Below are 44,840 nucleotides of genomic sequence, written 5' to 3'. Positions count from 1 at the left end.
GACCCATCGGCGAATGCGCATTAGAGCCAGACATTTATGACGGCCATATGCATATTGGGAGAAACCGGCTCGCCGTATGGCTGAGTTTGCCCGGTCGCGTTGAGATCCGCGCAGGGGTAGAGACGCCCACCGTCGCGGTCGGGCGGCGGACTAAAGGGAAGAATGTGTCGGGTTCACTGCGCCGGCTTTGAGCCGGCGTCTTGTCATTTCGCCCGGCAGGCGTAAATCAGGCTGAGCATGCCGTTGTCGGTGGACTGGCGCACGACGTCAAAAGCGCCGCCACACGCCGCGTTCGCCTGCTGTGAGCAGGAATCGGAGCCGGCCGGACATTGAACCAGCGTGGTCGGGCGGCCGTCCGACAGAAACAGCGGTGCGCTGCTGCTGCAACCACTCAGCACGGTGATTGCGGGGATCGCCAGCGCGGCACCAACCCGGCGCGCAAAAGAAGAAAGACTGCGTTTCATTTGAAACCCCGATCACGTCTTGTTGTTCGATCACGCGATTGTGCCACGCGGCAATTACACTGCGTCACCCAACGCCGTCAGACTTTGTCACACCTCGATGCCGTATGCCGCGATCTTCTTGTAGAGCGTCGCGCGGCCCATGCCGATCTGCGCGGCCGTCTCGATCACGCGCCCGCCGTTGGCGCGCAAGGCGTCACTCAGAAAGCCTTTCTCGAACGCCGCCATGGCGCCGCTCCACGACATTGACTCGGGCGCGCCGACGGTCGCATCCGAAGCCTGCGCCTCCGGGACCACGCTGCGTGCGCGCGCATCATGGCCAGCGCCATGCGCCGGACCGATGAACGGCGCCAGCGCGCGCGCATCGATTCGCTCACTGTCCGAGAGCATCACGGCCCGCTCCAGCGTGTTGCGCAACTCGCGCACGTTGCCCGGCCAAGCATACGAACACAAGGCCCGCAGCGCATCGTCCTGCAATTCGAAGTGACTGCCCCCGCGTGCTTGCGTCGACAGATCCTCGAGCATGGCGTAGGTCAGCGCCTCGATATCGGACAGGCGCGCGCGCAATGCCGGCACCTGGATCGTCAGCACGTTAAGCCGGTAAAACAGGTCGGCGCGAAAGCGCCCCGCGGCGACCAGCGCCGGCAGATCGGCCGAGGTCGCCGCGATGATCCGCACGTCCGCGCGCACGATCCGGTTCGAGCCGAGCGGTTCGAACTCCTTGTCCTGTAGTACCCGCAGCAGCTTGCCCTGCAACGGCAGCGGCATATCGCCGATTTCGTCCAGAAACAGCGTGCCGCCGTTCGCGAGTTCGAACTTGCCGACGCGACCCTTGCGGTCGGCGCCGGTGTACGCACCGGGCGCGGCGCCAAAGAATTCGACTTCGAGCAGGGTATCGGGAATCGCCGCGACGTTGACGGTCACGAGCGGCTGATTCGCCCGCGCCGACCCGCCGTGGATCGCATGCGCCAGCAACTCCTTGCCGGTGCCGGTTTCGCCGAGCAGCAACACCGGCGATTCGAGCTGCGCCACGCGGCGCGCCTGGCGCTTCACTTCAAGACTGGCCGCGCTCGTGCCGACGAAACTGCCGAACGTATATTTGGCCCGCCGCGCCTGCGCGAGCGACTGACGCGTCGCGATCAGCTCCTCCTGCACGCGCGAGTAATGGGAGAAAAGCGGCGTCAATGCTTTGAGCTCATCGAATAACGCAAAGCCAACCGCGCCGACCGTTTCCCCCGCGTCGTCTTTCAGCGGCAAGCGCGTGACGACGAGCGGCTCGCGGTCCGTTTCGAGGATGTCGAGCAGAATCGGCTTGCCGGTGTTCACGACCTCGCGCATCAGGCTGTTGGGAATCACCGCTTCGCAATCGCGGCCAATCGCCTGCTGCGGGTCCGAAAAGCCGAAGCGCGCCGCATAGCGTTTGTTGATCCACACGACGCGCGCGTCGGCATCGACGATGAAGGTGCCTTCGCTGAAATTTTCGAACGTGCGGAAGAGCGAATCCATCGCCCGGCGCAGTACGTCGCCGTAGGTGGCAGGAAGGCCCGCCCAGTCGGTCATCATGGTGTCGCTGTCTCCGGCTACCGTTTTATTTATGCTTGTCTCATTTCGTAGACAAGCTTATCTCACCGACGAGATCGTTAAGAGCCAAACAGCATAAGGAGTTTACCTGGGATAGCCTATGTTCAGAGGATTTTACGTCCCGTTTTTGAGACTGTTGGGTACAATCGGCCGCATCACGTTTCGAACTTTGGCCTGCAAAATCAATAGGCGGGCCGCTGCAGCGCGCGTGGCACGGAATCTGCGTTTGCCGCCGCCGTGCCGTCGCACCACCGAGACGGCGTACACGTAGAACAACCAAGCTTTGGAGACTCAATGTCCTTTGTCATCGTCCTCGCCGCGCTGGCGTTTCTGATGTTTGCCGCGTATCGCGGCTACAGCGTCATTCTGTTCGCGCCGATCGCCGCCCTCGGCGCCGTGCTGCTGACCGATCCAGGCGCCGTCGCGCCGGTGTTCTCCGGCATCTTCATGGAGAAGATGGTCGGCTTCGTGAAGCTCTACTTCCCCGTGTTCCTGTTGGGCGCCGTGTTCGGCAAGGTCATCGAACTGTCCGGTTTCTCGGAGTCGATCGTGGCCGCGGCCATCCGCTATATCGGCCGCTCGCGCGCCAATGCGGTGATCGTCGCGGTGTGCGCGCTGCTCACCTATGGCGGCGTATCGTTGTTCGTGGTGGTGTTCGCGGTCTATCCGTTCGCGGCCGAGCTGTACCGCCAGAGCAATATTCCGAAGCGCCTGATGCCAGGCGCAATCGCCCTCGGCGCGTTCTCCTTCACGATGGATTCGCTGCCGGGTACGCCGCAGATCCAGAACATCATCCCGACCACCTTCTTCAAGACAACCTCCTGGGCCGCGCCCGCACTCGGCGTGATCGGCTCGCTGTTCATCATTGTCGTTGGCCTGACCTATCTGGAATGGCGCCGCCGCGCGGCCATGGCAACCGGCGAAGGTTACGGCACGGATCTCGTCAACGAGCCGGAGCGCGTCGAATCGAAGCAACTGCCGCATCCGTTGCTCGCGGTCGCACCGCTGGTGCTGGTCGGCGTGGCGAACTTCCTGCTGACCCGCTGGATTCCGAACTGGTACGGCGCAACGTACACGGTCACGCCGGACATCCTGCCGGGCATCCATGCACCGGTCACGACGACGATCAAGAGCGTGGTTGCGATCTGGGCCGTGGAAGGCGCGCTGCTGCTGGGTATCATCATGGTGGTGGTGACGGCTTTTGGCCGCGTGCGCGAACGCTTTGCGGTCGGCACCAAGGCAGCGGTGGCAGGCGCGTTGCTGGCTTCGTTGAACACGGCGTCGGAATATGGTTTCGGCGGTGTGATCGCGGCTTTGCCCGGCTTCCTGGTGGTGAGCGATGCGCTGAAGAGCATTCCGAATCCGCTCGTCAATGCCGCTGTGTCGGTCAGCTCGCTGGCGGGTATCACGGGTTCGGCATCGGGTGGTATGAGCATCGCGCTCGCGGCCATGTCCGACACATTCATCAAGGGCGCCGAAGCCGCGCATATTCCGATGGAAGTGTTGCACCGGGTCGTCGCCATGGCGAGCGGCGGCATGGACACGCTGCCGCATAACGGCGCGGTGATCACGCTGCTGGCGGTGACCGGTTTGACGCACCGTCAGTCGTACCGCGATATCTTTGCGGTGACGGTGATCAAGACGCTGGCGGTTTTCTTTGTGATCGGGGTGTATTACGCGACGGGTTTGGTTTAACGTTTAGCGGTTTGCGCCGCAAGGCGGTCAATGATCACCGGGGGCGCTGAGACATCAGCGCCCCCGGTGCGTTTTTCGACAGTGTGCAGTACACCTTCATCCCGAAGTCATGCCGAGGCGCTCGCCCATGTCGTTCAAATATCCCACCCGCTCACTGGCGCTCAGCCTTGTCGCCGCCTTCGCATTTGTCGGCCACGCGACGCAGGCGCGCGCCGCTGAGTCGGACCCGATTGCAACCGATCTGCACGAGACCGTCGTTCAGGTTCCGATGACCGAGCACGGCCTGTTCGGCGAGCACACACGGGAGCTCGTCGCCACCACCTATATGCCCGACGGCGCCGGTCCGTTTCCTTTGATCGTGCTGAGCCACGGCAGCCCGCCGAACCCCCGCGATCGCATCAAGGTCGGCCGCTATCGCAAGCTCGCGCAGATTCGCGAGTTCGTCGATCTGGGTTTCGCCGTGATCGTGCCGATTCGGCGCGGCTATGGCGCGACCGGCGGTTCCGATGAGGAAGATGCGGGTTCGTGCCGGAATCCGGACTTCGAAAGCGCCGGGCGCGAAGCAGCCAAAGATCTGCTTGCCACCATCCAGTTCGCGGACACGCTGCCGCAAATCGACCGCAACAAGGTGATCCTCGTCGGTCAGTCTGCCGGCGGTTTCGCGTCATTAGCCGCGGCGAGTTATGCACCCCCAGGGCTCATCGCGGTCGTCAACTTCTCCGGCGGCCGCGGCGGCGACCCGAGCCGTCATCCGGCCCAACCTTGCGCGCCGGAACGAATGGCCGAAACGCTTGGGCACTTCGCCTCGACCACACAAGTGCCGGTGATGTGGCATTACGTCGAGAATGATCAGTACTTCGGACCGGATGTCGTCAAGACCTGGTTCAAGGCGTTCGAGGCGGCGGGCGGGCATGGCGAACTGATCTATGAAGCGCCGTTCGGCCGGGACGGCCACGGCATGTTCGCGGTGGACAGCTCGATCCCGATCTGGTTGCCGCACTTCAAGCAATTCGTCGGTTCGGTTGTCACGCTGAAGCCAAGCGCACTCGCGCCTGCATCCGATGCGGGTATCGCCGCAGCGGCCGCGCAGTAGGACGTTTGCGCGGCCGGGCCGATCCGCGAAAGCGCCGGGGCGGTTGCGGTTGCGGTTGCGGTTGCGGTTGCGCTTGCGGTCAATCTCAATGCACCGACTGTTCATCCAGCCCGAAGTGATCGCATACGGCCTCATGCAGCGAGATCGCGCGTTCGTCCATCTCGGTGGTCCACCGTTCGCCGTTCTCGCATAGCCGTTGCAGTTCGCGGCATTGCTGCGCGAAGCGCTGCTCCTGCACGACCAGGAACCCACCCGCCGCGCTATGCGCCCAGCCGCCCAGGCTTCCCGGTCTTCCTGTTCGACAATCGCCAGCAGCCGCGGCAGATCGTTCTGAAGATGCTCCTTGAGCATGGCGGTGTAACGCGACTTGTCGTCCGCGCTGAGTGTGTTCGCCGGGTCGGCGGCTGCGCCGGGCGCCGCCGGGGTCGCCTGCGCCGCTGTTGACGATGCCTGTGTCATTGCCGGTGTCATTGCCGGTGTCATTGCCGGAGTCGCTGCGGGTGTCGTTGTCGGTGTCGCTACTGTCGCCGGTACCGCCGCAAGCTGCGGCTTCGCGAACGCCACCGCGAGCAGCGCCGCCTCCAGTTCACCCAGCGACGCCGGTTTCGCGACATACCCGGTAAAGCCTCGCTCGCGCCAGCCGTCCTTCTGCTGGTTTTCCGTGACCGCGCTAAAAGCCAGCACCGGCAAGTCCGCATGCGCTTTGCGCAGTGCCGCCAGCAACGCGTATCCATCCATAACCGGCATGTGGATATCGGTCAGCGCCACTTCGAAATGTCCCTGCTCGAATGCCGCCAGCGCTTGACGCCCGTCGCCGGCAATCGTCGGCAGGCAGCCCAGCGCGTCGAGTTGCTCGACGATCAAGGTTTGGATCAGCGGATTGTCTTCGGCAACCAGCACCGTCAAGCCTTGCAACGCCGGATTGACTTCAGGAGGCGGCAATGCGGCAGGGGCCGACGCCAGTGTCGCGGCGGCATCGGTGGCGCCCGTGGCCGCGAGATCGACCGCGGCGAGAATCGCCTTGCGGCTGAACTCCGTCACTTCGAGCACGCCGCCGCCACGCGGCGTGGGACGATGCGGTCCGGCGCGCGTAATCCACACGACCTCAGCCGGGTGCACCGCACGCAACGCGGCAATCGCGTCGAGATCGTATTCGCCGGTCACCACGATCGCGTCCGGCCGGTTCACGCGCAACCACGCTTGCGCGCTGCGCATCGACACGACCGTGTGAACCGTCCACCCCTTCGTATGCAGGCCGCTGTCGAGAAGCTGCCCCGACTCGCGTTCCTGCGACACCACCAGCACATTGCCCCGGCGAGCCGGTTCGACGACCGGCTCGCGCAACTCATCCGGTGGCGGGGCGAGCGGGATCGAAACGGTGAAACCGCTGCCGACACCCAGCACGCTCTCGACCGAAATATGGCCGCCCATCAGCTCGCACAGCCGCGCACAGATCGACAAGCCGAGGCCGGTGCCGCCATAGCGGCTCGACGTGCTCGCTTCGCCCTGCACGAACGGACTGAAGATGCGCGCGACCAGCGCCTGATCCATGCCGATCCCCGAATCGCAGACCCGGCAGGTCAGAATCGGGCGGCCTTGCAGATCGTCCTTCACTTCGGCATTCAGCGTAATCTTGCCGCACGAGGTGAATTTGAACGCGTTGCTCAGCAGGTTGTTGACGATCTGCGCGATGCGCGTGCGGTCGCCACGCAGCACCTGATCGAGCGTCGCCGACAGATGCGCATAGAAGCGAATCGCGCGATCCGCCGTCATGGGCGCATAGGACAGCGCGATGTTTTCAAAGTCGTCGAGCGGACGGAACGACTCGGTCACGAGCTTCATCTCGCCGGCATCGATTTTCGAAAAGTCGAGAATGTCATTGACGATGTGGCGCAGCGCGTCGGCCGCGACATTCAGCGCCGTGAGCCGTTGCGCGTGCGCTTCTAGCCCCGGCGTACGCGCGAACAATTCGAGGTTGCCAAGCAGCGCATTCAGCGGTGTACGTATTTCGTGGCTCATCGACGCGAAGAGATTCGAACGCGCCCGCATCGTGATCTCGGCGGTCTGCTGCGCGAGCCGCAACTGCTGTTCGAGCGCATGTTGCGCGGTGACGTCGAGGATCGCGCAGAACAGCACATCCTCGTTAGCGTAACGTGCCGGCGCGTAGGTGAACTGCAGAAACTGCGCATGCGGCGAGACGCTTTCGTCGGGCGCCGGTTGTGATGGCGCTTGCGGCTGTGACTGCACCGGCTGCGCAGGCGCGACAAACGCGGCAATCCTGGCGAATGCGGTGATCGAAGGCCCATCCGGCGCCTGCGCGCGAATCTCGTCGACGATATGCGGCGGCAAGCGATCGTGGCCAGCCTCGATATGCAGCAACTCGTCGGCCAATGCGTTGGCGATGATGATCGAGTAGTCGCTCTGCCGGACGATGCACAAACCGACCGGCGTCGCACTGACCAGAACGTGGTTGATGGTTTCGCTTTCCAGTGCACGCGACGTCTCCGCGAAGGTGCTGCGCATCAGGCGCAGCCCCCAGAACCGCGCCGCCAGCGCGATTCCTACGAGGACCAGCAGCGCAAGGCCGGCGATCGCGGCCAGTTGCCAACCGAGTGCGGCGATCAACTCACGCCACGACAGATAGCTGACCAGCGAGCCGAAGCCGGGCATCAACGGCTCGCTCAACATCACGCCATCGCGGGTGTAACGGTATGCATTGGGTGGCGTATGCGCGGCGGCGTCTTGCAGCATGGCTGCAGTCGGCGCATCGACGGGCGGTGACGACACGATCACACGGCGATCCCCCGTCATCAGCAACAGCGTGCCCTCGCGGTCCGGCCGCGCGAGATGCGCTAACAGCCCGTCAAGCGGAATGCTCATCGCGATCAGCGTGCTCGGCCTGGTCGGCCTGGTCGGCCTGGTCGGTGTATCGCCAGCATAGTAGGCGCTCACCGCGGAGATCACCGGCTCGCCTTGCAGCGGATCGCGATACGGGCCGAGCCAGATCCGCTCGCCCTTGCCGGGCACAGGCTTGCCGGTTTGCGCCTGCAGTTCCTGTTCGAAGGTCTCGCGCAACGTGCTCACGATCGCCGGCTGCAGAGGCAGCGCAGCAGTGACACCGCGACCGGCTGCCGAAGGAGCGGCTGAATCAGCGATGGGTTGGGCGAGCGAAGGCAGGATCGCAGCATAGTCTTCATCCAGCCCGAGCAGAATCGCCCGTTGAGGCAGCTCGAACGACTGCTGGGTCACGAGCGGCGACTGTGCCGCTTCGTAGAGACGCCACAGGTTCGCGCCGAATTGCGGCCCCCATGCCGCGCGCGTGGCGTCGCCGACCAGCAGGTCGAATTGCGCGTCGACCCTTTGCACCTTACCGCGCGCGACGCCGCTCAGGCGCACCGCGTCCTCGACACTTGCCGGCACGTGCAGCACGTTGTCAGTGTCATGATAGTAGTCGAGCGTAAATTCGGTACGCCGCATAAACGACTCCTGGCGATGCAGGAGCCGCGAGAGGTCGGCGGCGCTTTCGGACACAAACGTTCGCCGGTAGTCGAGTTGCTTGTCCGCGGCAAGGACAGTGAGCAGCAGCGCAAAGACGACCACGATCAGCATCAGCGAAGCTGATCGTTGCGAGGTACAACCGTTGTTGGCGCTTCGCGCTATGAGCCAGCGACGCGAATGCGTGCACCAGTGATTCCTGAGTACGGTCGAGGATCTTCTGCATCGGCTAGCAAAGTTAGCGTGGTTCGCGCCCGCAGAACGCTGCGGCTCAGAGGAGCACGGAACACGTCTGCAGCCCTTTTACCGGCGCAGTGTAGCGCTTTTGAAGACAGCACGCGAAGCATCCGGCACTGATTTCCACGGCTACGCGGAACGCATGAATGCAACCCTGCAATAACGGCTCGGCGCACGATAAACCTGAGTGATTTACTGGGAAACCCTAAAGACGAAGGGGTTAATGCCGTTATTCCTTGCATAGAGGTAACGACCGGGCGGACGCGCGTCCGCTCCAGCAAGGAAAGCCATGCGCAACAACCAGCCTGTCACCGGGCACGAATACGAATTCCCTTCGTCGCAAACGCTTGTCTCCGCGACGGACCTGACCGGCCGCATCGAGTACTGCAACCCGGCGTTCATCGCCGTTTCGGGCTTTACCCGCGAAGAACTGATCGGCCAGCCGCACAACCTGATCCGGCATCCGGACATGCCGCGTGAAGCCTTCGCCGACATGTGGACGACGATTCGCGATGGCCGTCCGTGGACTGCGCTCGTCAAGAACCGCCGCAAGAACGGCGACCATTACTGGGTGCATGCGAACGTCACGCCAGTCGTCGACAAAGGCGCGGTGGTCGGCTATCTGAGCGTGCGCGTGAAACCGGAACGCGACGCGCTACGCGCCGCCGAAGCGCTGTACGCGCGACTCCGTACCGGCGAGTCGCGCGCGTTCAAACTGCGCCGCGGCGTGGTGGTGCGTACCGGCCTGCTTGGCCGCTTGCAGGCGTTGATGCGTCTGCCTGTCGCCACGCGTGCGGCGGTCGGCTATGCGATCACGCCGTTGGCTTTGTTGCTAACAGGATTCGCCGCGTGGGGCGGCACACCGCCCGTGCCGTTCTGGATCGCGTTCGGCGTCACCGCGGCATTCAGCCTCGTCTCCTGGCGAATGCTGACACAGCAACTCGCCGAACCGATCCGCGACATGTCCGGTTTCGCGACCCGCCTCGCCGCGGGCGATCTGACCGCCGATCTGGTGATCGCGCGTCATGACGATCTCGGCGATGTGCTGCAGGCATTGAATCAACTGAAAGCCAATCTCGGGGCGATCGTCTACGACGTGCGCGCGCAGATCACCGGCATGCTCGATAACGCGCGGGAAATTTCCAGCGGCAATGTCGACCTCGCGCGCCGCACCGAGATGCAGGCTGCGTCGCTCGAAGAAACCGCTGCCACGATGGAAGAATTGACGACCACCGTGCAGGCCAACGCCGATGCCAGCGTGCGTGCGCTCGATCTCGCGAAAGACGCGCAAGCGGCGGCGGCGGTCGGCGGCAAGATCGCGGGTCAGGTCGAGCAGACCATGGCCGGCATCACGGCGGCGTCGCGCCGCATCGCCGACATCACCGGCGTAATCGACGGCATTGCGTTCCAGACCAACATCCTCGCGCTGAATGCTGCCGTCGAAGCGGCGCGCGCCGGAGAGTCGGGCCGCTCGTTCGCGGTCGTCGCCGGCGAGGTGCGGATGCTGGCGCAACGGTGCGCGGCGTCGTCGAAGGAAATCAAGTCGGTGGTCGAGGCGAGTGCAACCGAAGTGGCACTCGGCACCGAACTGGTTGCACGTACGACCTCACAGATGCGTGTGATCGACGAAGCGGTGAGCCGCGTGTCGTCGATCATTGTCGAAGTGGCCAATGCCAGCAGCGAGCAGGCGGAAGGCATTCGCCAGGTGAATCAGGCGGTCTCGCATCTGGACGGCGCCACCCAGCAGAACGCCGCGCTGGTCGAGCAGGCGGCAGCCACGGCACAACGTCTCGCGGAACAGGCCGATGTGCTGGACGAAGCGGTGCGCCTTTTCACCGTCGCCGATGCGACGCCGACGCAGCGCGCGGCGCAGCCGTTGCGGCAGGCACCCGCGCCCAATGCGGCGCTGCATGCCGCGCACACGCCGGCACCCGAATTCAAGCGCAAAGATGCGCATACATTCGCGCACGAGAGCGAACAGGAAGAATCGACATTGATCTGACAGATCGGCGTTACTCCCACCTCGACAGTCCAGAATTGGCGCATGAGGATGCAAACGTCAGCGCCCAGTTGGTTGCAAGGGCCAGCTGACCCGAGTAACAACGGCGTTTAGCAGCCCGTCCCTTCAAGGACGGGCTACTTTTTTGCCCGTTGTTTCGCGTGCGGCGGCCGCGCCTAACCGAAGCACACGTCAGCACCGTGACAGCCGGGGAGAAGGACTGCACCGTCACGGGGCACGAAAAATGAATCCGTCGTTGCAGGGAGTCGCGTTAAACTGGTTGTCCGTATGAGCGCGGCGCGACAGACGGCGCGCCAGCCTGCCCGTACAATGGTTCGATCAACAACGGAACAAGGACAACCTCGATGCGCACTACCGGGTCCTCCGGGTCAATGGCCCTGCTCACCGAATACGACGACGCAACGGCGCGCGAACTTCGCTCGCTGCGCCTCGAATCGACAGAAGACGGCAAAGGCATCCTTCTGATCGAGGTCGATGAGCGCAAGCCAGGTATTCACCGCGAAGTGCGCTACGAAATCACGCCGGCCGAACTGATTGCGGCGATTCGCGCGCATGGGGCGGAATTGCCCGGCGAACAGCACAATCATCGTCAATAAAAGCATTCGCGCACGGTATTGCGCTTACGCGTGAATGCCGTACGCCGTTTCTGTACCGCCGCCTCTGGTTTGTGTACCGCAGAACGGCCTACGGGCATCCGTAGGCCGTTATTCATCACTCGCTTGCCGCGAAAGCGTCAATCCGTTTCGCTTTGTTCCATTCGCGCTTCTATTCCGCGCCTTTAACCCGCCAGGCAAGCCACAGCCGCGCTTTTAACACGCGAATAACAGTGCGCTTTTCCGGACATTTGCACGTCTTGAAAATGCGTCCATAATCCTTACATACTCCGTTGCTTTCCCTACCTGCGCCGCGTCCGAAAGGGCTGCGGATGTAAGCCGATGCTACATGATCTCGTCGAGCAATATGGACCGGCGCTCGTCTTCGTCAACGTGCTGGCCGCCTCGCTCGGGCTGCCGGTGCCGGCGATGCCGTCGCTCGTGCTGTTTGGGGCGATGGCGGCCATGCATCCCGGCTCAGTGGGCACGCAATTGATGCCGGTCCTGGTGTTGTCGATATTCGCCACGCTGATTGGCGACAGTGCCTGGTATCTCGCCGGCCGCCTGTACGGTGGCAATACGCTGAAAACGATCTGCCGTCTTTCGCTGTCACGTGACACCTGTGTAAAAAAGACCGAACGCTTTTTCGGTCGCTGGGGTGTGCGCGTGCTGGCGGTGGCGAAGTTCGTGCCGGGCCTGTCGATCGTGTCGATTCCAATGGCCGGCGCAATGGGCACGCGATACCGCACGTTTCTCACTTACGACAGCATCGGCGCCGCGTTGTGGTCGGGTACCGGTTTGATCATCGGTGCGCTGTTCGCCAAACAGATCGACATGCTGTTCGCCATGGCCGGACGCCTCGGGCGCACCGCTGCGCTGGTGGCCGTCGCGTTGCTGCTGCTGTATGCGGCCTATCGCTGGATACGCCGGCGTCAGCTGATTTCCACGCTCGCGACCCAGCGGATCGAAGTCGAGGAGCTGGCCAAGCTGGTTGCGGCCGGCAAAACGCCGGTGCTGTTCGATATCCGCTCGCAGGAAAAGCGCGCGCTCGATCCGTTCGTGATTCCGGGCTCGCAATTCGCCGACGAGCGGCAGCTCGACGAGATCGTTGCGACGTACCCGCACGATCAGAAGGTAGTGATTTACTGTTCATGCCCGAATGAAATATCCGCGGCATGGATGGCCAAACAGATGAACGAAGCCGGCTTCGCCGACGTGCTGCCGTTACGCGGCGGCATGGAAGCCTGGCGCGACTCGGGCAAGGCGGTGGACGCGCTGCCCGGCATGCCGCCGCCCGACGTGGCGGTCGACGATATCGCGCCGAAGGCCGTGTAGCGCAGCAGCGCATTCCTATCGGCGCCCTCGCGCGCCCGCGCCGCTTCGCCCCCCGTGTCGATCAATCAGGACGAACACAGAAGGAGCGGTTCAATGCTGTCGACTCAAGAAGCAGAAGGGCAACAAACCGTTGTGGCCGACGCGCCGTTTTCGTCGCTCTCGACGCGCATGCATCAGATGTTCCCCGAACTCACGTGCGCAGAAATCGATCGTCTGCGCCGGTTCGGCGAAGTGGGCCACTGGGAAGCCGGTGAGCTGCTGTTCGAGACCGGCACGACGGGCCCTGGCATGTTCGTGGTGCTGAATGGGCGCGTGAAGATTTACCAGCGCGATGGCATCGGGCGCGAAGTCCTGATTGCAGAACATGGCGCCAAGCATTTTCTCGCTGAAGTCGGTCAGTTGTCCGGGCGGCCTGCGCTGGTCAACGGCTTGGCTGTCACCCCGGTCGACGCATTGCTGATTCCGCCGGACAAGCTGCGCGCGCTGATCGTCGCCGAGGCCGAACTGGGCGAGCGCATCATGCGCGCGCTGATCCTGCGGCGCGTGTCGCTGATCGAAAAGGGCGCGGGTGGCCCGATTCTGCTCGGCAACAGCAGTGACGCGAGGCTCGTGATGTTGCAAGGCTTCCTGTCGCGCAACGGTCATCCTCACTCGGTCATCGATGAACGCGATGAAGACGCGCTGCGTCTGATCGAGCAATTCGCCGCCCAGAAAGAAGACATGCCGCTGGTGATCTGCCCGGACGGCACGGTGCTGCGTCATCCGAGCATGCCGGAACTCGCCACCTGCCTGGGCTTGCTGCCCGATCTCGACGATTCGCATGTGTACGATGTCGCGATCGTCGGCGCGGGGCCGGCCGGCCTCGCCACTGCCGTGTATGCGGCGTCCGAAGGCCTCTCGGTCATCGTGCTCGACAGCCGCGCGCCGGGTGGCCAGGCCGGCGCCAGTTCGCGGATCGAAAACTATCTCGGCTTTCCGACCGGCATCTCCGGTCAGGCGCTGGCAGGCCGCGCGTTCGTGCAGGCGCAGAAGTTCGGCGCGCACGTCGCGATTCCGGTCCATGTGAAAGCGCTGCATTGCGCGGAGTCACCGTATCGGCTGGAACTCAAGTGCGGCGGCAAGATTACCTCCCGCGTGATTGTGATCGCGAGCGGCGCGGTCTATCGGCGCCCCGCGCTCGAAGGGCTCGATCGCTTCGATGGACGCGGCGTCTACTACTGGGCGTCGCCGGTCGAGGCCAAGCTGTGCAAGCGCCAGGAGATCGTGCTGGTGGGCGGCGGCAATTCGGCGGGCCAGGCAATCGTCTATCTGGCGACGCATGCAGCCAAGGTCCACGTGCTGATCCGCCGTAGCGGCTTTGAAGCCACCATGTCGCGCTATCTGATCGACCGCATCCGTTCGCTGCCGAATGTGTTCGTGCATCCGAATTCGGAGATCGGCCGGCTCGACGCGGACGACATCGGGCTGGCGTCGGTCTCGTTGAAGAAACCGCTGCCGGACGGCACCGAAAGCTTCGATACGCGGCATCTGTTCCTTTTCACCGGCGCGGATCCGAATACCGACTGGCTGCGCACCTGCGGCGTGCAACTGGACGACAAGGGCTTTGTGCTGACCGGTGCCAACGTGGACGGCGCATCCGTCTGCGATCTCGCGACAACTGTCGAGGGCGTGTATGCGATCGGCGACGCGCGCGCCGGGTCGACGAAACGCGTCGCGGCGGCGGTCGGGGAAGGCGCGGCGGTGGTCGCGCAGATCCATCAACTGCTGGCGGTATCGGCGGAAGAAGCGGTCGCGTTGGGGGCTTAAGGGAGGTCTTGCCCCGGGGCCGACCTAGTCGCGCGTTCGGCCGCCGTCCGCGCGCGACGTGTGCCAGGTGTTGCCCCCGTTGCGCTCTCCCGCCACAGCAACGGGCCCCCGGGTAATCTGCTGTTACACACACCTTCAACTGGTTGCACCTGACTTGCTTTCTGTTTCGTAATATACACGTCAGCTATTCGACAGCGAATGGCAGGCTCTTTCGAAACAGGAGACAAGCATGATCCAACGCGCGATCGTTTTCGCCACCTTCGGCCTTGCCGCCGCCTGCGCATCGACCGCGGCTTCGGCCCGGGTGGATGTCGGCGTGTTCATCAATACGCCGGGGCCCTTTTATGCCCCGCCGCCCGTGGTTTATGCACCCCTGCCACCGGTCGTTTATGCGCCTGTGCAACCGGCATACGGCTACGGATATGGGTATCGCGGCGACTACTACCGCGGGTACCGCGGACACGGTGACCATGGCCGCCATCGTGGCTGGGATAAGCATCATGGGCACGGGCGGTAATGTTCATTCGGGCGCGTTGCTGGGTTGCTGGGTTGCTGGGTTGCTGGGTTGCTGGGTTGCTGGGTTGCTGGGTTGCTGGGTTGCTGGGTTGCTGGGTTGCTGCGCCATTGTCATTGCCTTCGCTTTGCCTTCCACGGCGCCAAGCTCCGGTCGTCCCCCACGCCGATTCGTCTGCCGTATTCGCGCTAAAGTAGCGGCTGCTGATCCAGGCCGGACCTCGCGTCCGTTCCCATCATCGTCACTCACTGACCCAAGCCCGTGACCGACGCCCGCGTGAAGACGCTTCCGTTATCCGCCGCGCGCACCCTGCATCTGGCCGCGCAAGGTTTGCTGACGCCGCCGCGCCGCAAGGCCGTCAAAGCCGATGTGCTCGACGCGATCCGCCGCATGGCGCAATTGCAGATCGACACAATCCACGTTGTCGCGCGTAGTCCGTATCTCGTGCTGTTCAGCCGGCTCGGCGCGTATCCGCAGCAATGGCTCGACGAGCATCTCGCCGAAGGCAAGCTGTTCGAATACTGGTCGCATGAAGCCTGTTTCATCCCGACCGAAGACTATGGCCTGCTGCGCCACCGCATGCTCGACCCAAGCGATATGGGCTGGAAATACGCAGCGGAGTGGCACAAGAAGCATCGCAAGGACATCGACAAACTACTCGCGCATATCCGCGCGTCGGGCCCCGTGCGTTCAGCTGACTTCGCCCGCGAGGCGGGCAAGGGCAATGGCTGGTGGGACTGGAAGCCGGAGAAGCGTCACCTGGAAGTGCTGTTCGCGATCGGGCAACTGATGGTGGCCGAGCGGCGCAATTTTCATCGCGTCTACGATCTGACCGAACGCGTGTTACCCGACTGGGACGACGCCCGCGATCTGCCGCCGCGGGAAACGGTCACCGAGGAAGCGTTGCGCCGCACCTGCCGCGCGCTCGGCGTCGTGCGCGCCGATTGGGTCGCCGATTACTACCGGCTGCCGCGCCGCCCCTATCGCGACGAACTGCATGCGCTCGCCGATCAGGGTGAGTTGATCCCGGTGCAGGTGGAAGGCTGGAAGCAGGACACTTTCGTCCATCATGAATTCGCGCCGATGATCGACGACGCGGCAACCGGTAAGCTCGCTTCAACCGTCACCACGGTACTGTCGCCGTTCGATCCGGTGGTGTGGGACCGCAAGCGCGCCGCCGCGCTCTTCGATTTCGACTATGCGATCGAGTGCTATACACCGGCTGCGAAGCGCAAATACGGCTACTTCGTGTTGCCGCTCTTGAGCCGGGGGCGCCTCGTGGGTCGCGTGGATGCGAAAGCGCATCGGACCACCGGCGTGTTCGAAGTGAAATCGCTGCACATCGAACCCGGCGTGCGACTTAGTGCGAGGCTTGCGGGCGATCTGCGCCGCGCTTTGCAGCGCTGTGCGGACTGGCACGGCACGCCGCAACTGGACATCGCATCCGCGCCGCCTGACTGGCTTGAGGCGTTGAGTGTAGATAGCTGAATGGAAGCGTGACCGCCCGGCACCCGCGCCCGACAATCCGAGGTCTTAATGCAGCGCCGCCCACGCGAGCGACAAGGAAAAAACACCCAGCACGATCGACGCGCCGCGCTGCATTTTCACCGGATTCAGCCAGGTGAGTTTGCCGCTGCCCAGCGCCGCGCCGAACGCGATCCACGCCAGGGCGATCGGCACCAGCAGGCAGGCGAACATCAGCATCGCCATGCCATACGCGGGAACATGGGCAAACGCAATGGCGGGAAAGATCGTGCCGGCAAACAACAAGCCTTTCGGGTTGAGCAGCGTCGCCACGAATAGCGTGCGCAGGCCGCTCGCCCGCTGCGTCGAATCGGGCAGGGTCACCGCCGCGCGCCACATATCGACGGCAAGATACGCGATGTACACGCCGGCCGCCGCGCGTAGCAGCGCCGGCAACCACGGCAACGCGTGCGCGGCTTGCGCGAGAAAATGTCCCCACACTGAGATCGACAGCAGATAGCCGGCGAGTTCGGCGGCGATCAGCGGCAACGACCGCCGCACGCCCTGGCGCAACCCGGCCGCCGCAAGCAGCGTATTGGTCGGACCCGGCGTAATCAGTACGACGATAATGCCGACAGCCAGCAACGCGATAGCAGACGTGGAAAGCATAAAAAAGACGCAATGTTGGAAACAATGCGCCTTTCTATCACAGAGAACCGCGCCGCCGGCATGCGGCGGCGAAATAGGGTGGCCAAATGCGCCGGCCACGCCGCCCGCAGGCGGCGCGCCCCCGCCTTTAGTGCTCGAGCCTCGCGCGCAATTCGCGAGCGGCTTCCAGCAGCCCTTGATAACCCGAACGGGCGTGCTCTGGCAAATCGGGATCGCCGACGAACGCACCGAGCGTTTCGATCAGGCTATACAGAATGCCCTTTGCGGCACCCGAAGCGATGCTGCCGGACGATACCTGCTGATCCACGTGAGTGAGCGCGGCGTCGAGGTGTTCCAGGTCGGGGCGATCGCCCGAGGGCGGCTGAGGGGTTACGTCTTGCGTCATGATGAAACGTCTCTCAGGTTGATGCATCAGTGAACAAAGCCATCCTTTCACGTTTGTTATATACCGATCGTGCGCTGCCGTCCATTCGTGATCGGACCAAGCACCATCGACATGATCCACGTTAAGGCGTCCATCGATACATCAGGATTTTCGCGCGCGCATCGTCTTCCAGCAGGACGACGTATTCACCATTGTCGCGCTGCACCGCGCTGATGCCGAGATAAACATCCACCCAGCCGCTGGTGTTGCCAACGCTCGCTCCCGGCGTCATATAACCGACCGCCTGCCCCGTGCGCGCGTCATACACATCTACCCTCGCAATGTACAACTCGGCGACGAAGATGTAGTTGCCCGCCACCGCGACGCCGACCGTCGTCGTCTGCGGATCGGTCTGTGTGTTCCACGGCAAGGAGACCGTGTATTGCTGCGTCGGTGTGCCGGAACTCCAGTTGTCATAGCGCGCGAGCACCGGGCCGGCCTCCTTCCAATGCGTCGGATCCCATGGGATCGCACTGGTAAAGCCCGATATGTACATCGTGTCGGTTGCGGCGATATAGACGATCCGCGCAATCCGCGTGAACGGTTGCGGCATCGCGAACATCTTCGAACTCGCGTACGTGTAGATCGGATTGCCGAAGGAATCGAGACCTTGCAACGGCATCTTGCGAATGCCGCTCGTCGGCGTGGCGAGCCATACGTTACCCGGCGTATCGACCCACCAGAAGCCGTTGCCGACCGTGCTGCCCGTCGACGGATTGCCGGTGATCTCGCTGGCATCCACGGTGCCGTTGCCATTGCTGTCGCGCCACATCCATTCGCCATACGTCGGCTGCCCTGCGGGCCACGAACCCGGCAGCGGATTTTGCGCCAGCAAACCGGACGGAATCGCCACTTCGCCATGCGCATCGTCGAACCGATACACATTCAGATAGTGCGCGCCGGGATCGAGCGTGTAGAGATAGCGCCTGCCGTCGATTCGCCGCACCATCGGCTCGCCACGCACGCCTCGCGGCTCGTGAAATGCCGGGTCGTCGGGATAGTCGAAACGGTCGAGCGTGAAGCCCGCGTATGACCATTCCTGGCCGACCGGGCGGTTGTAGTCGAGCCTGAAGCGCTTCGAGCCGGTGTAGACCGAAGTCGGCGTCGCCGGATCGAACGCGGCGCTATCGACAAAGGTCAGTCCGTACAGGCGCCAGTTGAGGGCATGCGTGCTGTACACATAGCTCTCGAGCACCGCACCTTGACCGACCGATGCGGAACCGAGCGGCCGCGGCCCTTCGCCATTCTGCGCGACGTACAGATTGCCGGCCGGATCGACACCGATACCCGTGATGCCATTGAAGCGCCAGTTGCCCGGCACCCCCTTGACCGTGTGGAAGATGCCATTGCGTGTGCCGATCGGCGCGGCGGCGCGCGGCTGACCGCCGGCGTGCCTGTTGAAAACGAGGATCTGCTGCGCCGGTCCGTTGTCGGCGACCAGGATTTGCCCTGACGGTGCGATTGCGATGTCGGTCGGTACCGTGCCGGCGGGCAATGCCAATGTGCCGGAGAGCGCGGTGCCATCGGCGGCGTAATGCAGAATGCTTAGGTTTCCCGACGAGACACCGTTGATCACCCACAGTGTCGAATCGGTATCCAACGCGATTCGCCCAGGCGAAGGCACATCCCATGAACGCAGGCGCCGCATCGATGCGGCATCGAGCACGACAATCCGGCTGTTGTACGTATCGGCAACATACAGTTCTGTATCGGTCGCGGCCATCCCGCGAATGCCCGCGTCGGTGCCGGTCGTCACCGCGTTCAGCCGCAGAAAACTGTTCTTCGTTGCATTGGCGCTATTGCCAATGCCGCCGTCGAACGGCGCACCGGTCGCAAGATTGGCGAGCGTGCGCCGCGTAATGCCGAACCACGTCTGATTGGCCGGTGGATAGTCCGCGCCGACCAGTCCGTTGTTCTCGTTGCCAATCGACATCGCCGCGTACAGATAGGTATGGTTCGTCGCGACGGCATCGCCGCCGGCGGCGCCCCAGCCATGCGTCGAGCCGGCCACGGCGATCTTGTCGCCCGCACGATAGGCGGCGATTTCACTACCGCTTTCGTCCCAGGGTGCATTGGTGTAAACGGTGCCATCGGCGCCGACGCTAATCGCCTGGATGTCCTGCTGCATCCACTTGCCGTCGCCAAAGCCGAAGCTGTTGCCGATCCAGGAGGTGGTGTAAGTCAGTTGCGACTGCGCGAGCGCGCTTTGCGATAAGAGACTGTGAAAGAGAAGAACAGCGACGCCGAGGCGGGAATTAAATTTCACGACGGTATTTCCTTGCAAGGAACGAAGCACGCGCGGCCGACGTGTCCGGCGCGCTTTCGCATGTATGCGGATCAGGCGTTATCGCGCATACATCAACGTTGGCGTTTTATCCTCGCATAGAAAAGCGGAAATTTAATCGTAAAAAATTCGTCGCGGGGTTGCCTGCGCTTGAAGTCATTCGAAGCGCATAAGCCTGCACGACAATGCCATGCTATTTGCCTTTCAGCCTCACGCGATAGGCACATCGTCGTGCGCCGGCAAGCACATGCTCCACACGCTCAATCGATCCTTCCTCGCCGACGATCTCCGCGAACAGCTGCAACTCCGTGCGGCAAAAACCCTGGCAGGTGCGCGCCGCCGCGCAGATCGGACAGTGGTTCTCGAGCAGCAGCCAGTCGCGCCCGTCTTTCTGCAACTCGGCCATATAGCCTTCGGCGCTGCGAAGCTCCGCGAGCCTGGTCAGCCGCGCCTTGAGCCCCTTGATCGGCTTGAGCACTGCGAGATAGTTCGCGCGCGTTTCCAGGGTGCGCTGATCGATCAATCTGTCGAGCCCCTCTTCGCCGAATAGCTGGCGAATCGAACCGAGCAATTGCACGGTCAATTGCGGATGCATGTCTGGAAAGCGTGCGTTGCCCGCTTCCGTCAAAGCCCAGCTTTGACTCGGCCGCCCCGGCCCCGCCTGGATCGCCTGACGCCCTTCGATCAAACCGCCGCTCAGCAGCTTCTGGATCTGCTGCCGCGCGGCTTCAACCGTGATGCCGAGTTCGCCCGCGATCGACGCCGTCGACAAAGGCCCCTGCGTCTTCAACAGATTCAGGATGCGATCCACGGGCGCAGCCGTTGACGCGGCTTGCGCGAGCGTCGGTGAATTTTCCAAGCTTTCATTTGCATATCTCATCGGAGCACATTATTATCCAAGCCAATACTTGCATAATAAGCCAGCCCCGTACGGCTGTCCATGATATGAAAAATCTGCAATCGGATGTGCCGGCCTGGAGCGATCTGCTCAGCGGCAGTAACGGCTGGCGGGCGTTGGGTCTCGCAGGCGGCGTCGCGCTGCATGCCACCAACGTGTATGTGGCGACGACGATCCTGCCGTCGGTCGTGCATGACATCGGCGGGCTCGAACTGTATGCATGGAACACGACGCTGTTCGTGGTCGCGTCGATTCTCGGCTCGGTGTTGTCGGTGCGCCTGCTCGCGGTGCTCGGCGCGCGCTCCGCTTACTTCAGCGCACTGGCGGTGTTCGCGCTGGGCACCGTCGTATGCGCGAGTGCGCCGTCGATGCTATGGATGCTCGCTGGCCGCACGCTGCAAGGTCTCGGCGGCGGCATTCTGCTTGCCCTCAGTTACGCACTGATTCGCGTCGTGTTCGAAGAGCGTCTGTGGCCGCGCGCGATGGGGCTGGTGTCGGGCATGTGGGGCGTGGCGACGTTATGTGGGCCGGCGGTCGGCGGCATCTTCGCGCAGCTCGGCGACTGGCGGCTGGCGTTCTGGGTGTTGCTGCCGGTCGTGCTGCTGCTCGCCGTGATCGTGCATCGCGAGGTCGATGACAAGCGCGCCCACAGTGAAGCGGCTCAACCGATCCCGTTACTCAAGGTCAGCTTGCTCGGTGCCTCGGTCCTGGTGATTTCGCTCGCCGCGTTAACCGATGACATGCGCTGGAACGCGCTCGGCGTCATGGCCGGCCTCGGCTTCGTGTGGCTGCTCGCCAGACTTGAACGCAGCAGCACGCATACGCGCTTGTTGCCGAGCGGCTCGTTTTCGATTCGCACGCGGATCGGCCGGATCTACGCCTGCATGAGCCTGCTCGGCATCGGCGTGACCAGTGAAATCTTCGTGCCGTATTTCTTGCAGACGATCCACGGACGTTCGCCGCTGGCCGCAGGTTATCTGACCGCATTGATGGCGGCCGGCTGGTCGGTCGGCTCGATGTTCAGCGCCGGCCGCTCCGCCACCGCCGCGCAGCGTTTGAGCCGAGCCGGCCCGGTTGTCGCGGCGCTCGGGCTTGTCGCACTCGCATGGCTGATGCCGATAGCAGGTTTGTTCGACGGCTTGCTGGGTACGCTCGCACTGTGCACGGCGCTCACGAGCGTTGGGCTCGGTGTCGGGATCGGTTGGCCGCATCTGCTCACTCGCGTGTTTACCGCCGCGCAGCCGGGCGAAGAGAACCTAGCGTCGCTTTCGATCACCACCATTCAATTGTTCGCGATGGCGTTCGGCTCGGCGCTCGCGGGCCTCGTCGCGAACGGCGCCGGACTCACGACCGTCGCCCCGCTGCCCGGCGCGCAACACACCGCGCTCTGGCTGTTCGCGACGTTCGCGCTCGCGCCCCTGCTCGCAGCCGGGCTGACCCGCCACACGCCGCGCCTCACCGGAGAAGCATCGTGATAGACCGAGTACAAGCCATGCGGATCTTTGTGCGGATCGTCGATGCCAGCAGTTTCACGCGCGCCGCCGAGTCGCTCGAGATTCCGCGCGCCACCGCGACGACCACCGTGCAAGCGCTCGAGTCCCTGCTCGGCGTGCAGTTGCTGGTGCGCACGACGCGCAAGGTCACGCTGACCGCGGAAGGCGCCGCCTACTACGAACGCTGCGCGCAGATTCTCGCCGCGATCGAAGAAGTCGAATCAGGTCTGTTCAATCGTCCGGAGAATCTGCGCGGCCGCTTGCGCGTGGCGATGCCGGGCATGATCGCCGCGTCGATCGTGGTACCGGCTCTAGCTTCGTTTCGTGCGCTGCATCCGCATGTCGAGTTGGCGCTCGGCGTGAGTCATCGCACGCTCGATCTGGTCGGCGAGAGCGTGGATTGCAGCATCGAGCTGGGTGAGTTGCCCGATTCGCGGCTGCTCGCGCGCCGCCTCGGGCTGCTCGAACGCGTGACCTGCGCGAGCCCCGCGTATCTCGCGCGATTCGGCGAGCCGCATCACCTGGACGATCTCTCCAGGCACGTCGCGGTGAACTGGCTGTCGATGCAAACCGGACGGCGCGCGGACTTCGACTTCAGTGTGGCGGCGCGCACAAGCAAGGTGAAAGTGGACGGCTTCATCCAGGTGAACGACGAACACACGTATCTGGCCTGCGGGCTCGAAGGCCTGGGGCTGATTCAGCCTGGGCGCGCCGCCGCCGCACCGTATCTTGCGTCCGGACAGTTGATCGAGGTCCTGCCGAAGTGCAAACCGACGCCGGTCGCCCTCTCGGTCACGTATGTGAAAAGCCGGCAGATTTCGCCGCGCGTGCGAGCCTTTGTCGACTGGCTCGCCGAGGTGTTCGAAAACGCGCCGGGAATGGTTAAGGCTGCGCCACCGCTGGCCGATCCGCCAGCGTGGCCGGTGCTCGATGCGCAGCGGATGCACGGACTCAATACGGCGTCGCGCTAAGTACATCGATGAGTGCATCGATATGCGAATACGAATTGACGTGCACTAGCGCGCCTCAACGCGCCTGCGCGAATTCCTCCGCCACTGCCGCAATCAGCACCTGCATCCGTGCGGTCTTGTACAGATCGGCGTGCGCGACCGCCCAGACGTCGAAGGGCTCCGCTCGATGCGGCATGATGCGCACCAGTTCCGGTTCGTAATCGGCGCGGAAACACGGCAGCTCGGCGATACCGAAACCGGAAAGGGCCGCCTCGAACAGCATCGCCGTGGATTGGGTCTGGAACACAAGACGCCCGCGCGAAGTCGGCTCGCCGCACAGCGCCGCCCACATAGACGGCGAGACCGGCTGTTGATACATCACCAGATCGTGACCGTCGAACGCCTCGCCTTCGCGAGGCTCGCCGCGTGCAGCAACATAGTCACGCGACGCGTAAATGCCTACCTCCAACTGCGCGAGCTTGCGCGCGATCAGGTCCGGCGCATCGGGCCGCAGCGTGCGGATCGCCACGTCGGCTTCGCGCCGCGTCAGATTGGCAATCTGCGCGGACGTCACACAGACGATCTCGATGCCCGGATGCGCACGCCGCACCTTGGCGATGGCCGGCACCACAAAGCGTTTACCCAGCGAATCGGTGGTGGCGACGCGGATCGTGCCGGCCAGTTGGTCGTCGAGCCCGGCAATCCGCCGTTCGATCGACAAGGCGGCCTGTTCCATCGTCTCGGCCGCCCCGAGCAATGCTTCGCCAGCCGGCGTCAGCACGAACAAGGCGGGTGTGCGCAGAAACAGCGTCGCCGACAGCGTTTCTTCGAGCGCGGCGATGCGCCGGCCGACCGTCGCCTGATCGACAGCGAGTTGTGCCGCCGCGCCGCGCAGCGTCCCCGTGCGCGCCACGGCGAGAAAAAATCGTGCGTTGTCCCAGTTGATCATTGCGTGTGCGATCCCTCATGCATATTTGCATCATACACATGCGAAATCACTGCTTTATTGCATTCACTTATGTGACTAGACTTCGTCGATCGATTCGATTCAATTGCCGCTCTAGCCTGAGGAAGTGTGATGACCGAATGCGCCGCTGAACAACCGCTGCCCACCATGCGAGCCGACACGGAGCGGTCCGCCAGGCCGCGCCTGACGCTCGCGCTGGTGGCGAGCGGCATGTTCATGGCCGTGCTCGACACCACCATCGTCAACGTCGCCCTGCCCGCGATGCACGCCAGCCTGGGCGCGTCCGTGGGCGGTCTCGCGTGGATCGTCGATGCTTACACACTGAGCTTTGCCGCGCTGATCCTCGCGGGCGGCGTCGCGTCCGACCGTTTCGGTGCGAAAGCGGTATATCTGTGGGGCCTGGCGCTGTTCGTCGCGGCCTCGGCGGCTTGCGGGTTGGCGCCGAACGTCGGCGCGCTGGTAGTCGCGCGTTTCGTGCAGGGCAGCGGCGCGGCGTTATTCCTGCCGGCATCGCTCGCCATCGTGCGCAGCACCTTCGACGACCCGGTCGAACGCGGCCGCGCTATCGCCGCGTGGGCGGGGATCGCCTCGATAGCGGCGGCGATCGGGCCGGTGCTAGGTGGCCTGCTCGTGCAAGGGTTCGGCTGGCGCAGCGCGTTTCTGATCAACGTACCGACCGGCCTGGTTGCGTTCGCGGGTGCATGGATCGTCGTCCGTCATTCGACGCGCAGCGTCGGCCGCCATTTCGACTGGGGTGGGCAACTGGCGAGCATCGTCGCGCTCGGGGCGCTCTGCTATGCGGCGATCGAATTGCCGTCGCGCGGGATCGCCGCCCACGAGGTGTGGGGCGCGGCGCTGCTCGCCGTGCTGGCAACGCTGACGCTCGTCGCCGTCGAGCGGCGCGCGCATCATCCGATGGTCCCGATCGAGTGGTTTCGCAACCGCATGTTCGTAACGATGAATGCGATGGGGACGCTCGTCTACGTTGGCTACTTCGGATTGTTGTTTGAGTTGAGTTTGTATCTGCACGGCCAGTTCGGCTTCAACGCGCGGCAGATCGGGCTCACGCTGTTGCCGCTCGCCGGCAGCCTGTCGCTCGGCAATGTGCTGGCGGGCAGGTTGCATGGGCGCTTCACCGCGACGCAGTTCATGACAACGGGACTCGTACTGGCCGCTGTTGCCGTACCGGCGATGGCGATGAGTCTGGAATGGCGCGCGCCTTGGGTCGTCACGTATGCCGCGATGGTGATGTTCGGCGGTGGGACGGCACTGTCGGTACCGCCGATGATTTCGACGGTGCTGGAACAGGTGCCCGGAGAGTTGGCCGGCGTGGCATCCGGCTTGCTGAATGCGCTGCGGCAGGCAGGAGGTCTGGTCGGTGTCGCGATGGCAGGTGCGGCGACGATTCTAGCGCCGCATGTGTCGGCGGCGTTGTGGTGGGTTGCTGCGATGGGGTTGGTGACGTATGCAAGTGCAGCGGTTTTGGCGGCGTTCGCGGCCTTCGCGCCGGGATGGAGCGAAGGCCGACGTGCGGCTTAAGTTTTTTGCTCGACTGGCGCGGCCGGATGCGGCCGCCCATTGCCTGATGTCGTTGCTTGCGCGCTGCCCGTCGCCCGTTCAACCAGCGGCGGTTCCCGACCTCAAGCGTGTTCTGACGCCGCAGCTTGCGCAGCAGCGGCTTCCGCCGCCACCACGGCCGGCGACACGATCGCCGGCTGACCGCTCTGCTGGCGCGACCGGCCCGAGCTCAGATAGTCGGCGATCGAATCCTGCGTGACTTCGCCGACGTATCGACCGTCGCTATCCAGCACCGGCATCCATGACGAGTTGAACTGATACATCTTCGACAGCACGATGCGCAGATGCTCCTCAGCGCTCACCGTCGCCTTGAACTCAGTCAGATGCTCGCCGCACACGCCCTGCCCCGCGCGCGCCGCACGGCGCGTCACGTAACCGAGCGCCTGCTGGTTGTCATCGACGATGGTCAGGTAGCGGCTATCACTGTCGTCCATTATCTGGAACGCGCGCATAACCGGCGTATCGGCACGTGCGGTTTCCGGTTGCGTCGCGGCGTCACCGGCCTTGATCAACAACAGACGCTTCAACGTGCTGTCCTGACCGACAAACGCGCCGACAAACTCATCACGCGGATGCGCGAGCAGCGTGTCCGGGTGATCGTATTGCACGAGTTGGCCGCGACGGAACACGGCGACACGGTCGCCGAGCTTGATCGCCTCGTCGATGTCGTGGCTCACCATGATCACCGTCTTGTTCAACTGACGCTGCATCTGGAAAAACTCGTTCTGGATCGACTCGCGATTGATCGGATCGACCGCGCCGAACGGCTCGTCCATCAGCAACACCGGCGGGTCGGCCGCCAATGCGCGAATCACGCCGATCCGCTGCTGCTGGCCGCCTGACAACTCACGCGGATAGCGCTTCAGATACTGCTTCGGATCGAGCGCGACCATCGACATCAGTTCAGTCGCGCGTTCGCGGCAGCGCTTCTTGTCCCAGCCCAGCAAGCGCGGCACGACCGTGATGTTCTCTTCGATCGTCATGTTCGGGAACAGGCCGATCTGCTGAATCACGTAACCGATGTGACGGCGCAATTCCACTTCGTTCAGGCCCGAGGTGTCCTCGCCATTGATCAGCACGCGGCCCGAAGTCGGCGCGATCAGACGGTTGATCATCTTCAACGTGGTGGTCTTGCCGCAGCCTGACGGTCCGAGAAACACGCAGATTTCTCCTTCGCCGACGGTGAGGCTCACCGAGTCGACGGCGCGTACCTGCTGGCCGTCCTTCTGCGTAAACGTCTTGGTCAGTTGGTCGAGTGCGATCATGTCTTTTGTACTCCCTTCGGTGTCAGCAAGCGTTGCAGCGCTTGCAGCAGCAAGTCGGCGACGATCGCGAGCACGCTCACGAGCACGCTCACGAGCACGGCGCCCACCAGTAGTATCATCATGTTGCTCTGGCCGATCGCACGGATAATCAGCGTGCCGAGGCCGCCCGCGCCAATCACCGCGGCAATCGTCATCACGCCGATGTTCATCACCACCGCCGTGCGCACGCCGCCAAGAATCACCGGCACCGCGAGCGGCAAGTCGACGAGACGCAGCCGTTGCCAGTCCGTCATGCCAATGCCGATACCGGCTTCCTTGATGCCGGCGTCGACGTTACGCAACGCAAGGTACGTATTGCGCATGATCGGCAGCAGCGAATAGAGGAACACGGCAGTGATCGCCGGCACCGCGCCGATGCCCTGACCGAAGCGCGAGAACACGGGAATCATCAAGCCGAACAGCGCGATCGACGGTAGCGTCAGCACCACGGTTGCGATGCTCAGCAACGGCGCGGCGAGCCACTCGTGGCGATTGATCAGGATACCCAGGGGTACGCCGACGACAATCGCGCAACCCACCGCGATCCCCACCAGCCACACGTGTTGCGCGGTGAGTTGCAGCAGTTCCGGCCAGTTGGCCGATAGATAGTCGAATACAGTCATGTTTTAAGTCTCCGCTCAGGGCAGCTTGTGCGTGCGCAGGAATTCCGCGGCGACTTCGCGCACCGGCTTGCCGTCGATGTCGACCTGCTTGTTCATCTCCAGCATCGCGTCGTTGTTCAGCGCGTCGGATAGCGCGTTCAACTGCGTGGCTAGTTGCGGGTTCTGGTCGAGGATCGCCTTGCGTACCACCGGCGTCGCGTTATACGCCGGGAAGTAGTGGCGATCGTCTTCGAGCGGCACGATGTTGAAGCCCTTCACACGGCCGTCCGTTGTGTAGATCAGACCGATCGGCACCTGGTTGTTATGCAACGCGGTGTAGACGAGACCCGGATCCATCTGACGGGTTTCCGCGCGGCTGAACTGCATACCGTAGGCGGCTTCGAGCGGCTTCAAACCGTCCGGACGATTGGCGAACTCCGCATCCATCGCGAACACGTGCTTCTTGTTGGGCTCAGCGGCGATCTTCGCCGCGAGTTGCGAGATCGTGCGAATGCCAGTTTGTTGCGCCACCTGCTGCGGCAGGCCGAGCGCGTACGTGTTGTTCAGCGGCGACGCATTGAGCCACACGAGGCCGCGTTTTGCATCGAGCGCCTTTACGCGTTCGTACATCGTCTTCGGATCGAGCTTCTCGGTGATCTTGTTGTAGACGATGGCGGCGGTGCCGGTGTATTCCCACACCACATCGACCTGGCCGTTCTCCTGCGCACTGCGCAGCAACGTGCTGCCGAGACCGGTACGGGCGTCGATCGTGTAGCCCTTCGAGCGCAGGTACTGCGAGGTGATTTCGGTCAGAACGTATTGCTCGGTGAAGTTCTTGCCACCGAGCACCAAGGTGGCCGCACTTGCATGAAGGTTGGTGACGAGCAGCGCACCGGCTGCGATCCAGCGGCTACGTTTGAACAGATTCATCATGCCGTCACCCCGCGTCGTGCGAGCAGGTAGCGGCTGCCGGCCGAGACGATGCCGTCGAGCACCAGCGCGAGAATCGCCGTGGCCGCGGCGCCGAGCAACAGCTGCTGCTGATTGTCCAGGTAGATGCCTGGGAAGATCAGTGTGCCGAGGCTGTCGGCGCCGATCAGATACGCGAGTGGCGCGCTGCCCACGTTGATCGCGAGCGCCGTGCGCACACCGCCGATAATGATCGGCATCGCGTTGGGCAACTCGACGCGCATCAGCGACTGGCAGCCGGTCATGCCGAGACCGCGGGCTGCTTCACGCAACGCGGGCGATACGTTTTTCATGCCTTCGTAAGTGTTACGGGTGATTGGCAGCAACGATGCGAGGAACAGTGCGACCAGCGCCGGAATATCGCCGATGCCGAAGATGCCGAGCGCAATCGCCAGTACTGCCAATGATGGAATCGTGTTGCCGATGTTGAAGATCTGCATGAAGCGTTCTGCATGACGCGCGAACGACGGACGGCTGAGCAGCACGCCGCAGGGGATGCCGACAAGCAGCGCGAGCGCCATCGAATAGCCGACCAGCAGCAGGTGCCGCTTCGTGTAGTAGACGAGATCGGGCGCGTACTGGTGCAGTGCGTGGGGGTCGATCGCGCGGCACAGCAATGCGACGACAATGCCGATGGCGACAAGACTGCCGATCAGTCTGGCAGGACGTTGAATCATGAAGATGCGCCTCCTTGTTCGAGCGACGCGCGGAAATAGCCACGCCGCACAGGCGTCGTGATGACGCTGCGAATGGGAAGTTCGGGACGCGGCTAGTGCCGCGAATTGAACCGAGTGGTGCCGAGGGGGTTTGTTTTTTGCCTCGGCGCGAGGGCGGAGTGTTGAATTCGCCTTCGGTGGCTTGCCGGTTGTTTCGCAACCGGCTGGTGCCAGATCCATCGATGATGTTTGGATAGCTGCGCTGGGCGGCTTTCCGGTTTTTACTGGGGTTTGGGGCCCCTTGAGATGCTGGTTTTTTACCTGCAGTGGGCTGAGTGCGGTTTGCTGCTAATTTGCATTCAACCCCTTCTAACTTAGGCTATGTAGCTGGGATTTCACGGTTAGGGTGAGGGGATTATACGGGGGTTGGGAGGGTTCGTCTACCCATGTGGTTAATTCATAGGTTTTTGAGGTTGTTGCTTTGTGTGTCTGTGGCGGTGGCCTTTTCTTGTTTTGTTTGCCTTCGCGGCGCTTGTTTTTGTGTGCCTGCGGCGGTGGCCTTTTCTTGGTTTGTCTGCCTGCACGGCGCGTTGTCTGTATGCCTGCGGCGTTGGCCTTTCCTTGTTTTCTCAGTGGTTTATTAGCGTCGCCCCTGTGCGGGGCAGGCACCTACTTTTCTTTGCCTGCTGCAAAGAAAAGTAGGCAAAAGAAAGCAGCTTAATCCGCTAACTCTTAAGCGGGTCCCCTGGCTTGGAGTGGGTAGTGGTGCATCTGGAATCCGTGCTCCCGCACATTCCGCGTGAGTGACAAAGCAGTCATTCTTCCGGCGGCGCTGCGCGCGCCGAAGGGTCCTTCATAGAGCCACCCCGGCCGCCCTCTCGGCGCATGTGGATTGCCCAGTAAAGCACTAGCAAATGCGCGCTTTGCGCTTTTCTCTCCCCCGGAAAAGCTCACCTATGATGTCTTCGGCCCACTTCCTCGCTCCCGAAAAGGCTCACCTCTCGTCCTGTCGGTGCGGGCGCAATCGATCAGAACATCACCGCTGCTTCAAGCGCTCTCCCCCAAACGACGGCATCCGCTCCGGCAAACGCCTTGTTCACTTGCCCCCAAACACCGGGGGCCGTCTCTCTGAAAACGCCGTGAGCCCCTCGCTGAAATCAGCACTTTCACACGCCTGCCTGCGCAGTTCGGCAATCTGTTCCATCGCTTGCACAGGCATGGGCTGCAGGTCTTCAAGTATCCGCAGTTGTTCCTTCACGGCCTGGATCGCCAGAGGCGCTTTGCTCGCGATTCCGCGCGCCATTTCAAGGGCCGTTGCTTCCAGCTTGTCGCCGTCGACCAGACGGTTGATCACGCCGAAACGCTCGGCGCGCGCGGCGTCGAGTGGCTGCGCACTGAAGAACATCTCCTTCAATACATGAATCGGTAAGTTGTTGAAGAAACGGAGCAGGCCGCTCGTCGTATAGGGCAAGCCAATGTTCGCCGGCGTCATCGCGAAACGCGCACTGCTATCTGCAACAACAAGGTCGCAACTCATCGCCAGATCGACAGCGCCGCCCCACGCGGAGCCCGACACCATCGCGATCACCACGCCCGGGTACGCACGCACGCGGCGTAACACCTGCTCCAACGGCTTACCGTAGGCAATCGGATCGCGGTCGTTTGCCAACTCTCCAAGATCGTGACCCGCGCTCCAAACGTCCTGTCCAACGCCGCTGCCTAGTATCACGACCGGTATCCGCTTCGCAGCAAGATCGACAAGGTGCGAGTCAAGCGCCTGCAACAACTCCGCGCTCAACGCATTCCGGCGCGTAGGATGACTGAACGTCAAACGTGCAATCCGCTCATCCACAATATCGACCGTTACTACAAACGGCGATGCGTTCGGTGTGTTCATCGTGTGACCCCTACAGCATGTTCCAAAGTTCGTGATCTGCTCATTGCACAATTCCAGCAGCGTATTCCAAGTTTTTCGGCGCGTTTAGTGCGCGACTCTCACAGCCCTGTTTCGAGTTTTGCGCAGGGCTCATAGCGCGGGCCCCGCAGCATGTTCCAAGGTTTGCAGCCCGCTCATTGCGTAACGCCTGCACCGCGCTTCAAGTTTTGCACGGTGCTTATTGCACCATCTAGTAGCCGGGTTGCGAATTTTTCGCCAGTGCTCATCGCGCGGCCGGTGCAGCAGGTTCCAACGTTCTCGGCCCGCTCATTGCGTCACTCCGTCCGCGCGTTCCCGAGCCTTCTCCGACGACAGATGGCCACCCTGTTGGTACACCGCCTTCGCGGCAAGCAGCGCCTCAATCGAGTCCTCGTCGAAACCCGCCCCGCGCAATACATCGACAGTATGTTCGCCAAGACCCGGCGGCGCATGCCGGCTGACGTGATGCGAAGAATCGCCCGCCACCGCCGAACTCGACACCGGCGTCACAACCTGGCGCAGCGCGCCAAGCGTCGGGTGTTCAACCGTTTCCACTAATCGGCAGTGCTGCACCTGCGGATCAGCGAACACTTCATCCAACGTATTGATCGGGCCCGCGGGCAGCCCGACGCCAATAAACAGTTCCGTCCACTCCCTTTTACTGCGCGTCTTCAACCGTGCTTCCAACGCAACCTTCAACTCGTCACGATGCGCAACGCGGGCTTCGTTAGTCGCGAAGCGCGGGTCGACCGGCAACGTCGGCAAATCGAGCAATTGGCACAGGCGCAGCCACATGTCCGCCGTGATCGGCGCGATGTTGAGCGGGCCGTCGGCGGTTTCGAACACGCCATAAGGTGCGATCACCGAATGCGCGTTGCCGGTGCGGCGCGGAATATCGCCGAGGCTCAGGTAGCGCTGGCCATGCACGCTCAGCAGCCCCACCAGACTCGCGAGCAATGACGTGCTCACATGCTGGCCTCGCCCGGTTCGCTCGCGCTCCAATAACGCCGACAGGATCGCCATCGCGAGCCACATGCCCGAGCTCAGGTCGCCAATCGCGGTGCCGGTGCGCGTGGGGTCGCCATCGGCGAAACCGGTCAGGCTCATCAACCCGGAATAACCTTGCGCGATCTGGTCGAAACCCGGCCAACCGCTCATCGGACCATCGGCGCCGAACGCGTTGATGCTGCCCATCACCAGCCGCGGATTGCGCGCGCTGAGGACGTCATAGCCGAGTCCCATGCTGTCGATGGTGCCAGGCTTGAAGTTCTCGATCACCACGTCGGCATCGTCGATCAGGCGGTGGATCGCGGCCAGTCCTTCCGGCTTGCGAAAGTCCATGCACACGCCGCGCTTGTTGCGATTGCAGGAGAGATAGTAGGTACTCACGCCCCGGTCGAACGGTCCCCAGGTTCGGCTCATGTCGCCGCCCGGCCCCGGCTCGACCTTGATGACGTCCGCGCCGAGATCGGCCAGCACCATCGAGCAGAACGGCCCAGACAGCGCACGGCTCAGTTCGACGACCTTGATTCCTTGTAACGCTTGCATTCAGTTCTCCAACGAATTGATGACGGCTGCGGATAGCCCGCGTGATGCGCCCACGCAATGCCTGAAGCGCCCGATAACCCGCGCGAAAAGTCCGAGTGACACTCCCGCGCTATGCCCGCAGCGTCCGATGACCAGTGAGGACAGCACGAGCAATGCTGCGCCCGACGACGCACTATTCCGGCAGCGTCTGATGACGGGTCTCGACAGCGAACGGCAAGATCAGCAGGCCGATCACAAAGGCCACCGCGGTCCACGCAATCGGTAGCCCGAGCGAACCTTCCCAATGAATCGCGGCAGCCAGCAGGAAGTTCACACCGGCACCGAGCAGGCGGCCCACCGACGCATTAAAGGCAAACGCGGTAGCGCGGATCCGGGTCGGGTATTGCTCCGGCAGCCATAACGAAAAGATCGCGAAATTGCCGCCGAAAAAGCCAAGGAACAGCAGCGACACCATGAACAGGTTGAGGCCGTTCGGCAGATAGAAGACCCAGCCGAAGGCAAACACGATCGACACGGCCATACCGGCAAAGTACGTCCCAAGCGCGACGCGGCGCCCCAACCGTTCCGCGAGCCACGGCGCGACGAGACACCCGAGGATCGTCCCCACCGACAGCACCGCCGCCCCAATCGACGCGAGATGCACGGCGCCGACGCGGTCGATGCCGGCGCGCGTCGCCAGGGTCACGACCGCGCTCGCTTCGTAGACCGACCCGGCCCACAAGCCGATGATCGCAACACCCACCAGGCTCGCACTCGTCAACGTGCGACGCCGATAAGCCGGCGAGAATATCTCCATCAGCGGCCGGCGCTTGGGCACGGCTTCGGCGTTCGTCTGACCGAGGCCATGCGTGGCCTTGCGCCACTGACCCGGCTCCTTCACCCTGAGCACCGTGAAAATCGCCAGCAACGCCGGAGCGAGACCGCACAGGAACATCGCGCGCCAGCCGTATGTCGCACCGACCGTATAGTTCAGCAAAGCGGCAAGGAAGAATCCGACGTAATAACCAGTCTGCAGATAGCCCGCGCCCATCTTCCGGCGATCTTCCGGCCAGCTCTCGGCGACATAAGTCCCCGCCAGCGCCCATTCGCCACCCACGCCGATGCCCGCAATCAGCCGGAACGCGGCCAACTCCCAGACGTTGTGTGCGAACGCCGCGGCGCCGGTGAACACCGAGTAGATCAGGATGCTGGCAGCAAGCGTCTTGACCCGCCCGAAGCGGTCGGCGAGCGGCCCCCAGATGAACGACAGCCCCCAGCCGATCAGAAACAACGCGAACAGAATCGAGCCGTACATGCCGAGATTGCCGGGCGTCGCGGCAATGCCGGAGACGGGCAGCAACTCGGTGAGCGCCGGAATCAGCACGAGCGCGTAGATCACCGAATCCACGCCGTCCAGCACCCATCCCGAGTAAACCGCCCAGAAGCCGCCGATCTGCTCGCGGGTGAGGGGCGTGCGCCGGGGCTTGAGCCCGGGCGTCGATGCAGCCATCGCTTTGGACATCCTTGTCTCCTAGCCGGCAGACGCCGGCCGTTCTGAAGTGGCGCCGGACAGCTCAGGCGGGGCACGCTTCGGTTTTTTGTAGATTGAGTATAAGAACGCACTCGATAATCTAAAAATATGATATTTCTCTAGCTCGATCGGATTTCGTTATGGGATGAGGGGGCGAGCGACGCACATGGATCTGCGGCAACTGCGGTATTTCGTCAAAGTGGTGGAGTGCGGCAACGTCACGCGCGCGAGCGAAGCGTTGCATATCGCGCAGCCCGCGATCAGCCAGCAGATGCGCAATCTGGAGCGCGATCTGGGGATGCAGTTGCTCGAGCGCAGCGTGCAGGGCGTGGCGCCCACAGCAGCCGGGCAAACGCTTTACCGGCACGCCATCGAGTTACTGCGGCAGGCCGACAGCACGCGTGAACTGCTGCGGCAGGACGCCGAGCTGCCGCAGGGCAGAGTGTCGGTCGCCATGCCGTCGAGCACGGCGCGAATGGTGGCGATCCCGCTTGCACGCACGATTCGCGACCGTTACCCCGGCATTGCGCTGGAGTTGGTCGAAGCACCGAGCGCGGAGCTCGGCAGTCTGATCGGTAGCGGACGCGTGGAACTGGCCGTCGTGGTGGACGCGGTCGAAACGCGCGGGGTCGCCGCGCAAAGGCTGCTCACCGAGGCGCTCTATCTGATTGCGTGGCCGGAGTTTGAGATGCCACGCGAACCGGTGTCGATCAGCGAACTCGCGCGCATGCCGCTGATCCTGCCGAGCGCGCCGAATACGATTCGCAGCCGCGTCGAGTGGGCTCTACGCGAAGCCGGACTGCCGTGCGAGATTCTGTTCGAGGCCAGTTCCACCGCCTTGCTGTTCGCGGCGGTGATGGCGAAGCTAGGCGTGACGATCCTGCCGTGGACGGCTGCCCACGTCGAACTCGATGAGCACAAGCTCAAACTTGCCAAGGTCGATCATCGGTTGTTCTCGCGCGACCTGTCGCTCTGCTGGCACGACACGGCGTTACTGAGCAACGCCGTGCAGAAGGTCAAGGCGACGATACTCGAACTGTTCGACAGCCTTGGCAAGCGGCCGGAGTGGACGGCGGCGGATTAGGGACAGCGCCCATCGAAAACGCCTCCTCCGAGGCGCATCGTCCAAAGCGCCGTCATTCAAGTTGCCATCCTGTGGGATTGCCGGCGCACCCAGGGCCCACGCCCTCAGGACGCCCTCACCCGCCGCACAAAGAGTCGGCGCGTGAGATCGAACGCCACCAGATTCCCGGCCACCACCAACAGGAGCCCGAGCACCGCCAGCGCGGACCATCGATAGCCCTCGAATATCGTCGACGCCACCAGCGCCACAATCGGAAACAGCACGGTGCAGTAGGCGGCCCGCTCCGGTCCGAGCCGCCCGACCAGCATCAGGTACGCGGTAAAGCCAATCACCGAGCCGAACACGGCCAGATAAACAAGCGCGCCGAGATAACGCGCGTCAGGCTCGATGGCGAAAGAAAAACCGGCCAGCGCGCTGCCCACCGTCAGGATGCCGGCGCCGATCAGCATCGCCCAGCTATTGGTGGCGAACGGGTGCAAACCCATCGATTGCATCCGGCTCGATAGCAGATTGCCGGCCGAAAAGCACAAGGTGCCAAGGAACGCGATAGCCAGTCCCAGCCACACCGCGTGGTCGCCCAGGTGTCCCGCCATCTGCTGGACGAACAGGCACACGATACCGACGAGCCCCAACGCCGCACCGGCAATCGCGGACGGTTGCAAGGGACGGCCCATGAAGAGCCGGCCGTTGATCGAATTCAGCAGCGGCGCGGTGGAAAACACCACCGCGACGAGGCCACTCGGCACCACCTGTTCGGCATAGTAGAAGCACAGAAAGTTGAGGCAGAAGAGCGCCAATCCTTGCGCGGCCAGAAAGCGCCATGCGGCGCGCGGCGGCCAGATCGGCCGGCGCATGATGCGCAGCAGCGCGAACAGCACCAGCGCCGCGATCCAGAAACGCCACGCAATCGACACCGGCGGCGGCACCGCACCCAGTTGCCATTTGATGGCGATCCACGTGGTGCCCCAGATCAGCACGGTGACGGCATAGAGCGAAAGATTCATGGCGAAGCCTGCAGCAGCAAGAAGCGGTGATTCCACTATGCTGCAGCGCCGGCGGCCGCACTTGTCCAGGATTGCGCATTTTCTGGGCGGTCCGCGCGGCTGGCGGCGGCTCGCCCTATACTGGCATTTACCCTGCCATCGACTGCATGCCGCTCGTTCCGTGAACGCCAGACCGCCCGCCCCCGTGATCGAATCCACCGAAACGCCGTTCGGCCTTCAGTCGGTCTGTCACACGCTGCGCGACGCCAACGCGAATCTCGAACGGTTCGCGTGGCTGGGCGACCGGCTCGCCATCGCCCTCTGGACCCGCGACACCGAGGAAGCCGAGACCATCTATGAGCGGCCCGGTCATCACACGCTGTCGTGCTATCTGGATGGCGGCTATCGCACCGAGCGTCAGAAGATGCCCGGGCGCTACGGCGCGCCGTCGCGGCTCTGCGCATTGCCCGGCGAGCATGAATCGCGATGGTGGGTGCGCGGCCACATGCATTTCATGCATCTTTACTTTCTGCCCGAACACTTCACGCAGCGCGCCGTGCAGGAACTCGATCGCGAGCCGCGCGAACTCACGCTTGCCGATCGCACCTATTTCGAAGACGCCCGCATCGCGAGCCTGTGCCAATCGCTCGCCAATGAAGACTGGCAGGACCCGGATGGCCTGCTGCGAACCAATGAAACCGCGCATCAGGTGCTGAGTCTGCTGCTGCGCGCACAAGGCGTGCGCCGCACGGACGCGTCGCTCAAGGGCGGTCTGTCGGTCGCAACCCGGCGGCGCTTGCGCGACTACATCGAGAACCATCTCGCGCAAACGCTCACGCTCGGCGAGCTTGCCGGCGTAGCGGCGCTGTCCGAATTTCATCTGGCGCGTATGTTCCGCGCGTCGTTCGGACTACCGCCTGCTGCCTGGATCGCGCAGCAACGGCTCGAACGCGCACGCACGCTGCTGCGCACCACGAGACTGCCGCTTGCGCAAGTCGCCGAACAATGCGGCTATGCGAACGCCAGCCATTTCAGCCACCGTTTTCGTGAAGGCGTCGGCGTGGCGCCGACGGTGTATCGGCAGGTGGTCAGCGCGCAGTCGTGACGGGTGCGCTGATCCGGCCGACCTCACTTCAAAGCCATCGCCAGCACGCGCGCCACATGGATCGCGTCGACACCCGCTCCATCATGAATCTGATGGCGGCAGCTCGTGCCGTCTGCAACCATCACCGTATTGCCGTCGATCTTGCGCACCGCGGGCAGCAGTGACAGCTCCGCCATCGCCTGCGATGTCGCGTAGTGCTCGGCCTCGTAGCCAAAGCTGCCCGCCATACCGCAGCACGATGACTCGACCGTCGACACTTTCAGTTCAGGAATCCAGTTCAGTACGGTCTGCACGGGCGTGAACGCATCGAACGCCTTCTGATGGCAATGACCGTGTACGAGCGCCTGCTCCTTCGCCAACGGCTTCAACGCAAGCTGCAAGCGCCCGGCGTTTTCCTCGCGCACCAGAAACTCTTCGAACAGAAACGCCTGCTTCGAAAGCCGTTGTGCTTCTTCACCGAAACCGTAGTGCAGAAACTCGTCGCGTAACGACAGCAAACACGACGGCTCCAACCCGACAATCGGCACGCCACGCTCCACAAACGGTTTGAACAGATCGAGCATGCGCCGCGCTTCCTGCTTCGCTTCATCGACCAAACCGGCCGCGAGGAAGGTGCGCCCGCAACACACCGGCCGCTCGCCCTGGCGCGTATTGAAGTGCACCGTGTAACCGGCAGCCTCGAGCACCTGTTGCGCGGCGCGCGCGTTTTCAGGTTCCATGTTGTTGTTGAATGTGTCGACGAACAGCAGCACTTCTTTCAGCGCGCCGCCTTGGGTCCGTTTGCCCGGCACTGCGTTAGAGAGAAACGATTTCTTGAAGCGCGGCAGCGTCCGTTCAGGCGCGAAACCAACCGAGCGTTTGAACCACGCAGACAACACCGGCACGTTATCAGCCAACGCCATCAGACCCGGCATGCGGCTCGCCGCGGCGGCATAGCGCGGCATGAAAGCCACCAACCTGTCACGCAGACGCAGCCCGTGCCGTTTGACGCGCGCCGCCCGCGCCTCGATCTTGAACTTCGCCATGTCGACGCCCGTGGGGCAATCGCGCTTGCAGCCTTTGCACGACACGCAGAGGTCGAGTGTGTCCTTGACGTCATCGCTGGCGAGTCCTGCTTCGCCGAGTTGCCCGGAGATGGCTAGACGCAAGGTGTTCGCGCGTCCTCGCGTCACATGTTGCTCATCCTTCGTCACGCGATAACTCGGGCACATCGTGCCCGCATCGAACTTGCGGCAATGGCCGTTGTTGTTGCACATCTCGACGGCCTTCGCGAGACCGCCAGACAGATCGTTGCCACTGCCCGGCAGCGTCTCCTGCCCCGTCAGCGGATCGCGTTCGAGGTTCCATGCCGACCAGTCGAGCGCGGTCTCGATCCGATGCGCTTCGTAGCCCGGCGCAAAGCGGAAATTGCGCGTGTCGTCCATCTTCGGCGGACGCACAATCTTGTCGGGATTGAAGCGGTTATCCGGATCGAACAACGCTTTGATTTCGGTAAACGCCTGATTCAGACGCGGCCCGTATTGCCACGCGACCCATTCGCCGCGGCACAAGCCGTCGCCGTGTTCGCCCGAATACGCGCCCTTGTATTCGCGCACCAATGCCGCCGCTTCTTCGGCGATGGCGCGCATCTTCGCCGCGCCGTCGCGCCGCATATCGAGAATCGGCCGCACGTGCAGCGTGCCGACACTTGCATGCGCATACCAGGTGCCTTCCGTGCCGTGACGATGGAACACTTCGGTCAGGCGGCTCGTGTATTCCGCCAGATGTTCGAGCGGCACCGCGCAATCTTCGATGAAGGAGACCGGCTTGCCGTCACCCTTCATGCTCATCATGATGTTCAAGCCGGCTTTACGGACTTCCCACAGCGCTTTCTGTTCGTTCGCGGCAGGCATCTCGACGACCGAATCGGGCAAGCCGAGATCGGCCATCAGTTCAGTGAGTTGTTTGAGCGACGCGAATTGCTGGTCTCGGTTCTCGCCGGCGAATTCCACCAGCAGGATCGCTTGCGGCTCGCCGACCAGCGCCTTCTCGATCACCGGCCGGAAGGCAGGATTGCTCATCGCCAGATCGATCATGGTGCGATCGACCAGCTCCACAGCCACCGGCTTCAGCTTGACGATGTGCTGCGTGAGATCCATCGACTGCCAGAAGGTCGGGAAGTTGACCACGCCAAGCGTCTTATGCGTGGGCAGGGGTGCGAGCTTCAGCGTCAGTTGCCGGCTGAACGCAAGCGTGCCTTCCGAACCGACCAGCAGATGCGCGAGATTCGCGATACCGTCGTCGGTATAAGCGCGCGGGTTCTGGCAATCGAACACGTCGATGTTGTAGCCCGCGACACGACGCAGCACCTTTGGTATGCGTTCGACGATTTCATCACGCTCGCGTTGGGCAATCTGCTTCACGCCTTCCACTATCTGCTGCAAGCGCGCGCGTTGCGGCGCCTCCCGCAATGAGGCGAAACGTGCTTCGCTGCCGTCGGCGAGAATGGCGTCAATCGCGTCGACGTTGTGCACCATATTGCCGTATTCGATCGAGCGCGAGCCGCACGAATTGTTCCCCGCCATGCCGCCGATCGTGCATTGCGCCGCCGTCGAGACATCGACCGGGAACCACAGGCCGTGAGGCTTCAACCATGCGTTCAGATGGTCCAGCACGACACCCGGTTCGACGGTCACCGTGCGCGCATCGGCATCGAACTCGACGATGTTATTCAGCCACTTGCTGGTGTCGATCACCAGCGCCTCGCCGACGGTCTGGCCGCATTGGCTCGTGCCCGCCCCGCGTGCGAGAAGCGGGACTTTCTCGCTCCGCGCAATGTCCAGGGCGATGCGCAAATCGTCCTGATCGCGCGGCACCACCACGCCGATCGGCGTGATCTGATAGATCGACGCATCGGTCGCATAACGGCCGCGGCTCGCCGCATCGAACAGCACGTCGCCACGCAATGACTTGCGCAGATGCTGCGCGAGCGGCGTCGTCAGGCGCGCGGCGGACGGCACCAGATGGATCGGCTTGACGAGTAAAGCGGAAGTAGAGTTCGTCATATCGTCGGTCTATAAGAAAACGGGCTAGTACAGCGTCAGGCTGACCGGCGCGAGCCCTTCAATGCGCCCGCTTGCCGTGCCCGCGCTCTGCGGAAAAAACATTCCGGTGTACGAACCGGTGGTGATGACCATATCCGGCGTGACCGCGATGCCGCGCGACGTGGCGTGATTGACAAGCCATGCCAGCAGGCGCCGCGGATCACCGGCCGGATTGGCGGGCGTCGTCTCGACCACGTCACGCCCTTCGAAACTGAAGCGGGCCGACGGCGCCACAAACGGAAAATCCTCGCGATACGGCGCAAATTCGCCGACGATCAGCGCGCCGTGATTCTGCAAATCTGCCAGTTGGGCGAGCTTGTCGACATTGGGCCAGTCGGCGTAACGGCTCGCCACGATCTCGATGGTTGCGCCGAACGAGCCGACGCCTGCGTGGACTTCGGCTTCGCTATAGGGTGTTGTCGATGGCTCGAAGCGACGGCCGAAACGGAATGCGATCTCCAGTTCGAGTCCCAACGGGGTGAAGGCCTCACGCGACAACCGTGCGCCCTCGGCGTGCAAATCGTTCGCAGGCAACGGTGCGCCCTGGATCAGGCCGCTGTCGGACTTCGCGCCGATCTTCCAGCCGCCGATCGGCGCGCCCAGTACGCTCAGGATGTCGTGCTGGACCACGTAGGCGGCGGCGCCGTCCGCAGGCGTTTGCTCCGACGGCAACGCATCGAGCGTCAGATGATTGCGGCGCGCGTCGGCGAGACGTTGACTCAATGGTGTTGTCATTTCTTTGAAGGCGAAGAGAGGGAACGATACATTCCGCTTATGCACCCGCGCCCCTGGTGGCGTGCGCTTTGTCGGCCGCGTTGAGTTCGAATTTGCTTTCCGGCTGCATTCGGAACGCGAGCACCACGCCGATCGCCATCAACAGCATGCTGCCAACGAACGGCAACTCCCAGCTACCGAAGTAGTCGATCAGGAATCCGCCGACCACCGGCGAGATGATCGCGGCCAACGCCGAGCCGGTGTTCATCATGCCGCTCGCGGTGCCGGAGTATTCCGGCGCGATGTCCATCGGAATCGCCCACATCGGGCCGATCGTCATTTCAGCGAAGAAGAAACCTGACGCGAGACACGCCATCGACAGATACAGGTCGTGCGTGAACATCAGCGGAATCAGCGAGAGCAGACAAAAGAACATGCACACCGACACCATCCAGCTTCGCGCACGCTTCAGGCTGCGGGTCCGCGTAAAGATCCAGTCGGTCACGATGCCGCCAAGCGTGTCGCCGAGTACGCCGGCAAAGAACACGACCGATGCGAAGATCGCCGACTTTTGCAGTTGCAGGTGATAGCTGTGCAGGAAGTACTGCGGAATCCAGCTAAGGAACAGCCACAAGGTCCAGCCGTAGCAGAAGTACACGATCGTGACCGGCCACATGCGGCGAAACAGTTTTCCCCACGGCACGCCGGCTGCTTTGGGCTTCGGCGCGGGCAAGACTTCGAGTTCCTCAGTCGTGATACGCGGATGGTCTTTCGGATGTTCGGTGAACGTGAACGCCCACACCGCCACCCACAGCAGACTGAATACGCCGCAGATATAGAACGATTCGCGCCAGCCCCATGTCGCCATCACGAGCACGATCATGGCCGGCGCCACTGCATTGCCGATCCGCGATGCCGCGTGCGTGATGCCCTGCGCGAAACCGCGCTTTTCTTTCGCGACCCAGCGCGCCATCGCCGATGTGGCCGCGGGAAACGTGGCGCCTTCGCCGAAACCGAGCAACACGCGTGCGGCCAGCAACGAGATCAGGCCGCCTGCGAGCCCGGTCAGCAAAGTTGCAACGCCCCAGATAACGCCGCAGAAAATCAGCGTGCGTTTCGCACCGAAGCGGTCACTGACCCAGCCACCGATGATCTGAAAGATCAGATACGGATAGGCGAAAGCCGAAAACACCAGGCCCACTTCCGTATGCGAGAGGCCGAACTCCTTGCCAAATCCGGCAGCCGCGGTACTGACGTTGACGCGGTCCAGGTAAGTGATGAAGTACATGATGCATAGCATCACTAGAACGATACTGGTCGCACTGCTCACACGAAACCGCTTCATCGTCTCTCTCCATTGCAGTCTTTCGACGGCGCGCCTGGAATGGCGCGCTGCGTCGTCGCCCGTCGGCGACCTGCGCCGCGGGAACATCGCATGTTGTTGATGGGCCGCGTTCTATGCGCGGCTTCATGAGGGAAGTGCTTCCCGCCTTCCCTTGCTGCGAGATGCGCTGATGCGCTCATACGCTGGCGCGCCGAGCGCCTGTGCGCTGTCCAGCAGATGCGCCCGGCGCCCAAGCGCTCACGTGCTCAAGCAGCCGCTCTCAGTCCCGAGGCTTGCGTCGGCTGGCTCAGCCACTCCATAGCAGCAGGCAAGCCGCTTTCCTTAAGCGGCACGCCCGCGAGCCGCAGGCCCATTTCGCAACCGGCCAGCGTCGCCAGCAGCATCAGGTCGTTGCAGTCGCCGAGGTGGCCGATGCGGAACATGCGGCCCTTCATCTTGCCGAGGCCGGTGCCGAGCGACATGTCGAAGCGTTCGTAGATGACCTTGCGCACCGCGTCGGCATCGATGCCCTCGGGCATCATCACGCCGGTCAGCACCGGGCTATACACAGCGGGATCCGCGCACTGGATTTCCAGACCCCACGTGCGAACCGCACGGCGAGTGGCTTCGGCGAGACGCTCGTGACGGGCGAACACGTTGTCGAGCCCTTCGCCGAGAATCATTTCCAGCGCCTCATTGAGCCCGTACAGCAGGTTCGTGTTCGGCGTGTACGGCCAGTAGCCGGTCTTGTTCATCTCGACGATGTCGGTCCAGTCCCAGAAGCTGCGCGGCAGTTTGGCCTGCTTGCTGGCGGCGAACGCCTTCGGCGAGATGGCGTTGAAGCTGATGCCCGGCGGCAGCATCAAGCCCTTTTGCGAACCCGACACGGTGACGTCGACGCCCCATTCGTCATGGCGATAGTCAGCGCAGGCGAGGCCCGAGATCGTGTCGACCAGCAGCAGCGCCGGGTGGCCGGCGGCGTCGATCGCGCGGCGCACGGCGGCGATATCCGAGGTCACGCCCGTCGAGGTTTCGTTATGGACCACGCACACCGCCTTGATCGCGTGCTGTGTGTCGGCGCGCAGGCGCTCCTCGATCATTTGCGGCTGAACTCCACGCCGCCAGCCTTCAATGCCGGGCAGACCGAGGAACTCAGGCTTCAGCCCAAGGCTTTCCGCCATCTTTTTCCACAGCGTGGCGAAATGACCGGTTTCGAACATCAACACGTTGTCGCCGGGGCTCAGCGTGTTCGACAGCGCCGCTTCCCACGCACCGGTGCCGGAGGCCGGATAGATCACCACCGGCTGCTGCGTCTTGAAGATTTTCTTGATGCCTTCGAGCACTTTCAGGCCGAGTTCGCCGAACTCGGGGCCGCGGTGATCGATGGTCGGGTAGCTCATCGCCCGGAGAATCCGATCGGGCACCGGGCTCGGACCCGGGATCTGCAGGAAGTGACGGCCAGCGGGGTGAAAGTCTAGCTTGAGCATTTGGCTCCTCCGATTGAATTTTGCATGCAAAAAACTATATCAGATGATCCGCGCTGTCCCCAAGACGAAAATTGCTTGCTGACACCGGTGTTTACCCGCGCTCTTACCTAATCTTCAACCTTCCGATAAAATCCCGCTTACATGATGTTGAGGGCTTTTGTATGCAAAATTCGGAATTTGATGCGGGTGTGGCCGCTTCCCCGCTGATGCCGAAGGTCGAGCGTCAGCGCTTGCACGACACGGTGGTGGAGCACATTCGCCGCTTTATCGTCGAAGGGGTGCTTGAACCGGGCAAGAAACTGAACGAGCGCGAGTTATGCGAGACGCTTGGGATTTCGCGCACGCCGTTGCGGGAGGCGCTGAAGGTGCTGGCCGCCGAGGGGCTGATCGAGATTTCGCCGAACCGGGGCGCGTCGGTGTCGAAGATGTCGGAAGCGGAGTTGCGCGAGACCTTTGAATTGATGAGTGGTCTTGAGGCTTTTTCCGGCGAGTTGGCGGCGGAGCGGATGACGGCTGCGGAACTTGCCGAGATCAAAGCGTTGCATTACGCGATGCTGGCTTGCCGGACGCAGAATGATCTGGCCGGGTATTACAGCCGCAACCAGGCGATTCACGACAAGATCAATGAGGCGGCGAGGAATTCAGCACTGCGGCAGACTTATGTCGCTGTCAATCGACGCCTGCAGGCGTTGCGGTTCCGGTCGAATTTTCAGATCCCTAAGTGGGATAGTGCGATTCATGATCACGATGAGATGTTGAAGGCGCTTGAGGCGCGAGATGGGAAGAAGTTGAGTTCTATCTTGCGGCAGCATTTGCTGGATAAGCGGGATGCGGTTTTGCAGGTGCAATCGAGGGAGGAGGTGGCGGCTTCGGTGCTGAAGGTATAAGGGTGGTGGCCTGCTCGGCGGTTGGTTTGGGTGTTTGCCTGGATTGTTTGCCTGCGCGGCGCTTTTGTCTGGTTGCCTGCGGCGTTGGGCTTGGCTTGGGTTTTTGCCAGCC

The 44,840-nt window shown here is 63.1% G+C and carries 34 protein-coding genes and 1 pseudogene; 15 read left to right on the top strand and 20 right to left on the bottom strand.

The genetic code is table 11. From position 1 onward, the window contains the following. On the top strand, nt 1-191 hold a 191-nt coding region (locus PQQ96_RS30310; RefSeq protein WP_408299431.1), incomplete at its 5' end, for a hypothetical protein. Between the two features lie 12 nt (nt 192-203). On the opposite strand, the gene PQQ96_RS30305 is transcribed toward PQQ96_RS30310, so the two are convergent. Both PQQ96_RS30305 and PQQ96_RS30300 read right to left on the bottom strand, forming a co-directional pair. Continuing rightward, nucleotides 204-464 (bottom strand): hypothetical protein, encoded by a 261-nt coding sequence (locus PQQ96_RS30305; RefSeq protein ID WP_408299429.1) that lies wholly within the window; start codon nt 462-464, stop codon nt 204-206. Between the two features lie 87 nt (nt 465-551). Next, on the bottom strand, nt 552-2,024 hold the full coding sequence (locus tag PQQ96_RS30300) for a sigma-54 interaction domain-containing protein (RefSeq protein WP_408299427.1): 1,473 nt from the start codon (nt 2,022-2,024) through the stop codon (nt 552-554). Between the two features lie 312 nt (nt 2,025-2,336). Between PQQ96_RS30300 and PQQ96_RS30295 the strand changes: the two genes are divergently transcribed. Further along, complete coding sequence (locus PQQ96_RS30295; RefSeq protein WP_408299425.1) at nt 2,337-3,737, top strand: GntP family permease; 1,401 nt, start codon at nt 2,337-2,339, stop codon at nt 3,735-3,737. 109 nt (nt 3,738-3,846) lie between these two features. Then, nucleotides 3,847-4,830, top strand: coding sequence for a dienelactone hydrolase family protein (locus tag PQQ96_RS30290; protein WP_408299423.1), 984 nt, complete (start codon nt 3,847-3,849; stop codon nt 4,828-4,830). A 630-nt stretch (nt 4,831-5,460) separates the two neighbouring features. On the opposite strand, the pseudogene PQQ96_RS30285 reads toward PQQ96_RS30290, so the two are convergent. Continuing rightward, nucleotides 5,461-6,849, bottom strand: a pseudogene (locus PQQ96_RS30285) (hybrid sensor histidine kinase/response regulator); the annotation flags it as partial. A gap of 2,002 nt (nt 6,850-8,851) precedes the next feature. On the opposite strand from PQQ96_RS30285, the gene PQQ96_RS30280 reads away from it, so the two are divergent. The 6 genes from PQQ96_RS30280 (at nt 8,852) to PQQ96_RS30255 (ending at nt 16,318) form a co-directional block, all read left to right on the top strand. Then, nucleotides 8,852-10,564 carry a methyl-accepting chemotaxis protein gene (locus PQQ96_RS30280; RefSeq protein ID WP_408299421.1) on the top strand — a complete coding sequence of 571 codons (1,713 nt, stop codon included), beginning with the start codon at nt 8,852-8,854 and terminating at the stop codon, nt 10,562-10,564. A 362-nt stretch (nt 10,565-10,926) separates the two neighbouring features. Beyond that, nucleotides 10,927-11,178, top strand: coding sequence for a hypothetical protein (locus PQQ96_RS30275; protein ID WP_007178686.1), 252 nt, complete (start codon nt 10,927-10,929; stop codon nt 11,176-11,178). A 339-nt stretch (nt 11,179-11,517) separates the two neighbouring features. Continuing rightward, nucleotides 11,518-12,510 (top strand): DedA family protein/thiosulfate sulfurtransferase GlpE, encoded by a 993-nt coding sequence (locus PQQ96_RS30270; protein ID WP_408299419.1) that lies wholly within the window; start codon nt 11,518-11,520, stop codon nt 12,508-12,510. A gap of 93 nt (nt 12,511-12,603) precedes the next feature. Continuing rightward, entirely contained in the window at nt 12,604-14,316 is a 1,713-nt protein-coding gene (locus PQQ96_RS30265) for an FAD-dependent oxidoreductase (protein WP_408299417.1), read from the top strand. Between the two features lie 229 nt (nt 14,317-14,545). Next, on the top strand, nt 14,546-14,833 hold the full coding sequence (locus tag PQQ96_RS30260; RefSeq protein ID WP_408299415.1) for a hypothetical protein: 288 nt from the start codon (nt 14,546-14,548) through the stop codon (nt 14,831-14,833). Nucleotides 14,834-15,106: 273 nt separating this feature from the next. Beyond that, nucleotides 15,107-16,318: a winged helix-turn-helix domain-containing protein gene (locus PQQ96_RS30255; protein WP_408299413.1), complete on the top strand. Its 1,212-nt coding sequence runs from the start codon at nt 15,107-15,109 to the stop codon at nt 16,316-16,318. A 45-nt stretch (nt 16,319-16,363) separates the two neighbouring features. Here the strand turns inward: PQQ96_RS30255 and PQQ96_RS30250 are convergent, their stop codons facing one another. The 4 genes from PQQ96_RS30250 to PQQ96_RS30235 all read right to left on the bottom strand — a co-directional run bounded on the left by PQQ96_RS30250 (nt 16,364) and on the right by PQQ96_RS30235 (nt 20,551). Further along, nucleotides 16,364-16,963 (bottom strand): LysE family translocator, encoded by a 600-nt coding sequence (locus tag PQQ96_RS30250; protein WP_408299411.1) that lies wholly within the window; start codon nt 16,961-16,963, stop codon nt 16,364-16,366. A gap of 127 nt (nt 16,964-17,090) precedes the next feature. Then, the gene (locus tag PQQ96_RS30245; RefSeq protein ID WP_408299410.1) at nt 17,091-17,348 is read right to left on the bottom strand and encodes a hypothetical protein; all 258 of its coding nucleotides are present in this window, start codon (nt 17,346-17,348) and stop codon (nt 17,091-17,093) included. A 121-nt stretch (nt 17,349-17,469) separates the two neighbouring features. Continuing rightward, on the bottom strand, nt 17,470-19,653 hold the full coding sequence (locus tag PQQ96_RS30240) for an NHL repeat-containing protein (RefSeq protein WP_408299408.1): 2,184 nt from the start codon (nt 19,651-19,653) through the stop codon (nt 17,470-17,472). 211 nt (nt 19,654-19,864) lie between these two features. Then, entirely contained in the window at nt 19,865-20,551 is a 687-nt protein-coding gene (locus tag PQQ96_RS30235) for a helix-turn-helix transcriptional regulator (protein WP_408299406.1), read from the bottom strand. 65 nt (nt 20,552-20,616) lie between these two features. Here PQQ96_RS30235 and PQQ96_RS30230 point away from each other — a divergent pair, with 65 nt between their 5' ends. Continuing rightward, complete coding sequence (locus tag PQQ96_RS30230) at nt 20,617-22,044, top strand: MFS transporter (protein ID WP_408299404.1); 1,428 nt, start codon at nt 20,617-20,619, stop codon at nt 22,042-22,044. Then, complete coding sequence (locus PQQ96_RS30225; RefSeq protein ID WP_408299402.1) at nt 22,041-23,033, top strand: LysR family transcriptional regulator; 993 nt, start codon at nt 22,041-22,043, stop codon at nt 23,031-23,033. Before PQQ96_RS30230 ends, PQQ96_RS30225 begins: the two co-directional genes overlap by 4 nt. 55 nt (nt 23,034-23,088) lie before the next feature. Here PQQ96_RS30225 and PQQ96_RS30220 read toward each other — a convergent pair whose 3' ends face one another. Next, a complete protein-coding gene (locus PQQ96_RS30220) occupies nt 23,089-23,958 on the bottom strand; it encodes a LysR family transcriptional regulator (protein WP_408299437.1) in 870 nt (289 codons plus the stop codon). Nucleotides 23,959-24,126: 168 nt separating this feature from the next. Between PQQ96_RS30220 and PQQ96_RS30215 the strand changes: the two genes are divergently transcribed. Next, nucleotides 24,127-25,518 (top strand): MFS transporter, encoded by a 1,392-nt coding sequence (locus PQQ96_RS30215; RefSeq protein WP_408299435.1) that lies wholly within the window; start codon nt 24,127-24,129, stop codon nt 25,516-25,518. Nucleotides 25,519-25,619: 101 nt separating this feature from the next. On the opposite strand, the gene PQQ96_RS30210 is transcribed toward PQQ96_RS30215, so the two are convergent. The 7 genes from PQQ96_RS30210 to PQQ96_RS30180 form a co-directional block, all read right to left on the bottom strand. Next, nucleotides 25,620-26,822: an osmoprotectant ABC transporter ATP-binding protein OsmV gene (locus PQQ96_RS30210; protein WP_408299400.1), complete on the bottom strand. Its 1,203-nt coding sequence runs from the start codon at nt 26,820-26,822 to the stop codon at nt 25,620-25,622. Further along, nucleotides 26,819-27,484 (bottom strand): ABC transporter permease, encoded by a 666-nt coding sequence (locus PQQ96_RS30205; RefSeq protein WP_408299399.1) that lies wholly within the window; start codon nt 27,482-27,484, stop codon nt 26,819-26,821. Before PQQ96_RS30205 ends, PQQ96_RS30210 begins: the two co-directional genes overlap by 4 nt. Before the next feature lie 15 nt (nt 27,485-27,499). Then, nucleotides 27,500-28,396 carry a glycine betaine ABC transporter substrate-binding protein gene (locus PQQ96_RS30200; protein ID WP_408299398.1) on the bottom strand — a complete coding sequence of 299 codons (897 nt, stop codon included), beginning with the start codon at nt 28,394-28,396 and terminating at the stop codon, nt 27,500-27,502. Beyond that, nucleotides 28,393-29,109, bottom strand: a complete 717-nt coding sequence (locus PQQ96_RS30195; protein ID WP_408299396.1) for an ABC transporter permease — start codon at nt 29,107-29,109, stop codon at nt 28,393-28,395. The genes PQQ96_RS30200 and PQQ96_RS30195 overlap by 4 nt, the downstream gene beginning before the upstream one ends. Nucleotides 29,110-30,184: 1,075 nt before the next feature. Further along, nucleotides 30,185-30,985, bottom strand: coding sequence for a methylmalonyl-CoA decarboxylase (gene scpB / locus PQQ96_RS30190; protein ID WP_408299394.1), 801 nt, complete (start codon nt 30,983-30,985; stop codon nt 30,185-30,187). Between the two features lie 306 nt (nt 30,986-31,291). Further along, nucleotides 31,292-32,551 (bottom strand): CaiB/BaiF CoA transferase family protein, encoded by a 1,260-nt coding sequence (locus tag PQQ96_RS30185; RefSeq protein ID WP_408299392.1) that lies wholly within the window; start codon nt 32,549-32,551, stop codon nt 31,292-31,294. 172 nt (nt 32,552-32,723) lie between these two features. Then, nucleotides 32,724-34,052, bottom strand: coding sequence for an MFS transporter (locus PQQ96_RS30180; protein ID WP_408299390.1), 1,329 nt, complete (start codon nt 34,050-34,052; stop codon nt 32,724-32,726). Nucleotides 34,053-34,227: 175 nt separating this feature from the next. Here PQQ96_RS30180 and PQQ96_RS30175 point away from each other — a divergent pair, with 175 nt between their 5' ends. Then, complete coding sequence (locus PQQ96_RS30175) at nt 34,228-35,145, top strand: LysR substrate-binding domain-containing protein (protein ID WP_408299388.1); 918 nt, start codon at nt 34,228-34,230, stop codon at nt 35,143-35,145. 104 nt (nt 35,146-35,249) lie between these two features. Here the strand turns inward: PQQ96_RS30175 and PQQ96_RS30170 are convergent, their stop codons facing one another. After that, nucleotides 35,250-36,149, bottom strand: a complete 900-nt coding sequence (locus tag PQQ96_RS30170; RefSeq protein ID WP_408299386.1) for a DMT family transporter — start codon at nt 36,147-36,149, stop codon at nt 35,250-35,252. Nucleotides 36,150-36,309: 160 nt separating this feature from the next. On the opposite strand from PQQ96_RS30170, the gene PQQ96_RS30165 reads away from it, so the two are divergent. Then, nucleotides 36,310-37,233, top strand: coding sequence for an AraC family transcriptional regulator (locus PQQ96_RS30165; protein ID WP_408299384.1), 924 nt, complete (start codon nt 36,310-36,312; stop codon nt 37,231-37,233). 23 nt (nt 37,234-37,256) lie between these two features. Here the strand turns inward: PQQ96_RS30165 and PQQ96_RS30160 are convergent, their stop codons facing one another. The 4 genes from PQQ96_RS30160 to PQQ96_RS30145 all read right to left on the bottom strand — a co-directional run bounded on the left by PQQ96_RS30160 (nt 37,257) and on the right by PQQ96_RS30145 (nt 43,841). Then, nucleotides 37,257-40,277, bottom strand: a complete 3,021-nt coding sequence (locus PQQ96_RS30160) for an FAD-binding and (Fe-S)-binding domain-containing protein (protein WP_408299383.1) — start codon at nt 40,275-40,277, stop codon at nt 37,257-37,259. Between the two features lie 24 nt (nt 40,278-40,301). Next, nucleotides 40,302-41,051 (bottom strand): 2-keto-4-pentenoate hydratase, encoded by a 750-nt coding sequence (locus PQQ96_RS30155; protein ID WP_408299381.1) that lies wholly within the window; start codon nt 41,049-41,051, stop codon nt 40,302-40,304. Nucleotides 41,052-41,088: 37 nt separating this feature from the next. Beyond that, nucleotides 41,089-42,375: an MFS transporter gene (locus PQQ96_RS30150; protein WP_408299379.1), complete on the bottom strand. Its 1,287-nt coding sequence runs from the start codon at nt 42,373-42,375 to the stop codon at nt 41,089-41,091. Nucleotides 42,376-42,620: 245 nt separating this feature from the next. After that, nucleotides 42,621-43,841 carry a pyridoxal-phosphate-dependent aminotransferase family protein gene (locus tag PQQ96_RS30145; protein ID WP_408299377.1) on the bottom strand — a complete coding sequence of 407 codons (1,221 nt, stop codon included), beginning with the start codon at nt 43,839-43,841 and terminating at the stop codon, nt 42,621-42,623. Between the two features lie 161 nt (nt 43,842-44,002). Between PQQ96_RS30145 and PQQ96_RS30140 the strand changes: the two genes are divergently transcribed. Continuing rightward, on the top strand, nt 44,003-44,728 hold the full coding sequence (locus PQQ96_RS30140; protein WP_408299433.1) for a GntR family transcriptional regulator: 726 nt from the start codon (nt 44,003-44,005) through the stop codon (nt 44,726-44,728). Nucleotides 44,729-44,840: the final 112 nt, after the last annotated feature.

Source organism: Paraburkholderia sediminicola (assembly GCF_046027825.1).
Classification (GTDB): Bacteria; Pseudomonadota; Gammaproteobacteria; order Burkholderiales; family Burkholderiaceae; genus Paraburkholderia; species Paraburkholderia sediminicola_D.
The sequence above is the reverse complement of the archived record's forward strand: the minus strand, read 5'-3'. Positions and strand labels throughout refer to the sequence as shown.

Coding starts and splice junctions, on each gene's coding strand:
- PQQ96_RS30305 (WP_408299429.1), bottom strand. CDS start 464: ATGAAACGCAGTCTTTCTTCTTTTGCGCGCCGGGTTGGTGCCGCGCTG.
- PQQ96_RS30300 (WP_408299427.1), bottom strand. CDS start 2,024: ATGATGACCGACTGGGCGGGCCTTCCTGCCACCTACGGCGACGTACTG.
- PQQ96_RS30295 (WP_408299425.1), top strand. CDS start 2,337: ATGTCCTTTGTCATCGTCCTCGCCGCGCTGGCGTTTCTGATGTTTGCC.
- PQQ96_RS30290 (WP_408299423.1), top strand. CDS start 3,847: ATGCCGAGGCGCTCGCCCATGTCGTTCAAATATCCCACCCGCTCACTG.
- PQQ96_RS30280 (WP_408299421.1), top strand. CDS start 8,852: ATGCGCAACAACCAGCCTGTCACCGGGCACGAATACGAATTCCCTTCG.
- PQQ96_RS30275 (WP_007178686.1), top strand. CDS start 10,927: ATGCGCACTACCGGGTCCTCCGGGTCAATGGCCCTGCTCACCGAATAC.
- PQQ96_RS30270 (WP_408299419.1), top strand. CDS start 11,518: ATGCTACATGATCTCGTCGAGCAATATGGACCGGCGCTCGTCTTCGTC.
- PQQ96_RS30265 (WP_408299417.1), top strand. CDS start 12,604: ATGCTGTCGACTCAAGAAGCAGAAGGGCAACAAACCGTTGTGGCCGAC.
- PQQ96_RS30260 (WP_408299415.1), top strand. CDS start 14,546: ATGATCCAACGCGCGATCGTTTTCGCCACCTTCGGCCTTGCCGCCGCC.
- PQQ96_RS30250 (WP_408299411.1), bottom strand. CDS start 16,963: ATGCTTTCCACGTCTGCTATCGCGTTGCTGGCTGTCGGCATTATCGTC.
- PQQ96_RS30245 (WP_408299410.1), bottom strand. CDS start 17,348: ATGACGCAAGACGTAACCCCTCAGCCGCCCTCGGGCGATCGCCCCGAC.
- PQQ96_RS30235 (WP_408299406.1), bottom strand. CDS start 20,551: ATGAGATATGCAAATGAAAGCTTGGAAAATTCACCGACGCTCGCGCAA.
- PQQ96_RS30230 (WP_408299404.1), top strand. CDS start 20,617: ATGAAAAATCTGCAATCGGATGTGCCGGCCTGGAGCGATCTGCTCAGC.
- PQQ96_RS30215 (WP_408299435.1), top strand. CDS start 24,127: ATGCGAGCCGACACGGAGCGGTCCGCCAGGCCGCGCCTGACGCTCGCG.
- PQQ96_RS30210 (WP_408299400.1), bottom strand. CDS start 26,822: ATGATCGCACTCGACCAACTGACCAAGACGTTTACGCAGAAGGACGGC.
- PQQ96_RS30205 (WP_408299399.1), bottom strand. CDS start 27,484: ATGACTGTATTCGACTATCTATCGGCCAACTGGCCGGAACTGCTGCAA.
- PQQ96_RS30200 (WP_408299398.1), bottom strand. CDS start 28,396: ATGATGAATCTGTTCAAACGTAGCCGCTGGATCGCAGCCGGTGCGCTG.
- PQQ96_RS30195 (WP_408299396.1), bottom strand. CDS start 29,109: ATGATTCAACGTCCTGCCAGACTGATCGGCAGTCTTGTCGCCATCGGC.
- scpB (WP_408299394.1), bottom strand. CDS start 30,985: ATGAACACACCGAACGCATCGCCGTTTGTAGTAACGGTCGATATTGTG.
- PQQ96_RS30185 (WP_408299392.1), bottom strand. CDS start 32,551: ATGCAAGCGTTACAAGGAATCAAGGTCGTCGAACTGAGCCGTGCGCTG.
- PQQ96_RS30180 (WP_408299390.1), bottom strand. CDS start 34,052: ATGTCCAAAGCGATGGCTGCATCGACGCCCGGGCTCAAGCCCCGGCGC.
- PQQ96_RS30175 (WP_408299388.1), top strand. CDS start 34,228: ATGGATCTGCGGCAACTGCGGTATTTCGTCAAAGTGGTGGAGTGCGGC.
- PQQ96_RS30170 (WP_408299386.1), bottom strand. CDS start 36,149: ATGAATCTTTCGCTCTATGCCGTCACCGTGCTGATCTGGGGCACCACG.
- PQQ96_RS30160 (WP_408299383.1), bottom strand. CDS start 40,277: ATGACGAACTCTACTTCCGCTTTACTCGTCAAGCCGATCCATCTGGTG.
- PQQ96_RS30155 (WP_408299381.1), bottom strand. CDS start 41,051: ATGACAACACCATTGAGTCAACGTCTCGCCGACGCGCGCCGCAATCAT.
- PQQ96_RS30150 (WP_408299379.1), bottom strand. CDS start 42,375: ATGAAGCGGTTTCGTGTGAGCAGTGCGACCAGTATCGTTCTAGTGATG.
- PQQ96_RS30145 (WP_408299377.1), bottom strand. CDS start 43,841: ATGCTCAAGCTAGACTTTCACCCCGCTGGCCGTCACTTCCTGCAGATC.
- PQQ96_RS30140 (WP_408299433.1), top strand. CDS start 44,003: ATGCAAAATTCGGAATTTGATGCGGGTGTGGCCGCTTCCCCGCTGATG.